The organism is Flavonifractor sp. An4 (genome assembly GCF_002161755.1).
Taxonomy (GTDB): Bacteria; Bacillota; Clostridia; order Oscillospirales; family Oscillospiraceae; genus Flavonifractor; species Flavonifractor avicola.
The window spans coordinates 1-56,514 of the sequence record NZ_NFIL01000019.1 but is presented as its reverse complement, the minus strand read 5'-3'; the positions used below and the strand labels follow the sequence as shown (position 1 = coordinate 56,514).

54 protein-coding genes and 1 tRNA gene (1 of these 55 only partly in view) are annotated in these 56,514 nt (G+C 58.9%); 29 read left to right on the top strand and 26 right to left on the bottom strand.

Annotation, left to right across the window (positions count from 1 at the left end; translation table 11 throughout):
- The 5 genes in view from mreC to B5F94_RS09710 are tightly spaced (at most 23 nt apart) and all read left to right on the top strand, a layout consistent with a single transcriptional unit that may run on beyond the window.
- Positions 1 to 656, top strand: the 3' portion of a protein-coding gene (mreC, locus tag B5F94_RS09730) for a rod shape-determining protein MreC (RefSeq protein WP_087329772.1). It extends 187 nt beyond the left edge of the window; the window shows 656 of its 843 coding nt (coding positions 188-843); the start codon falls outside the window, past its left edge; its stop codon occupies positions 654 to 656.
- A 23-nt stretch (positions 657 to 679) separates the two neighbouring features.
- On the top strand, positions 680 to 1,192 hold the full coding sequence (gene mreD / locus B5F94_RS09725; protein ID WP_087329769.1) for a rod shape-determining protein MreD: 513 nt from the start codon (positions 680 to 682) through the stop codon (positions 1,190 to 1,192).
- 17 nt (positions 1,193 to 1,209) lie between these two features.
- The gene (locus tag B5F94_RS09720; protein ID WP_087329767.1) at positions 1,210 to 2,679 is read left to right on the top strand and encodes a DUF6056 family protein; all 1,470 of its coding nucleotides are present in this window, start codon (positions 1,210 to 1,212) and stop codon (positions 2,677 to 2,679) included.
- A gap of 22 nt (positions 2,680 to 2,701) precedes the next feature.
- Positions 2,702 to 4,879 (top strand): penicillin-binding transpeptidase domain-containing protein, encoded by a 2,178-nt coding sequence (locus B5F94_RS09715; protein WP_087329765.1) that lies wholly within the window; start codon positions 2,702 to 2,704, stop codon positions 4,877 to 4,879.
- 14 nt (positions 4,880 to 4,893) lie between these two features.
- The gene (locus B5F94_RS09710) at positions 4,894 to 6,741 is read left to right on the top strand and encodes a glycoside hydrolase family 13 protein (protein WP_087329763.1); all 1,848 of its coding nucleotides are present in this window, start codon (positions 4,894 to 4,896) and stop codon (positions 6,739 to 6,741) included.
- A 43-nt stretch (positions 6,742 to 6,784) separates the two neighbouring features.
- On the opposite strand, the gene B5F94_RS09705 is transcribed toward B5F94_RS09710, so the two are convergent.
- Both B5F94_RS09705 and B5F94_RS09700 read right to left on the bottom strand, forming a co-directional pair.
- Positions 6,785 to 7,861: a hypothetical protein gene (locus B5F94_RS09705; RefSeq protein ID WP_087329761.1), complete on the bottom strand. Its 1,077-nt coding sequence runs from the start codon at positions 7,859 to 7,861 to the stop codon at positions 6,785 to 6,787.
- Positions 7,858 to 8,331: an RNA polymerase sigma factor gene (locus B5F94_RS09700; protein WP_087267410.1), complete on the bottom strand. Its 474-nt coding sequence runs from the start codon at positions 8,329 to 8,331 to the stop codon at positions 7,858 to 7,860. The genes B5F94_RS09705 and B5F94_RS09700 overlap by 4 nt, the downstream gene beginning before the upstream one ends.
- Before the next feature lie 148 nt (positions 8,332 to 8,479).
- Between B5F94_RS09700 and B5F94_RS09695 the strand changes: the two genes are divergently transcribed.
- The 4 genes from B5F94_RS09695 (at position 8,480) to B5F94_RS09680 (ending at position 13,826) form a co-directional block, all read left to right on the top strand.
- Positions 8,480 to 9,280 carry a 7alpha-hydroxysteroid dehydrogenase gene (locus B5F94_RS09695; protein WP_087267408.1) on the top strand — a complete coding sequence of 267 codons (801 nt, stop codon included), beginning with the start codon at positions 8,480 to 8,482 and terminating at the stop codon, positions 9,278 to 9,280.
- Positions 9,281 to 9,377: 97 nt separating this feature from the next.
- Positions 9,378 to 12,002 (top strand): translation factor GTPase family protein, encoded by a 2,625-nt coding sequence (locus tag B5F94_RS09690; protein ID WP_087329759.1) that lies wholly within the window; start codon positions 9,378 to 9,380, stop codon positions 12,000 to 12,002.
- Positions 11,999 to 12,700, top strand: a complete 702-nt coding sequence (gene tsaA / locus B5F94_RS09685; protein ID WP_087329757.1) for a tRNA (N6-threonylcarbamoyladenosine(37)-N6)-methyltransferase TrmO — start codon at positions 11,999 to 12,001, stop codon at positions 12,698 to 12,700. The genes B5F94_RS09690 and tsaA overlap by 4 nt, the downstream gene beginning before the upstream one ends.
- A gap of 4 nt (positions 12,701 to 12,704) precedes the next feature.
- Positions 12,705 to 13,826 (top strand): hypothetical protein, encoded by a 1,122-nt coding sequence (locus tag B5F94_RS09680; protein WP_087329755.1) that lies wholly within the window; start codon positions 12,705 to 12,707, stop codon positions 13,824 to 13,826.
- Positions 13,827 to 13,901: 75 nt separating this feature from the next.
- On the opposite strand, the gene B5F94_RS09675 is transcribed toward B5F94_RS09680, so the two are convergent.
- Positions 13,902 to 14,381, bottom strand: a complete 480-nt coding sequence (locus B5F94_RS09675) for a deoxycytidylate deaminase (RefSeq protein ID WP_087188412.1) — start codon at positions 14,379 to 14,381, stop codon at positions 13,902 to 13,904.
- A gap of 202 nt (positions 14,382 to 14,583) precedes the next feature.
- Here B5F94_RS09675 and B5F94_RS09670 point away from each other — a divergent pair, with 202 nt between their 5' ends.
- Complete coding sequence (locus B5F94_RS09670) at positions 14,584 to 14,979, top strand: hypothetical protein (RefSeq protein WP_087329753.1); 396 nt, start codon at positions 14,584 to 14,586, stop codon at positions 14,977 to 14,979.
- Positions 14,980 to 15,041: 62 nt separating this feature from the next.
- Positions 15,042 to 15,317 carry a metal-sensing transcriptional repressor gene (locus B5F94_RS09665; protein WP_087329751.1) on the top strand — a complete coding sequence of 92 codons (276 nt, stop codon included), beginning with the start codon at positions 15,042 to 15,044 and terminating at the stop codon, positions 15,315 to 15,317.
- 36 nt (positions 15,318 to 15,353) lie between these two features.
- Here the strand turns inward: B5F94_RS09665 and B5F94_RS09660 are convergent, their stop codons facing one another.
- Positions 15,354 to 16,088, bottom strand: a complete 735-nt coding sequence (locus tag B5F94_RS09660; protein WP_087329749.1) for a copper homeostasis protein CutC — start codon at positions 16,086 to 16,088, stop codon at positions 15,354 to 15,356.
- Positions 16,089 to 16,171: 83 nt separating this feature from the next.
- On the opposite strand from B5F94_RS09660, the gene B5F94_RS09655 reads away from it, so the two are divergent.
- Entirely contained in the window at positions 16,172 to 18,334 is a 2,163-nt protein-coding gene (locus B5F94_RS09655) for a transglutaminase-like domain-containing protein (protein WP_087329747.1), read from the top strand.
- 1 nt (position 18,335) lies between these two features.
- Here B5F94_RS09655 and B5F94_RS09650 read toward each other — a convergent pair whose 3' ends face one another.
- Complete coding sequence (locus B5F94_RS09650; RefSeq protein ID WP_087329745.1) at positions 18,336 to 19,064, bottom strand: nitroreductase family protein; 729 nt, start codon at positions 19,062 to 19,064, stop codon at positions 18,336 to 18,338.
- A gap of 30 nt (positions 19,065 to 19,094) precedes the next feature.
- On the opposite strand from B5F94_RS09650, the gene B5F94_RS09645 reads away from it, so the two are divergent.
- On the top strand, positions 19,095 to 19,952 hold the full coding sequence (locus B5F94_RS09645) for an RluA family pseudouridine synthase (protein ID WP_087329743.1): 858 nt from the start codon (positions 19,095 to 19,097) through the stop codon (positions 19,950 to 19,952).
- Between the two features lie 3 nt (positions 19,953 to 19,955).
- Here B5F94_RS09645 and B5F94_RS09640 read toward each other — a convergent pair whose 3' ends face one another.
- The 3 genes from B5F94_RS09640 to B5F94_RS09630 all read right to left on the bottom strand — a co-directional run bounded on the left by B5F94_RS09640 (position 19,956) and on the right by B5F94_RS09630 (position 23,592).
- Positions 19,956 to 20,957 (bottom strand): hypothetical protein, encoded by a 1,002-nt coding sequence (locus tag B5F94_RS09640; protein ID WP_087329741.1) that lies wholly within the window; start codon positions 20,955 to 20,957, stop codon positions 19,956 to 19,958.
- 408 nt (positions 20,958 to 21,365) lie between these two features.
- Positions 21,366 to 22,430 (bottom strand): branched-chain amino acid aminotransferase, encoded by a 1,065-nt coding sequence (locus tag B5F94_RS09635; protein ID WP_087329739.1) that lies wholly within the window; start codon positions 22,428 to 22,430, stop codon positions 21,366 to 21,368.
- A 514-nt stretch (positions 22,431 to 22,944) separates the two neighbouring features.
- Positions 22,945 to 23,592 carry a SprT-like domain-containing protein gene (locus tag B5F94_RS09630; protein WP_087329737.1) on the bottom strand — a complete coding sequence of 216 codons (648 nt, stop codon included), beginning with the start codon at positions 23,590 to 23,592 and terminating at the stop codon, positions 22,945 to 22,947.
- 155 nt (positions 23,593 to 23,747) lie between these two features.
- On the opposite strand from B5F94_RS09630, the gene B5F94_RS09625 reads away from it, so the two are divergent.
- Together B5F94_RS09625 and B5F94_RS09620 are read left to right on the top strand one after the other, a co-directional pair.
- On the top strand, positions 23,748 to 23,936 hold the full coding sequence (locus B5F94_RS09625; protein WP_087329735.1) for a hypothetical protein: 189 nt from the start codon (positions 23,748 to 23,750) through the stop codon (positions 23,934 to 23,936).
- Positions 23,937 to 24,532: 596 nt separating this feature from the next.
- Positions 24,533 to 25,297: an SH3 domain-containing protein gene (locus B5F94_RS09620; RefSeq protein ID WP_087329733.1), complete on the top strand. Its 765-nt coding sequence runs from the start codon at positions 24,533 to 24,535 to the stop codon at positions 25,295 to 25,297.
- A 137-nt stretch (positions 25,298 to 25,434) separates the two neighbouring features.
- Here B5F94_RS09620 and B5F94_RS09615 read toward each other — a convergent pair whose 3' ends face one another.
- Complete coding sequence (locus tag B5F94_RS09615) at positions 25,435 to 26,268, bottom strand: helix-turn-helix domain-containing protein (RefSeq protein ID WP_087329731.1); 834 nt, start codon at positions 26,266 to 26,268, stop codon at positions 25,435 to 25,437.
- Positions 26,269 to 26,544: 276 nt separating this feature from the next.
- On the opposite strand from B5F94_RS09615, the gene B5F94_RS09610 reads away from it, so the two are divergent.
- The 12 genes from B5F94_RS09610 (at position 26,545) to ychF (ending at position 33,703) form a co-directional block, all read left to right on the top strand.
- Positions 26,545 to 26,892: a hypothetical protein gene (locus B5F94_RS09610; protein WP_158100272.1), complete on the top strand. Its 348-nt coding sequence runs from the start codon at positions 26,545 to 26,547 to the stop codon at positions 26,890 to 26,892.
- A 111-nt stretch (positions 26,893 to 27,003) separates the two neighbouring features.
- Positions 27,004 to 27,285 (top strand): hypothetical protein, encoded by a 282-nt coding sequence (locus tag B5F94_RS09605; protein ID WP_087329727.1) that lies wholly within the window; start codon positions 27,004 to 27,006, stop codon positions 27,283 to 27,285.
- Positions 27,285 to 27,617, top strand: a complete 333-nt coding sequence (locus B5F94_RS09600; protein WP_087329725.1) for a hypothetical protein — start codon at positions 27,285 to 27,287, stop codon at positions 27,615 to 27,617. The genes B5F94_RS09605 and B5F94_RS09600 overlap by 1 nt, the downstream gene beginning before the upstream one ends.
- On the top strand, positions 27,604 to 28,122 hold the full coding sequence (locus tag B5F94_RS16220; RefSeq protein WP_143383275.1) for a hypothetical protein: 519 nt from the start codon (positions 27,604 to 27,606) through the stop codon (positions 28,120 to 28,122). Before B5F94_RS09600 ends, B5F94_RS16220 begins: the two co-directional genes overlap by 14 nt.
- A complete protein-coding gene (locus B5F94_RS09590) occupies positions 28,100 to 28,411 on the top strand; it encodes a hypothetical protein (RefSeq protein WP_087329721.1) in 312 nt (103 codons plus the stop codon). The genes B5F94_RS16220 and B5F94_RS09590 overlap by 23 nt, the downstream gene beginning before the upstream one ends.
- Before the next feature lie 321 nt (positions 28,412 to 28,732).
- The gene (locus B5F94_RS09585) at positions 28,733 to 29,581 is read left to right on the top strand and encodes a hypothetical protein (protein ID WP_143383274.1); all 849 of its coding nucleotides are present in this window, start codon (positions 28,733 to 28,735) and stop codon (positions 29,579 to 29,581) included.
- Between the two features lie 100 nt (positions 29,582 to 29,681).
- Positions 29,682 to 30,170 (top strand): hypothetical protein, encoded by a 489-nt coding sequence (locus tag B5F94_RS09580; protein WP_087329718.1) that lies wholly within the window; start codon positions 29,682 to 29,684, stop codon positions 30,168 to 30,170.
- Positions 30,160 to 30,486 carry a hypothetical protein gene (locus B5F94_RS09575; RefSeq protein ID WP_087329716.1) on the top strand — a complete coding sequence of 109 codons (327 nt, stop codon included), beginning with the start codon at positions 30,160 to 30,162 and terminating at the stop codon, positions 30,484 to 30,486. Before B5F94_RS09580 ends, B5F94_RS09575 begins: the two co-directional genes overlap by 11 nt.
- Positions 30,487 to 30,500: 14 nt before the next feature.
- Complete coding sequence (locus B5F94_RS09570; protein WP_087329714.1) at positions 30,501 to 30,983, top strand: hypothetical protein; 483 nt, start codon at positions 30,501 to 30,503, stop codon at positions 30,981 to 30,983.
- Positions 30,984 to 31,021: 38 nt separating this feature from the next.
- Positions 31,022 to 31,246: an excisionase gene (locus B5F94_RS09565; protein ID WP_087329784.1), complete on the top strand. Its 225-nt coding sequence runs from the start codon at positions 31,022 to 31,024 to the stop codon at positions 31,244 to 31,246.
- A 90-nt stretch (positions 31,247 to 31,336) separates the two neighbouring features.
- Positions 31,337 to 32,518, top strand: coding sequence for a tyrosine-type recombinase/integrase (locus B5F94_RS09560; protein ID WP_087329712.1), 1,182 nt, complete (start codon positions 31,337 to 31,339; stop codon positions 32,516 to 32,518).
- Between the two features lie 75 nt (positions 32,519 to 32,593).
- A complete protein-coding gene (gene ychF / locus B5F94_RS09555) occupies positions 32,594 to 33,703 on the top strand; it encodes a redox-regulated ATPase YchF (protein WP_087329710.1) in 1,110 nt (369 codons plus the stop codon).
- Positions 33,704 to 33,829: 126 nt separating this feature from the next.
- Here the strand turns inward: ychF and B5F94_RS09550 are convergent, their stop codons facing one another.
- The gene (locus tag B5F94_RS09550; protein WP_143383273.1) at positions 33,830 to 35,755 is read right to left on the bottom strand and encodes a glycogen synthase; all 1,926 of its coding nucleotides are present in this window, start codon (positions 35,753 to 35,755) and stop codon (positions 33,830 to 33,832) included.
- 528 nt (positions 35,756 to 36,283) lie between these two features.
- Positions 36,284 to 39,850 (bottom strand): pyruvate:ferredoxin (flavodoxin) oxidoreductase, encoded by a 3,567-nt coding sequence (nifJ, locus tag B5F94_RS09545; protein ID WP_087329708.1) that lies wholly within the window; start codon positions 39,848 to 39,850, stop codon positions 36,284 to 36,286.
- A 470-nt stretch (positions 39,851 to 40,320) separates the two neighbouring features.
- Here nifJ and B5F94_RS09540 point away from each other — a divergent pair, with 470 nt between their 5' ends.
- Entirely contained in the window at positions 40,321 to 41,832 is a 1,512-nt protein-coding gene (locus B5F94_RS09540) for a YifB family Mg chelatase-like AAA ATPase (RefSeq protein WP_087329706.1), read from the top strand.
- Positions 41,833 to 41,894: 62 nt separating this feature from the next.
- Here B5F94_RS09540 and B5F94_RS09535 read toward each other — a convergent pair whose 3' ends face one another.
- The 15 genes from B5F94_RS09535 to fabG form a co-directional block, all read right to left on the bottom strand.
- The gene (locus tag B5F94_RS09535) at positions 41,895 to 43,496 is read right to left on the bottom strand and encodes a peptide chain release factor 3 (RefSeq protein WP_087188425.1); all 1,602 of its coding nucleotides are present in this window, start codon (positions 43,494 to 43,496) and stop codon (positions 41,895 to 41,897) included.
- A gap of 66 nt (positions 43,497 to 43,562) precedes the next feature.
- Positions 43,563 to 44,204 carry an HAD family hydrolase gene (locus B5F94_RS09530; RefSeq protein ID WP_242965648.1) on the bottom strand — a complete coding sequence of 214 codons (642 nt, stop codon included), beginning with the start codon at positions 44,202 to 44,204 and terminating at the stop codon, positions 43,563 to 43,565.
- 161 nt (positions 44,205 to 44,365) lie between these two features.
- A complete protein-coding gene (locus B5F94_RS09525) occupies positions 44,366 to 44,737 on the bottom strand; it encodes a metal-dependent transcriptional regulator (RefSeq protein WP_087188427.1) in 372 nt (123 codons plus the stop codon).
- Positions 44,738 to 44,750: 13 nt separating this feature from the next.
- Positions 44,751 to 44,927: a FeoB-associated Cys-rich membrane protein gene (locus tag B5F94_RS09520; RefSeq protein WP_087267162.1), complete on the bottom strand. Its 177-nt coding sequence runs from the start codon at positions 44,925 to 44,927 to the stop codon at positions 44,751 to 44,753.
- 38 nt (positions 44,928 to 44,965) lie between these two features.
- Positions 44,966 to 47,344 carry a ferrous iron transporter B gene (locus tag B5F94_RS09515; protein ID WP_087329701.1) on the bottom strand — a complete coding sequence of 793 codons (2,379 nt, stop codon included), beginning with the start codon at positions 47,342 to 47,344 and terminating at the stop codon, positions 44,966 to 44,968.
- Positions 47,345 to 47,444: 100 nt separating this feature from the next.
- Positions 47,445 to 47,666, bottom strand: coding sequence for a FeoA family protein (locus B5F94_RS09510; RefSeq protein WP_087267155.1), 222 nt, complete (start codon positions 47,664 to 47,666; stop codon positions 47,445 to 47,447).
- 13 nt (positions 47,667 to 47,679) lie between these two features.
- Positions 47,680 to 47,892 carry a FeoA family protein gene (locus tag B5F94_RS09505; RefSeq protein ID WP_087188431.1) on the bottom strand — a complete coding sequence of 71 codons (213 nt, stop codon included), beginning with the start codon at positions 47,890 to 47,892 and terminating at the stop codon, positions 47,680 to 47,682.
- Positions 47,893 to 48,118: 226 nt separating this feature from the next.
- Positions 48,119 to 48,964, bottom strand: a complete 846-nt coding sequence (locus tag B5F94_RS09500) for a zinc dependent phospholipase C family protein (RefSeq protein ID WP_087329699.1) — start codon at positions 48,962 to 48,964, stop codon at positions 48,119 to 48,121.
- Between the two features lie 152 nt (positions 48,965 to 49,116).
- Entirely contained in the window at positions 49,117 to 49,836 is a 720-nt protein-coding gene (locus B5F94_RS09495) for a stalk domain-containing protein (protein WP_087329697.1), read from the bottom strand.
- Positions 49,837 to 50,098: 262 nt separating this feature from the next.
- Positions 50,099 to 50,800, bottom strand: coding sequence for an ABC transporter ATP-binding protein (locus B5F94_RS09490; RefSeq protein ID WP_343212813.1), 702 nt, complete (start codon positions 50,798 to 50,800; stop codon positions 50,099 to 50,101).
- 12 nt (positions 50,801 to 50,812) lie between these two features.
- Positions 50,813 to 51,664 (bottom strand): ABC transporter ATP-binding protein, encoded by an 852-nt coding sequence (locus B5F94_RS09485; protein ID WP_087188436.1) that lies wholly within the window; start codon positions 51,662 to 51,664, stop codon positions 50,813 to 50,815.
- Entirely contained in the window at positions 51,657 to 52,748 is a 1,092-nt protein-coding gene (locus B5F94_RS09480; protein WP_087188437.1) for a branched-chain amino acid ABC transporter permease, read from the bottom strand. Before B5F94_RS09480 ends, B5F94_RS09485 begins: the two co-directional genes overlap by 8 nt.
- Positions 52,749 to 52,758: 10 nt before the next feature.
- Positions 52,759 to 53,631, bottom strand: a complete 873-nt coding sequence (locus B5F94_RS09475; protein ID WP_087188438.1) for a branched-chain amino acid ABC transporter permease — start codon at positions 53,629 to 53,631, stop codon at positions 52,759 to 52,761.
- A 175-nt stretch (positions 53,632 to 53,806) separates the two neighbouring features.
- On the bottom strand, positions 53,807 to 55,009 hold the full coding sequence (locus tag B5F94_RS09470) for an ABC transporter substrate-binding protein (protein ID WP_087329695.1): 1,203 nt from the start codon (positions 55,007 to 55,009) through the stop codon (positions 53,807 to 53,809).
- Positions 55,010 to 55,151: 142 nt separating this feature from the next.
- Positions 55,152 to 55,874, bottom strand: a complete 723-nt coding sequence (fabG, locus tag B5F94_RS09465; RefSeq protein WP_087329694.1) for an elongation factor P 5-aminopentanone reductase — start codon at positions 55,872 to 55,874, stop codon at positions 55,152 to 55,154.
- A 123-nt stretch (positions 55,875 to 55,997) separates the two neighbouring features.
- On the opposite strand from fabG, the gene B5F94_RS09460 reads away from it, so the two are divergent.
- Positions 55,998 to 56,073, top strand: a tRNA-Val gene (locus B5F94_RS09460).
- Positions 56,074 to 56,514: the final 441 nt, after the last annotated feature.

Here is a 56,514-nt window from a genome sequence, read left to right as displayed (position 1 = left end):
ACTCCGACGCCTTTGAGCTGGAGCAGATGAAGACCGAGCTGGCGGATCTGAAGAAGGAGAACGCCGAACTGCAGGCCAAGATCCGGGAGGCGGAGGCCGCCATCCAGGAGAACGAGCGGCTGTACAACCTGCTGGAGCTCACCCCCAAGGGCAAGGAGTTCACCAAGGAGGCCGCCATGGTCACCGCCCGCTCCACCTCCAACTGGGAGTCCACCCTCACCCTGAGTAAAGGTTCTGCTCAGGGGATCGAAGTGGATGACTGCGTGGTGGACGAATACTGGAATCTGGTGGGTATCGTGGCCGAGGTGGGCGAGAACTGGTGTACCGTCCGCACCCTCATTGACGCCAACACCGAGATGGGCGGTCAGCTGGTCCGTACCGGCGGCGCCGCCATTCTGGAGGGCGACCTGGCCCTCATGGGCGAGGGCAAGCTGAAGCTGACCTACCTGCCGGAGAACAGCCAGCTCATGTCGGGCGACCTGGTGATTACCTCGGGCCGGGGCGGCGTCTATCCCTCCGGGCTGGTGGCCGGCCATGTGGAGGAGGTACGCACCGACGCCTCCGGTATGACCGACTATGCCGTCATCGTCCCCGAGACTGACCTGGGCAACCTCCAGCAGGTCTTTGTCATCAAGGACTTTACCATTGTGGAGTAGACCCTGAAGGAGGAACGTACCCTGTGACCAGACAGGATTTTTTCATTAAGTGGGGCGTATATGCCCTTGCCCTGCTGCCGGTGTGGTTTTGTGAGGTCTATATCCTCAACCGCTTTCCCCTGTTTGGGGTGGCCCCCATGCTGCTGCCTCTGGCCGCCATCGCAGTGGCGGTACTGGAGGGCACCGTAGCCGGTGCCGGGTTTGGCCTGGGCGTGGGCATTCTGTGCGACGCGGTCTATTTCAACCCCGACGGCGCCATGACTCTGGGCCTGTGTCTGCTGGGCTTCGGCGCCGGGGCGCTGGCCCAGTATGTGCTGCGGCAGAACCTGCTGGGCTGTCTGCTGTGCTCCCTGCTGGCTCTGGTGTGTATCGACGCTGTGCGCATCCTCTCCCGGCTGCTGGCCGGCACCGCCGCTCTGCCCACCATGCTGTCCCTGGCCGGGCGGGAGATCGCCTGGTCCATGGTATTTGTATTTCCGGTATACGCTCTCTTCCTGTGGGTGTTTCACCGGGTCCCCAAGAAAACCGTTCTATAGGAAAAGAGAGAATAACGATGCAAGGTATCCATTCGGCCTGGAAAAAATACGGGCCCTGGCTGCTGCTGGCTCTGCTGGTGATCAGCCTGATCCCCATTCTGCTGCTGGGCCGGTACGACTGGCCCTCTGCCGACGACTACAGCTACGCCCTTTTGTCTCATGAGTCTTTGCTCAAGGGAGAATTTCCTCTGGTGGGCAGCTGGAAGTATATTTTAAACTCCTACAAGGGGTGGCAGGGCACCTTCTCTGCCGTTGGCATGATGACCCTCACGCCCCTCACCTTCTCTCCCTTCCTCTACTGGCTCACCCCGGTGGTTATGCTGGCCTCCCTGTGTATCGGCACCTTTAAGCTGGCTCACACCCTGGTATGCCGGGCGCTGGGGGGCACCTGGCGGCAGGTCATTTTCCTGGCCGTTCCCATTCTGCTGCTGTCCATCCAGTTTGTAGAGTCCCCCAAGGACACCTTCTACTGGTGGAACGGCGCGGTATATTACACCTTTACCTACGGCATCTTTTTGCTGCTGATTGAGCGGCTGGTGGCCCTCAAGCTGGCCTTCACCCGTCGGCAGACCCTGTGGGCGGTGATTCCCGGCGTACTGGCCGCCCTGATGGTGGGCGGAAGCAACTATGTCTCCGCGCTGCTGGGCACCCTGCTGTGCGGACTGTTCCTGCTGTGGTTTCTGTGGAAGGACCGGAAAAAGTTCCTTCCCGCCCTGATCCCCACGGCGGTGCTGGTGGCTGGCTTCCTGATCAGCGTGGTCGCCCCCGGCAACCAGGTCCGGCAGGCCACCGTGGCGCCCCCCATCGGGGTGGTGGACGCGGTGTGCCGCTCCATTGAACAGGCATGGGCCGATGTGCTGGAGTGGTTCAGCTGGCCCATTCTGCTGGTATTCCTGCTGATGATCCCCCTGCTGTGGGCCCTCACAAGCAAGGTGAAGTTCACCTTCCCCCTGCCTGTGGTCTTTTCGGTCTTTACCTTTCTCCTCTTCGCCGCCCAGAACGCCCCCCACTTCTATGCCCTGGGTGAGGCAGGACCGGAGCGGCTGCGGAGCATTGTGTTTTATTCCTTCTTCTGGCTGATTGCCGTCAACCTGTGGTACTGGCTGGGCTGGATTCGCCGGGCGGTCCTGCCCCGGCTGTCCGGCGGGGAGAAGGTGCTGCGCCGGGCCTGGGTGGCCGTGCCGGTGCTGCTGGCCCTGCTGGCTTTCACCACTGTTTACTACCACTACTACGACATGAGCACCGCCGGCCGGACCGCCGCCGCCCTGGCCGGCGGATCGGCGGAATACTACTGGCAGCAGCAGGTGGACCGTCTGCCTCTGCTGGAGGACCCCACCGTCACCGATGTGGTACTGGAGCCCCTGGATGTACCGGCCAACCTGGATGAGCTGCTCTTCAACGGCGATCTGAAGGAGGACCCCGCCATCTGGGTCAACCGGGCGGTAGCCAACTTCTACCACAAAACGACCGTTCGCATTCGCCCCTGACCCCGGAAGGAGACCTGAACTCGTGGAAGGCAAGCAATTCAACATCCGTACCCTCATCATTTCCATCCTTCTGGCATTGCTGTTGATTGGCTTTGTCATGGTTCTTTATCATCTGCAAATCGTCAAGGGCGACGAATACCGGTCCGCTTCCACGGTGAAGATCGCCAACACGGTGACCGTGGAGGCCGCCCGGGGAGAACTCCTGGACCGGTACGGCCGCTCTCTGGTGGGCAACCGTGCCACCTATGAGATCACCCTCAACTCCTCCCTCATGGGGGCGGAGGCGGAGCGCAACGCCAATTTGATGGAGCTGATCACCATCTGCCGGGAAAATGATCTGGAATGGACCGATACCCTGCCCATCTCCAAGGACGCCCCCTTCACCTACACCGACGAAAACGCCCTGGTGTACACCAACAGCGAGGGGAAGGTCAAATTCAGCTACCTGGGCGCCCTGCTGGACGCCCTGCCCCTGGGCACTGATATTCTTCCCAACCGCTGGCGCAGCGAGGACCTGGCCGCCGCCTCCAGCGTGGCTGACCTGGGAGAGGGCCCCACGGCGGAAGAGGTCATCGACGGCCTGCGGCAGTACTTTCTCATTGACGAGTCTCTCTCCGACGCCGACGCCCGTGCCCTCATCGGCGTGCTGTACGAGCTCAATCTCCGCAGCCAGAATGTGAAGCAGACCGAGTATATCTTCGCCCAGGATGTGGATATCGACGTGATCTCCGCCGTGAAGGAACGGAATCTGACCGGCGTGAATATCTCCGCCACCACTGTCCGGCAGTACAACACCACCAGCGCCGCCCATCTTCTGGGCCGGGTGGGCTCCATTCAGAGCGCAAACTGGGAGACCTACAAGGCCAAGGGCTATAATATGAATGATAAAGTGGGTATCGACGGCATGGAGGCCGCCTTTGAGGACTACCTCCGGGGCAAGTCGGGCACCCTGATCCAGGAGATGAACACCAGCGGCAAGGTGGTCAGCGAGAGCTGGATGGTGGACGATGAGACCGGCGAGGCTATGGAACCCGAGCCGGGCAACCATGTCATGACCACCCTGGACCTGCGGCTCCAGGAGAAGGTGGAGGAGGTGCTGGCCAACACCATCGAGAGTCTGGCCGACACCAAGGAGAAGGGCGCCATCATCGTGCAGAGCGTCAACGACGGCGGCATTCTGGCCATGGCCTCCTACCCCACCTACGACCTGTCCACCGTATACAGCAGCACCGAGGCCTATAAAGCGGTGTCCGACGATCCCCGCAACCCCTTTGTCAACCGGGCCACCAGCGAGATCTACTATCCCGGTTCCACCTTCAAACCTCTGGTGGCCATTGCCGCCCTGGAGGAGGGGCTGGTGACCCCCACCGAGGAAATCCAGGATACCGGTGCGCTCCAGCTGCCCGAGGAGGAGCACTATCCCTACGGCGACTACCATCCCCAGTGCTGGATCTACCGTCAATACCGGGGCACCCACGGCTGGGAAAATATGGCCGACGCCCTGCGGGACTCCTGCAACATCTATTTCTACACCCTGGGCCACCGGCTGGGCATTGATAAGATCGACGAGTACGCCGCCATGTTCGGCCTGGGCCAGAAAACCGGCCTGGAACTGAGCGAGGCGGAAGGCTATGTAGCCGGCCCGGAAACCAGCGCTATGCTGGGCCAGGAGTGGTACGGCGGCAACCTGCTGTCCGCCGCCATCGGTCAGGACAACACCAAGATCACCATGCTTCAGCTGTCCAACTACATTGCCACCCTGGTCAACGGCGGCAACCGCTACCAGACCCACCTGCTCAAGACGGTGAAATCCAGCGACTTCTCCGAGACGGTGTATGAGTATGAGGCTCAGCCTGTGGAAACCCTGGACCTGGACCCCGCCTATGTGGAGGCGGTGAAGAAGGGTATGTGGGAGGTGGCCAACGACGAGGAGAGCACCGTGGACCAGTACCTGAGCAATCTGGCGGTGGAAGTGGGCGCCAAGACCGGTTCCGCCCAGGTGTCCGCCGATGAAAACGCCAACGCCGTGTTTGTCCTCTTCGCCCCCTATGACGATCCGGAGATCGTCATCTCCATGGTGGTGGAGGGCGGCGCCTCCGGTGCCAACCTGGCCAGCGCCGCCGGTGAGATCGTGAACTATTACTTCGGCAGCGAGCATACCATGGAATCCATTGGGACAGAAAATACCTTGATCCGCTGAAGGGAGTCTTTTCTTTGCTGGATGCAATGACCTTTGACAGCCGGGACAGCCGGTATAAACAGCCCTATGGCGCGGTGCCCTCGGGCACTCAGGTATCCCTCACCCTGCGCCCACTCCGGACGGAGGGCTTCTCCCAGGCGGTGCTCATCGCCTACTTTGAGTCCTCTCAGGAGCGGCGGCTGGAGCTGCCCATGGCCTGGGACGGCATTGATGGGGACCGGGACGTGCTCAAGGTCATCCTGGACACCGGGGACCATGTGGGGCTGATCTGGTACTCCTTCCGCCTGGAAGGGCTGGACGGCCGCCAGGAGGAGCTGGGCCCCTATCAGCTGACAGTGTACGACGGCACCGACCAGGTGCCCGGCTGGTTCGGGGAGGGGGTCACCTATCAGATCTTCCCCGACCGGTTCCGCCGCACCAGAGTGCCCGATCCCACCGGGATGCCCGGGGGCCGCACCGTCCACACCAGCTGGCGGGAGGAGCCGGAGTACCGGCCCGACCAGAACGGCGAGGTGCGCAACCGGGACTTCTTCGGAGGCGATCTGAAGGGCGTTATGGAAAAGCTGCCCTACCTCCACGACCTGGGGGTGGAGACCATCTACTTCTGCCCCATCTTTGAAGCGCCGGAAAACCACCGCTACGGCACCGGCGACTATGAGAAGATCGACCCCATGCTGGGCACCGAGGAGGACTTCAAGGCCCTGTGCGACGCCGCCCACAAGCTGGGCATGAAGATCATGCTGGACGGTGTGTTCAACCACCAGGGTTATGTGAGCCGCTACTTCAATGGGGACGGCTCCTATCCGGAAAACGGAGCCTGCCAGTCCCAGGACAGTCCCTACTACAAGTGGTACAATTTCTCCCATTGGCCGGATAAATATGACTCCTGGTGGGGGATCTACTCCCTGCCCGCCGTCAACGAGGGGGAGCCCTCCTACCGGGACTATATCTTCGGGGATGAAAACAGCATCGTCCGCCGCTGGCTGCGGGCGGGGGCGGACGCATGGCGTCTGGATGTGGCTGACGAGCTGCCCGACGACTTTGTCCACGGCATCCACCAGGCCGTCCGGGAAACCAACCCTGAGGCGGTGGTCATCGGCGAGGTGTGGGAGGACGGCTCCACCAAGATTGCCTACGGCGTCCGCCGCAAGCACATTCTGGGGGGCCACTGTGACGGCCTGATGAACTACCCCTTCCGCAACAGCCTGCTGGGCTATCTGATGGGGGGCGACGCCGTCCATTTCAAGAACACCATGGAGGCCATCCGGGAGAACTATCCCCCCTTTGCCTTCCACTCCGCCATGAACTTTCTGGGCACCCATGACACCCCCCGCATCCTCACCCTGCTGGGTTACGGCGGGGACGGCCAGGACCACGACAAGGACTGGCGCTCCTCCTACTTCCTTACCCCGGAGCAATATCTGCTGGGCCGGTCCAAGCTGATGCTGGGGGCCCTGGTGCTCTTCTCCTTCCCCGGCTCCCCCATGATCTATTACGGGGACGAGGCGGGTATTGAGGGCTTTGAGGACCCCTTCAACCGCCGGACCTACCGCTGGGAGATGGCGGACGACGTGCTCCGCCGCTGGTACGCCAGCCTGGGCAAAGCCCGGAGGGAACTGCCCGCCCTGCGGCGGGGAAGCATCCGCTGGTGGAAGGCGGAGGGCAAGCTGCTCTCCTTCCTGCGGGAGGGGGAGGGCCAACCGGTGCTCACCGCCGTCAACATCGGCAAAGCTCCCGAGCTCATCACTCTGCCCTGGGCCGCCAAAGACTGGATGACCGGCATGGAGCTGCCTGCCGGGCAGGTGGCGCTGCCTCCCATGACCGGCTGGCTGCTCACCCCCTACCGGCCGGGGAACCGATAAAATCAAAAACGGGCCTGCTGCGCTTGCAGCAGGCCCGTTTGGTTTATGTTAAATCAATGACCCAGTTCAGGTCCCCATAGACCACGTCATCCTGGGTTCGGACGATGCCTTCTCCCGGACCGTCCCACCAGATATCATGCTCATAGACCAGCCTGATCGCCCCGATCTCCACCGCCACAATGGGTTCCTCCACCCAGTCGGGGGCAGAGGCCAGCTGGACGTTCACATGGCCGGAAGTGAAACTGCGGAAGCCCTCTCCCGCGTCGGGGTAACGCTCCCCGGAGGCCCCGATAAAGGTGACCTGATGGTGGAAGAGAGCAGCCCCCGTCAGCAGCAGGCCGTCGTCGTTCTCCTCCTGGTGGGCGTATACCGACAGCTGCCGTCCATCCTGGCTGACCAGGGCAGTAACCGTGCCCTCCTCAAAGGTCCGGCTGTCCGTGTGGGCAGCCAGGGTCTCCGCCGAGGTGAGTTCCAGCAATCCGGTGCGGGACCCGCCCGCCTCCAGATCCAGCAGCTCATAGGTCACCTCCCGGGGTGTTCCCTCCGGCAGCCGATAGAGGAAGGCCATGTGGACCCGGGACTGGTAACCATCCTCCCGCCAGGCCACCTCCGGCCCACAGTCCAGGCCAGAGAGGGACACCCACGCCTGGCCCTGGGGAGCAAAGCCGTTGTAGGGCAGCCACTCGGAGTAGACCAGACACCCCTGTTCCAGGGGGGTGTCCCCGGCGTAGACCTGGAGCTTCCGGGTGGCCAGCTGATGCTCTTCCAACTCCGGGCTCACCAGGTAGAGTTCCAGCAGCAGCCACTCCCCCTGGCTCACCCCGTCCAGCTGGCACAGCCAATCCCCCTCGGTCCACCGGTCGGCCTCCTCCACCACCATGACGGGGGTCTCCGACGCCCCGGTACCGGCAAAGAACCGGATGATCTTTTGGACCCCCGCCGCCAGGGCCTGATAGTTGCCCACCCCCAGCACCAGGGCCAGACACACCAGGGCGGCCGCCAGCCGCTTGGCGGGGATGCCCCTCCGCTGGGGCCGCTCCGCCGCCGCCAGGGTATCCTCCACCAGATCCCGGCCGGGGGACGCCCGGTCATACAGCGCCCGATAGTTCTCTTCCGTCATAGCTCTTCCGCTCCTTTCCATGCGTCGTGCAGCAAGGCCCTGCCTCGGGCCAGCTGACTGCGGACGGTGTTGGGACTGCGGCCCAGGATGGCCGCAATCTCCCCGGTGGCGTAGCCCTCGTAGTAGTAGAGGTGGAGCACCGCCCGGTACTTCTCCGGCAGGCCCTCTATCAGCTGGAGCAGCTCCCCCTCCTCCTCCGTCCGGGCGGGGATGGTCTCAGACAGGGCCGTGGTATGCCGCCTCCAGAAGGAGGTGTGGAATTTCTTACAGCAGTTCACTGTCACCCGCAGCAGCCAGGCCTTCCGGTGCTCCTCCTCCCGAAAGTCCGGCGCGGAACGGAGATAGCGGAGAAAGACCTCCTGAAAGACGTCATCGGCGTCATGGCCGCTGTGGGTCTGGGCCAGCGCCAGGCGGTACACCATGTTCCCGTAGGTCTCCACCACCTGCCGCAGGCCGGTTTCCTCTGCCATTGCCCTCCCCCCTTTCGCCCCTAACATCCCTGAGGGGTCACTTTTGTTGCATCCGCTCCAAAAAATAATGCTTGCGCCCAACGGCGGATAGTGCTATTATCATAGTATCTTAATCATACCATATGGTTCAAAAAGGAGAATTACCATCATGAAAGAACTGGAACAAAAGGTCGCGCTGGTCTCCTCCTCCACCCGCGGCATCGGCCTGGCCTGCGCCAAGGCTCTGGCCGCCCAGGGCGCCACCGTCTATCTGGGCGTGCGCCGTATGGACGCCGGTCAGCAGATCGCCGACGAGATCATCGCCGCCGGTGGGCGGGCCGGGGTGGTCTACTTTGACGCCGCCAACGAGGAGAGTTACTCCGGCATGGTGGACGAGGTGGCCAAGAAGGAGGGCCGGCTGGACATTCTGGTCAACAACTTCGGCGCCACCGACGTCAAGACTGACCTGGACGTGGTAACCGGCGATACCGACGACTTCTTCCGCATCGTCAACACCAACCTGAAGAGCGTGTACCTGCCCAGCAAGGCGGCGGTGCCCGTCATGGCCAAGAATGGCGGCGGTGCCATCATCAACATCGGTTCGGTGGGCGGGCTCTATCCCGACCTGAGCCGCACCGCCTACGGCGTCAGCAAGGCCGCCATCCACTTCCTCACCAAGGACATCGCCGTGCAGTACGCCCGGCAGGGGGTGCGGTGCAATGCGGTACTTCCCGGCTTCACCGCCACCGACGCGGCCCTGAACAATATGTCTCAGGCCTTCCTGGACCTGTTCCTGAAAAACGTCCCCCTCAACCGTCCCGGCCGTCCCGAGGACATTGCCGACGCCGTGGCCTTCCTGGCCAGCGACCGGGCCGCCTTCATCACCGGCGAGATTTTGCCCGTGGCCGGCGGCTTCGGCCTGCCCACTCCGCTGTACAGCTCCTATATGGGCGACGGCGCCAAAGGCTGATTCCAACTTCCCAAAAGGGCCCTTCGGGGCCCTTTTTATTTGCCCCGCTCCCCCGGACATGATATACTATCCTATCATACCGCAAAGGACGGCAGCTATGGAAAAATTAGTCGTGGGCATTCTGGCCCATGTGGACGCGGGCAAGACCACCCTCAGCGAGGGACTGCTCTACACCTGCGGAAAATTGAAAAAGCTGGGCCGGGTGGACCACGGGGACGCCTTTCTGGACACCGATCCTATGGAGAAGGAGCGGGGCATCACCATCTTCTCCAAGCAGGCGGTGCTCCCTCTGGAGCATCTGGAGGTCACCCTGCTGGACACCCCCGGCCACGTGGACTTCTCCGCCGAGATGGAGCGCACCCTGTCGGTGCTGGACTGCGCCATTTTGGTGGTCAGCGGAGCCGACGGGGTACAGGGCCACACCTATACCCTGTGGAAGCTGCTGGAGCGATACGGGGTACCCACCTTCCTCTTTGTGAACAAGATGGACCTGGCAGGGGCGGACCGGGCCGCCCTGCTGGCGGAGTTAAAAAGCAAGCTGGACGAGGGCTGCGTGGACATGGGGGATCAGGAGGCCCTCTGTGAGCAGGCCGCCCTGTGTGACGAGTCTCTACTGGAGGACTATCTGGAGACAGGCTCCATTTCAGACACCGCCCTCACCGCCCTCATCACCCAGCGGAAACTGTTTCCCTGCTGGTTTGGCTCCGCCCTGAAACTGGAAGGGGTGGAGGACTTCCTCCGGGGCCTGGAGCAATATGCCCCCCGGCCGGTGTACGGGGAGGAGTTCGGCGCCCGCATCTTCAAGATCTCCCGGGACAATCAGAACAACCGGCTGGCCTGGATGAAGATTACCGGCGGCAGCCTTAAGGTAAAGACGGTTCTGGACGGCCCGGGCTGGAGCGACAAGGCCGACCAGCTGCGGGTGTACTCCGGCGTGAAATTCCAGCCGGTGGACGTGGCCCCGGCGGGGTCCGTGGTGGCAGTCACCGGTCTCAGTTCCGCTGCCGCCGGGCAGGGCCTGGGCTTTGAGGCGGAGGGTGCGCCCCCCGCCCTGGAGCCGGTGCTCACCTATCAGATGATCCTGCCCGAGGGGCAGGACCCGGTCACCGCCCTGCAGAAGCTGCGCCAGCTGGAGGAGGAGGACCCCCAGCTCCATCTGGTGTGGAGCGAACGCTTAAAAGAAATCCACATCCAGCTGATGGGCCAGGTCCAGCTGGAGATTTTGCAGCGGCTCATTGCGGAGCGGTTTAACATGGACGTGACCTTCGGACAGGGGGGCATCGTGTACCGGGAGACCATCGCTTCTCCCGTCATCGGCGTGGGCCACTATGAGCCTCTCCGCCACTACGCCGAGGTCCATCTGCTGCTGGAGCCGGGGGATCGTGGCAGCGGCATCGTGCTGGATACCGCCTGCCCGGAGGACGTGCTGGACGGCAACTGGCAGCGGCTGATTCTCACCCATCTGGCCGAGCGGGCCCACCCCGGCGTGCTCACCGGCTCCCCCCTCACCGATGTAAAAATCACCCTGCTGGCTGGCCGCGCCCACCTGAAGCACACCGAGGGGGGCGACTTCCGGCAGGCCACCTACCGGGCGGTGCGCCAGGGGCTCATGGAGGCGGAGAACATCCTGCTGGAGCCCTGGTACTCCTTCCGGCTGGAGGTGCCTGCCGCCCAGGTGGGCCGGGCCATGAGCGACCTGCAGCGGATGGGGGGCGAGTGCCAGCCCCCGGAGACCGCGGGGGAGCTGACCATCCTCACCGGCTCCGCCCCGGTGGCCGGGCTGCGGGACTACGGCGGCGAGGTAGCCGCCTACACCAGAGGTATGGGGCGGCTCAGCTGCACCCTGAAGGGCTACTACCCCTGCCACGACCAGCAAACTGTGGTGGAGGAGCTGGGCTACGACCCGGAGCGGGATGTGGATAACCCCACCGGCTCGGTGTTCTGCGCCCACGGGGCAGGGTACAACGTGAAGTGGGACCAGGTGAAGGAGATGGCCCATGTGGACAGCGGCCTGTCCCTGGACGCACCCCAGGAGCCTGAGACTTCCTCCGCTCCCGTACGGCGGAGCAGCTCCAACTCCGGCCTGTCATTGGAGCAGGACAAGGAGTTATTGGCCATCTACGAGCGCACCTACGGCAAGGTGGAGCGCAATTCCTTCCGCCCTCAGCCCAAACCCGCCCGTACCAGCCTGGACCAGCGGAAGTACAATGTCCAGACCCAAAACAAAGGCCCGGAGTACCTGCTGGTGGACGGCTACAACATCATTTTCGCCTGGGAGGAGCTGAAATCGGTGGCCCAGACCAATCTGGACGCCGCCCGGCAGCTGCTGATGGATCTGCTGAGCAACTACCAGGGCTTCAAAAAATGCGTGGTCATCCTGGTATTTGACGCCTACAAGGTGCCCCGCAATGTACAGGATGTATTCAAATACCACAACATTTACGTTGTGTATACCAAAGAGGCGGAGACGGCGGACACTTATATCGAGCGGGCCACCTATGAGATCGGCAGACACCACCAGGTCAAGGTGGCCACCTCCGACGGGGCGGAGCAGCTCATCATTCTGGGCCACGGAGCCCTGCGTTTGTCCGCCACCACCTTCAAGGCTGAGGTGGAGCAGGTAGGCGGGCAGATCGCCGCCATCCTGGCCCGCAACAACCGGTCTACCCCGTCCCGGCCGGTGGCCGCCGCCCTGAAAAAGGCACAGGAGGGAAGCAAATGATCCCCATGCATATCATCGCCCGCATCCGCAGCGACTTCCCCACCAAGTTCGGCATCCCCCGGCAGAGCGGGCTGGTGGAGGAATTGAAGGCCACCATCGTCTTTGAGCCCGAGTACCGCAACCCGGACGCCCTGCGGGGACTGGAGGAATTCTCCCACATCTGGCTCATCTGGCAGTTTTCTGAGGCAGTGCGGGACAAGTGGTCCCCCACAGTGCGGCCTCCCCGGTTGGGGGGCAATACTCGCATGGGGGTGTTCGCCACCCGCTCCCCCTTCCGGCCCAACGCCATCGGCCTGTCCTGCGTCAAACTGGAGTCCATCCAGAAGGACCCCAAACTGGGTACCGTGCTGGTGGTATCAGGGGCCGACCTGATGGACGGCACCCCCATCCTGGACATCAAGCCCTATCTGCCCTACGCCGATGCCCACCCGGAGGCGCTGGGGGGCTTTACCGGCAACGTTGGGGGCAAGGTGCTGGAGGTGGAGTTCCCCCCGGAATTGCTCTCCCAGGTACCGGAGGACAAGCGGGAGGCGCTCATCGGGGTGCTGTCCCGGGACCCCCGGCCCTCCTATCAGCACGACCCCGCCCGGGTGTACGGCATGGCCTTCGGCGGGGTGGAGGTGGGCTTCTCGGTAGACGGAGAGACCCTCACCGTCCGTTCCGTCAAGCACGCCTCCCCCGCCGAAACGAGGATGTGAACTTATGACGGAAAAAGAAATCCGCACCATCAAGAAGTACTATACCCGTCCTGTGACGGCGGCGGCCTATCTGTGTACAGGCCTGCTGTCCATGTTTATCTGGATCTTTCTGGACATGATCCGAAGCGTGGTGTTTCACCTGTCCGGTTCCTGCATGGAGGTAGCCTATGTGGCAATTGCCATTCTTCTGATCTATATGGTCCTGTTTTTATTTCAGGGTGTCAGCGTCATATGGGGAGTCAGAAGAAAAAAGTGGGAGGTCATTCAGGAAAAGGCCCACACCTATCTATCCTACACCGACCGCTCGGCGGAGGTACTGGCCGCCAACACCGCCATCGCCGCCGGGCGGCTCATGTCCCGCTCCGACGACGACAGGGTAAAGACAGCGGGCGACATCAGCACTGCCGTGGGCGGACTCATCGGACTGCACGCCATTGTGAGCATCCTGTTTGAAATCCGGAAAAGCGCCAAGCGCATTGCAGAAGCTCTGGGCATGAAGCTGCCCTCCGTCAAGCTGCGGGTGGCGGTCATCATCCTGGTTCCGCTGGTCCTGCAGCTGGCCGTAGCGACACCCTACTACGTGCAGGCAGTCCGGGAGAGCCGGGAGGGCGCGGCCCGGGCGGCGGTGGTACTGGAGAAGCTGGAGCAGGTTTTTGAAGCCTCCTGTGACCGCGCATATGCCGACGACCCCATGGAGTATTACAAAGATTACGGGTACCGCGTAACGGGTTATCTGGAACATGAGGACAACGACACCCAGTCCTACCTGTCCGCCACGGTGAACAACGACGGCGTGGTGGAGGAAATTACCTACTCCCTGGACATCGACGTCAATGCCTCCAAGGAGGACAACATCGCTCAGGCAAAGGCAGATCTGGCCCGCCTGAACCAGGCCCTCCGTTCGGCGGATGTTCCCTTCCTGTCCCCCAATCTGGGGGAAGAGCACACCCTCAGGGAGGACTTTATCGCCCTCTTCCAGCAGAACTCCTACTATGAGAACTGCCGGTCCTATTATGATGAAGAGGGCCTGTTCATCGGCTACTATACGGAGAGCCAGGAGGACTACAACGACTACAGCTCCTCCTACATTTACATGACTGTGGAGCCGCCGGAAGAAGAGGGCTGACCGTCTGTTCCGTTAAAAAGGGCCTGCTGCACCATTGCAGCAGGCCCTTTGCCTGTCCATATTCCCCTTTCCGTCTCAGGTCTGGGGCAGGGAGTCGTCCTCCCGGACCCAGTCCTCCACATGGACCACGGAATAGTCGGTCTTGGTGTTGCGGATGACCACCCGCTGGATACCCGCGTTGATAATGAGCCGCCGGCACATGGAGCAGGAGGTGGAGTTGGGGATCAGCTCCCCGGTGGCGGGGTCCACACAGGCCATGTACAGGGTGGCCCCGATGGTCTCGCTCCGGGCGGCGGAGATGATGGCGTTGGCCTCGGCGTGGACCGAGCGGCACAGCTCATACCGCTCCCCAGAGGGGATATTCAGGGCCTCTCGGGTACAGTAGTTCAGATCCACGCAGTTTTTCCGGCCCCGGGGAGCCCCGTTGTAGCCGGTGGCAATGATCTCGTCGCTCTTTACCAGGATCGCGCCGTAGCAGCGGCGCAGGCAGGTGGCCCGCTCGGCCACAGTCTGGGCGATGTCCAGATAGTAATTTTCCTTGTCGATGCGGCCCATGGGGACCCTCCTTTGTGTCACTTCTCATTTGATACCGTCAGTATAGCGGTTTTTTCTCCAAACCGCAAGTACTGCCTTCTCCGTCGGTCCATCGTTCATGAAATGTTTACGGTTGTATCCTTGACGAAAAAAGCCGCAGGCGCTATCATATAGACATCAAAAGTGCACCCAATTCTTACGTCAAAGGAGACGACCGTATTTCATGCTCATGAATTTTTTGCGAAAATTGATGTACGGACGGTATGGCAGCGATCACCTCTCCTTTTTCCTGCTTTTCCTGTATGTGGTGCTGATTTTTATATCGGCGCTGCCCCATATGGCATGGGTCTCCTGGCTGGCGCTGGCAGTGCTGCTGTGGAACCTGTTTCGGATGTTCTCCCGCCGCATTGACCGCCGTCGGGCGGAAAACGCCCGGTTTCTGGCCCTGTTCGGGCCGTTCATCCGCTGGTTCAAAATGCGGCGCACCATCCACCGGGACAAAGATCACCGCTATTTCAAATGCCCCAACTGCGGGCAGTATCTGCGGGTGCCCCGGGGCAAAGGAAAGATCACCGTCAACTGCCGCAACTGCGGCGCCAGTTTTGAGGAACGTAGCTGAATCCAGTCAAGGGCTGCTGCCGGACGCAGCAGCCCTTTTCATCACAGAAAGGGGGAGCGCCCATGAGACAGTGTATGGACGCCGACAATCTGCACCGCCGCTTAAAGAAAATCATCGGCCAGCTCAACGCCATTGACCGGATGGTAGACGAGGACGTGCCCTGTGAGGAGATGTTGATGCAGATCAATGCCGCCAAAAGTGCCCTGCACAAGGTGGGCCAGGTGGTGCTGGAGGGTCATCTCAACCACTGTGTCCGGGACGGCATCGAGCACGGCGACGCCGACCGCACCATTGCTGAATTCGCCAAGGCCATCGAGCATTTTTCCCGTATGAGCTAAGAGGTGTGCCCCACAGACATGGGGCACACCTCTTTTTTATTTGCCCATGGCACTCACTGCCGCCCGGACGGCAGCGGCGTCGGTGACCGGCACCTGCTCCTCCGGGGGACATACCCCGCCGGAGAAGGACACCGCCGGGTTGTGGGTGGCGGAAACGTCGGTCCGGCTGGTCTTGAAGGAGCCGTGAAGCTGATTACAGCCGGTGGCCGCCAGCAGGGCGGCGGCGTTGTCCGGTTTCACTCCGCAGCCGGGCAGAATCTGGATGCGTCCGGCGGCATACTCCTCCATGGCCCGGATGGTGTCCACCCCCGCCGGGGCGGAACTGGCCTGACCGCTGGTGAGGACCCGGGTCACCCCCAGCTCTATCAGCACGTCCAGAGCCTCCCGCCAGTCGGGCACCACGTCGATGGCCCGGCTGAACACGCTCTCCTTCTCCCCAATGACCTCCAGCATGGCGGCGCACCGGGCCTTGTCCACCCTGCCGTCGGGGTGGAGACAGCCGAACACGATGCCGTCCGCCCCTGCTGCCAGCAGGGCGCGGGCGTCAGCCAGCATGGCGGCAAACTCCGCCTCACTGTAGCAGAAGCCCCCCTCCCGGGGCCGCACCATGGCCATAATGGGGATGGACACCTGCCGGGCAACCTCCATGGCCCCCATGGAGGGAGTCAGTCCCCCCAAAAACAGAGCGGAATTCAGCTCCACCCGGTCGGCGCCGGCCTGTGCGGCAATCAGCACATCCTCCGCCGAGCCGCAGCACACTTCCAGAATCATGGCAACACCTTCTTTTCTTATCTGGGGCTATGATACCACAAAGAAATGTGATATCATAGCCCCATTCCAAAGGAGTGGATCATATGGATCAGGAACTGACTTTTATCCGGCAGGCCCTGCCGGAGGACTGGGACAGCTACCCCCAGTCCCTGTTTGAGGCCTTCGCCGCCCACAGCCATATGCTGCGCCAGACCGTCCCCTGGTGCGCTTCTCTCAGCCGGGAGGCCTACGAGCAGTACGTCCTCTGCCCCCGGGTCAACGACGAGGATCTGTCCGACCACCGGGCATTGTTTTACAGCCATCTGTGGAACCGGGTGAAGGACCTGTCCCAGGAGGAGGCCGCCCTGGAGGTCAACCGCTGGTGCCATGAGCAGGCCAGCTATCAGGCCCAGGACGACCGCACCGCCTCCCCCCTGACGGTATACCGCTGCGGCAGCGGCCGGTGCGGGGAGGAGTCCGCCTTCCTGGTGTCCGCCCTGCGCGCTGTGGGTCTGGCCGCCCGGCAGGTGTACGCCCCCCGCTGGTCCCACTGCGACGACAACCACGCCTGGGTGGAGGTGCTATGTGAGGGCAAGTGGCGCTTCCTGGGAGCCTGCGAGCCGGAACCGGTGCTGGACCGGGGCTGGTTCAACACCGCCGCTTCCCGGGCCATGCTGGTCCACAGCCGCACCTTCGGCCCGGTGGCCGACCTGGCCCTCCATGGCGCCCCTCTGGACAGGCAGGGACAGGCCCTGTACCACAACCAGACAGCCCGCTACGCCCGCACCAAGACCTACACCTTCCAGGCCGGGCCGTGGGAGACCATTACGCTGGAAGTCCTCAACGAGTCTCGCTTCTGCCCCATTGCCGTCCTTACCGCCGATGAAACCGGCAGGGTCCAGGTTGAGCTGGGGATAGGTGACCTCCATCTGTCCGCCGGTGAAAAGGAAGCCTTCTGCCACGGCCAGACCGAGGACGGGGCGGAGCTGACCCTCCCCTCCCCCTGCACGGACTGGACTCCCTTCGATTTCCGTGCCCCCCAGGACGCCCCCGTCAACCCCGCCCCTCTGGATCAGGCCCAGCGCCAGGAACGGGCTGCGGTACTGGCGGCAGGGACCGCCAAGCGGCAGGCCCGGATGGCAGGCTATTTCGACGAGGAACAGGCCCAAAATTATCCCCAGCAACGGGAGCTGCTTCAAAAGGCCCGGGGCAACTTCAGGGAGATCTACGCCTTTCTCAGCAAAGACAACGACCCTCTGCGCACCGCCCTTCTCTCCTCCCTGTCCGACAAGGACCTGCGGGACGTGACCGCCCAGCTGCTGGAGGTCCATCTGGAACGGGCCCGGCCCTGGGCGGACCGGTACCCGGCGGAGATATTCCGGCGGTTTGTGCTCTGCCCCCGAGTGGCCTTTGAGCGTCTCACTGACTGGTCCGTCCCCCAGCCCGGCGTGGTGGGTGAGGTCATTGCCCTGCGGCAGCAGGGGGTGCCTGCCCTGCTGCGCCCCCTGGACGGGGCGGTGCTGGTGTGGCAAAACGGGAAATTTGTCCCCAAGGAGCCGGAGGAATGTGGAAAAGTCACCTTCCGGAAGACGCCGGTGGAGCGGTTTTTCTACCGGCAGAACTGGTCGCTGGACTTCTGGACGGGGGAAATGTGGAAACCCCTCAGGCTGACCGACCGGGCCTGGCACAAAAACAAGCTGAATGTCACCCTGCCTGCCGGGCGCTACCGGATGCTCACCGCCCTGCGGCTGCCGGCGGGGGACCAGTTCGCCAACCGGCTGGAGTTCACCCTGGAGGCGGAGCAGGAACAGGAAATCCCGCTGGTGCTGCGGGACTGCTCGGTGGACGACCTCATCTCCCCCCGGGACCTGCCTCTGGCGGAGTTGGGTGGAACCCATGAAAAAGCCGCCCTCCTCCTCTGGCTGGAGGAGGGGGCGGAACCCACGGAACATATTTTAAATGAACTCTCCGCCGCCCTGCCCGCGTTTCAGGCGCTGGACGGGGACGTGATCTTCTTCCTGCGGCGGCCCGGCGCGGAACAGCAGGCCACCCTGGCGGGGCTGCTGGACAAATGGCCCCAGGTACAGCTGGTTTACCCCGAGTGGGGCTATCAGGTGGAAACGGTGGCCCGCCATCTGGGTCTGGACCCGGACAAGCCGCCTCTGGCGGTGGTACGGGACCAGGAGGGCCGGGCAGCTTACGCCTGCTGCGGCTATCAGGTGGGCGCGGCGGACCTGCTGCGGCGGGTGCTGGAGCAGCTGGTATAAGTCACGCCTCAAATGCGTTCAGATATGCCTCCACCGAACGGGTCATCTCCCGGGAGAAGTCGGAGTTGTACTTTCGGTCGCAAAAGGCTTTCAGCCAGTCGGTATAGGGCCGCTGTCCGGCGTTGTCGGCCAGCATCCGCTCCAGCTCCCCGGCGTTCATCCGGCGATAGCCGTTTTCATGAACGATATAGGGCAGGGCCCTGCGGCTGGGCTTCTCTCTGGCCTGCTGCTGGGCGGTAGGGTAGCCGAACACCACCATGGCGGCGGGGAACACATAGTCCGGCAGGTTGAGCAGCTGCCGGTGGGTCTCGCACTGCTCCATCACGTCCCCGATGTAGCAGGAGCCGATGCCCAGGCTCCAGGCAGCGGTGACGGCGTTCTGTGCGGCAATGTTGGCGTCGGAGCAGGCCAGCAGCAGGTCCCCCACCCCCGGCTTCCGGGGCTGGCAGCCGCCGGCGTCAAAGGCGTCGTACCACTTCTGGCAGTCGGCGCAAAAAATCAGCACCAGAGGCGCCTGGGCGATAAAGGGCTGGTGGTCGCAGGTCTCCGCCAGGGTATCCTTCAGCTTCTGGTCGGTAATGTCCAGAATGGTGTACAGCTGCTGGTTGCCCGCCGTGGGGGCGGCGCAGGCGGCCTCCAGGATGGCCCGCTTGTCGTCGGGGGCAATGGGCTTTTCCAGATAGGCCCGCACCGATTTGCGGTCCCGAAGCTGATGCAAAACGTCATTCATTGACAAAACCTCCTGAATGGATGTGAAAATATGCAAGAAAAACGCTATTCCGTAAATGAGCAGGACACCCTGCTCCCCTTCCTGCTGGCCCATGTGACCGGCAAAAGTCGCAACAGCGTCAAGTCCCTGCTTACCCGGGGGCAGGTCCAGGTGGACGGCAAGACCGTCACCCGCCACGACCATCCCCTCTTGCCGGGACAGACGGTGGTGGTGCTTCCTCAGGGCGCGGGAGACAAAAAGGCCCCCTTCCCCATCCTCTACGAGGACGGCAGGCTGCTGGTCATCGAAAAGCCCGCCGGTCTGCTGAGCATGGCCACCGACAAGGAGAAGGTGCGCACCGCCTACCACATGGCCACCGACTACGTCCGCAAGGCCGATCCCCAGAACCGGATCTTCATTGTCCACCGGCTGGACCGGGCCACCTCCGGCGTGCTCCTCTTCGCCAAGGACGAGGAGACCAAGCGGGCCTTCCAGGACAACTGGGACAAGCTGGTGGGCCGCCGGGGCTATCTGGCGGTGGTGGAGGGCAGGCCGCCCAAGGACTCAGACACCATCCGCACCCTGCTGCGGGAGAACGCCGCCCACAAGGTATACTCGGTGCGCTCCGGCGGTAAGGAAGCGATAACCCATTATACCATGGTCAGCGCCGGAAAGGAATACGCCCTTCTGGAGATCGATCTGGACACCGGCCGGAAAAACCAGATCCGGGCCCACCTCAGCGAGCTGGGCTGTCCGGTGGCCGGAGACCGGGACTACGGAGCGGCCACCGATCCTCTGGGGCGGCTGTGCCTCCATGCCCATGAGCTGGTACTCACCGACCCTTTCACCGGCGAGGAGCGCATCTTCCGTGCGGAGGCCCCCGCCGGGTTCCGGAAGCTGACCCGGTAAGGCTTACAGGCCCAGTTTGGCCCGGGCCTGGTCCCGGAAGGCCACCAGCTCCGGATAGTCGTAGAAAAAGTTCTGCTTCTGCTCCCACACCGACGTGCCGGTAGGCCTGTCGTAGAGCACAAAGTAGGAGAAACACTCGGCAATGTCCTCGGAGGGGCTGGTGGCGGCGTAGCTGGTGATGAAGTCGTCCTCATGCCGCAGATAGAAGTTGATGCTCTCCGGGTCGGCCAGCCGGTCGTCCAGATAGTCCTTCCAGAAGCGCTGGTAGAAGGCATTGAGGTAGGAGTCCGGGTTGCTTACCAGGTCGTTCTCCCCGTAGCAGTCGTAGCGCTTGGGCGCGCCGTAGGTCACCTGCTTGTCGTTCAGGGTCAGATAATGGGCGTACTCATGGTATACCGTCTCGGTGAACGCCTCGGGATCACCTGCGTCCTCCGGGTCCACCGCCAGCTCCCACTGGACTCCGGTGTCGTCCGCTGGAACCACATAGGCCAGGATCTCAGCCTCCCCGTCGGTAAAGATGGTGAACCGGGTGAAGGGTTTCAGGCTCCCTTCGGGCAGCAGTTCATTGACCTTGTCCCACAGGGCCCGGTACTCCGCCTTGTCCGATTTATCCGGGATGAGGGTGCCGTCGGCCCCGATCTCATATTGGGCCAGGGCGGGGAGTTCCTCTTCCTCTACCGGTTCCTGGGGTTCCTCCAGATAGCGCTGGGTGAAGTCCTCATACAGCTGGTTAAGCTGCTCCACCAGCTCCTCCTCCTGAGGGAACAGTTCCCACCGGCCTACCTGGGCCCGGGCCTGCTGTAGAGGCACCAGTTCCTCCAGCAGGTTTTGGACCTGATCTTTCTCCATCTGGTTCAGCCGGTCGGCCAGCTGGCCCAGCTGAATGGCGGCCAGCCGGGCCGCCTCGGTCTGGACGTCGGGACCAGTGACATCCGCCGCCGGTCTGGCACAGGCGGACAGGAACAGCAGAGGCAGTAAAAGCAAAATGGGATTGGCTCGTTTCATAACAAACACCTCGTTTTCGCCGGTCCGGAGGACCGGCGTAGTGGAGCGATTGTACCACAGTGAACCGAGCGCCGGAAGAAAGCTAAACAAATCTACAGGAAAACGTCAGATGTTCCATAGAAACGGCAGAAGGCCAGGGCCCTTGGGTCCCGGTCTTCTGCCTCAGGCTGCTGAAAAACCTCTGGCCAGAGGTTTCGGAGGGAAGGATAGTGTGAAAGGGAACCGTCAGGGTTCCCTTTCGCGTGCAGTCAAACAACTTTTGAGGACTTTTTAAAGGCCTCAAAAGTTTAACATCCTGTCAAAAAAGTGACCGCAGCCACTTTTTGACAGGATGCGGCAGAAGGACGGGACCACACGGTCTCGTCCTTCTGTCTGGGAAGGTATAGGAAGGCATAGAAGATAGCAAAGTTACAGCTTGACCACCCAGCCGTGGGGATCAGGCTGGGTCCCCCACTGGATACCGGTGAGGGTGTCATACAGCTTCTGGGCCAGAGGGCCGATCTTGCCGCCATTGACCACAACGTGCTTGTCCTCCCAGCCCATCTCGCCGATGGGAGAGATGACAGCGGCGGTACCGGTGCCCCAGGCCTCCTTCAGGGTGCCGTTGGCGCCCGCCTCGAAGAGCTCCTCCGCGGTGATGAGCCGCTCCTCCACCTTCATGCCCCAGCTCTTGAGCAGTTCAATGCAGGACTTGCGGGTGATGCCGGGCAGCACGGAGCCGGTGAGCATGGGGGTGACCACCGTGTCCCCGATCTGGAACATGACGTTCATGGAGCCCACTTCTTCAATATACTTGCGGTGTACGCCGTCCAGCCACAGCACCTGGGCATAGCCGTTCTGCTCAGCCCGCTCGCCGGCCCGGATGGAGGCGGCGTAGTTGCCGCCGCACTTGGTGTAGCCAGTGCCGCCCTTGACGGCCCGGACATCCTCGCTCTCCACATAAATCTTCACCGGGTTGATGCCCTCGGCGTAGTAGGCGCCCACGGGGCAGGTGATGATGGCGAAGATATAGTCATGGGCGGCATGGACGCCCAGGGTGGGGGTGGTGGCGATGATAAAGGGGCGGATATACAGGGAGGTGCCGGGCTGATCGGGCACCCAGTCCGCCTCCAGCCGCACCAGCTGCTCGATGGCGGCCAGGGCGTCCTCCTCGTCCAGGGGCGGGATGCACATACGCTCACAGGAGGAGTTGATGCGCTTGACGTTCTCGATGGGACGGAAGAGCTGAATGGTGCCGTCGGGGGAACGGTAGGCCTTCAGGCCTTCAAAGACCTCCTGGGCGTAGTGGAACACCATGGCGGAGGGGTCCAGTGCGATGGGGCCGTAGGGAACGATGCGCCCGTCGTGCCAGCCCTGGCCGGCGGTATAGTCCATCAAAAACATATGGTCGGTAAAGGTTCTGCCGAACACCAGCGTGGAGGGATCGGGCTTGGGCTTGCCCACTGCGGCACGCTGAACAGGATATTCCTTCATCAGGATGGCCTCCTTGCAGTTTCATTGCTTGTATTCAGTATGACAGGGTAAAGGGAAAAAGAATGTAAACCGTGATACAATGCCAAAAATATACCGGCAGGTTTCCCCGTCTCCTTCCCCTGTATGGTAGCACAAACCGACCGGAAAGACAACCGGGGCAAGAGTTCCTGCCCCAGCACTTGTAATTTGGCCGGGGATACGATATAATACTTGGGCTAATATGCCGAAAGAGGGTATTTAACCGATGAAATTAGGTATCGTAAGACAGGTACCTATTTTTATAAGTCCTTAAATCTCCATATAAAACCCCCAAACCCTGATAGCACAATAAATTGCAAATTAGCGCAGCAGATATAATTCTATATTGGTTCATACATTCCCACACCAAAATGGTGTAAAAATGGTGTAGAGCCTCAGTGTTTAGAGGAAGAGCCTCATTGCAACAACTTATAAATTAAGCCGACATCTGCTTTGTTCAGATGCCGGCTTTTTCGTTGAATTTGAAAGTGCACATTCAAACTTCTATCATTTGCTCCATGCAATCCATGCACATAATTCTGACTGTCTTTGTGGCTCTCACACTGCAACCACATTTCGGGCATTGCAGCTTTCTTGTGCTGCTGGGTCGCTTTCCACCGCCGGTCGTTTCCGCTCCGGTTTGGGCTGTACCGCTGGCCCCCGTGCGGATGATGGGCGGTAAACTGCCACGCCCGATTTTGATTTCATTCCAGCCTTTTGAAAGTGCATATTCAACGAGGTTATCACTTGGGGTGGTATTCCATCCGTATTGTCCACAGGGGACACAGGCAAGTCCCCGCCGCTCAGCTTCTGCCTTGAATCTCTTGTTGTGGTATTTTCCTCCACGGCTGACTTCTTTGATCCCATTTTCCCGGCAATATAGATGGACCATCTCATGAAGCATAGTATCCAAAGTTTCTTCAATCGGATAATTCAGGACCTCGGCTGCAATGTTCAGTTCGTAGGCTCCGCCGTCCTTACGCTGCCACACCTTGCTGGTGGTACAGTGTCCATAGGTCCCCGGTTTACTCTGTACCGTAATAATGGGGATGGGTAGTTCATCCTGAAAGAAGTCTGTATTCAATGCGTTATAGATATGCTCTAGTTGGCTGACTGCCCGACTCATTTTAGTGGTCTGTTTCATGGGATCAACTCCTTTTTTCTATACTTAATTATACACCACCGTATATAAAAAGTAAATATACCATGGTATATATGCAGGTAGAATATATACCACCGTAATTGTGCACCTTGACATATACCGCCGTATATGTTAAACTGCAAAAAAGGAGTGATTCTATGGCGTATTCAGAAGCGCAAAAAAACGCAACTCTCAAATATAGGAAAGAGAGTTACGCCCGAATCAGTTTGGATTTAAAAAAAGAAAAAAAAGAAAAGTATAAAGCGCAAGCTGCTGCCCATGGCATGAGCCTAAATGCCTACATCATTAGTTTACTGGAAGCAGATGGCACGAAAGAAGATTCTTGAAAGTGCACATTCAAAACCTATGCCCCGCAGGGCATCACAGCGACGGAATATCCCACGGGGACCAGCTTTCATATCTTCACCTAACCCACGGCGGGGATATTCCATGGAGCGGAACCAACCTTTGCCCCCGCCTTATGCCCAGCCCAGACCCAGCACCCAGGCCTCACCCGTGGCGGGCCACCTGCCTACTGTCACCATACACAGCCACCCTCTGAACAACAAAAAACGGCCCTTTCGGACCGTTTCAAATGACCTTGCAATCTTTCAGGTTATGGAGTAAAATAGTGCCATCGAGATAAATAGAGGCAGACCGCAGGGTGCGCCAACACCCCACGGTCCTATGCAGGAGAGCTAACCTCCCACACAATAGCATTTCGCTACGCCTTTTCTCATTATAGCCGTTTTGTGTTTTTTTGACAAGGTGGTTATAGTGGGCTTTGTGTCGTACCTCATGCGGTGTAGGGAAACCTGCACCGCTTTTGTTTATCTCGGCGGGAACGCCCAACGGGGGACCGGGAGAAATCCCACCCCCAACGGGCCGGACCGTTGAGAGAGAATAAAAGAGCCGTCTTAGCGACGGCATAGGAGGATCAGAAATGAAAAAGGCGATCATATATGGTATGTCCCTGGCCCTGATTTTATCCATGACAGCCTGTGGCGGTTCCAATGACAACGCCGCCGACAACAGCCAGGACACCAGCACACCCGCAGTCACCCAGCCTGTGGAAAGCAGCACCCCGGAGATCACCGCTACCCCGGAGCAGACCACCCAGACCGCACCCGAAACCACCCCCACCCCGGAGAGTGTTTCCACTCCTGCCCAGGAGAATACCACTGCACCCCAGGAAAATGACTCTCTGTTTACAGAAACTGACGAGACCATGTATGCAACCACCACAGTCAATGTACGTTCCAGTTATAGCACCAACAGCGATAAGTTAGGTAGCTTAACCAAGGCTCAATCTGTTACTCGTACAGGCATTGGTACTGGAGCTGCAGCAGGATGGAGTCGGATAGAGTTTAATGGTAAGGTAGCGTATGTATCTAGTGACTATCTCAGTGCTACCAAGCCACAAGTAAGCACTGGAAATAATGGTGGTAGTTCTAGTGGTCAAACCAGCAAGCCCAGCACCCAGCCCAGTACAGGTGGAAATAGTGGTAGTTCTTCAAGTTCTTCTGGCGGGTCTTCTGGTAGTACAGCTCCAGTGCCTCCTGGAGGTTCTGGTAGCTCTGGAGGAAGTAACATAGGTGAAATTGACATGGATGAACTCAACAAATGGTCTAACGAACAAGCATCACAAGGCTGGGGAGGATCTCTTGAGGATTCTAACCATGGTTTTGACCCAGTAGATACTCAATAAATACAATTAAATTTAAGCGAGGCATTGAGAGTGTGAAGGTTTTTCACACTCTCACCAATTCAGCCCCCTGCGCCCTTGGCGCAACCGGCATAAACCCCATCGCTTGCCGCCGCGATCATTTTTGAAATATGCGTATTTTATACACTCTCTTTTGAGGTCCCCAAATCGGGGGCCTCTTTTTTTATTCTTTTATCTAAAGCATTCGCTTCCAGGTCAGCAAAGCTTTCAATAATTCTTTCCATTTGCTCTTTTGTTTCTCTGGCAGCATTAACCATGTTGACCCAGTTTGTAGCAGCAGCAGTTACAATTTCTTGATGTAATTTTTGAGATAGTTCCTCCATGCATTGCCCATATAGATTGGATAGTTTCTTGTTAAATTGAAACTCCTGCGTGTCTAACAAGTTTGTTTCTTGAGAATCATTTATATAAATATAGTTATACTGTTCCGCAGAAATTAAAGAATCTTCTATTAGATCAATAAGCCCGTTTAAACTGCCGCTTTCAACAAGATATGAAAGTATAGCGGAATACAGCGCTTTTTCTTTACCTTTGGTATGCAGAATCTCTATTGCCGCATCAGACAACCCCGTGTATTCACACGCACTTTTCTTAGTAGGTTCCGTAGTTTTTGTGTCTGTCATACCAAGTAAATAATCTGACGATAAATGAAAATATCCAGCAAGTTTTGCGAGTGCAGAAATTCGGGGTTCTGTTTTCCCACTTCTATATTCTGACAGAGACCCTTTGGCAATACCTAATTTATCAGCAATATCTATTAGATACTCCTGATCTAGACAATCTGTAAGACGCTGTGCGAATGACACCAGAACATAGTCAGAATTACTTCCGGTCTGCTTTTCGTGTTGTGAAATGTTCCGGTATGTTTCTTCCTTCATATTTACTGTTGAATAAATTTGTCTTGTATCAAAGCGATTTCGTGATGGTGCTTTTTTCCTTTTGTTTTCACTCATAAAATTTGTCCCCCTAAGTTCGGAAAAACGAATTATTTTAATAAGGATTCAGAAATATTAAACGTTGCGAATAGAATGGAGGGTTCAAAGGGTTAATACTATAATTATATTCAGAAAGACGAACTTGCCGATAAGTTATTCGCCTTTCCAGATTGTAAGGCAAGACAATCGAAGAGTCAAGACAAAATTTAAAAAGATAGGAGTTTGACTCGGGCCCGGTCAATAGTGACCGAAATGAAAGTGAAATACAATTTCATAAACGGAGACTGTATTGAATTGGAGGTTGAAGAAAAGTTCGGAAAATACATTGAAAGTTCTCGCAAGCGGGAAAGTAATAAGGCCAGACACTATCGCCGCAAAAATATTTCTTTGGAAGGGGTCGTTTATGAGGGGCGTGAGTTTTCTTCTAACGATACATATTTTGACGATATGGAAGAAAAAGCTCAACGCGACCGTATCAAGGAAATATTTGCTGAATTGACCGAGACTCAGCGTCGGCGCTGCATACAGTTGGCAAGTGGTAAGAGTATGCAACAGATTGCCAAAGAGGAAGGGGTATTTGTACAGTCAGTTCACGAATCAATCGTTGCTGTAAGAAAAAAATTGCAAAAATATCGGAAGTGACCCCTGACAAACTGGCTTCCAAATGTCCGTATAGTGAGGGGGGAGTGAGAACCGCTCCTCTCCCCCCTCCTCCCCACCGATGGGGCAAAAAATAGAAAGGGGGAATTTAAAATGCCTAAGATCGTCGGTGTCGTCCGGACTAGCTTTACTGCCAAAGATGGAACTCAAATATCAGGCCGGACCTTTTTTACGGAAGAACCAGTTAAACCAGACCAGGGCATTGGTCAGCGGACAGATAGGTTTTTTCTTTCTGATGCCAAGCTTGCCACACTCAGCTTTAAGCCTGACTTGGCTCTAGGTTTTGAGGTGCAGATCCTGTATAACAGGTACGGAAAAGTTGAAAATCTCGTTCTGATTGACCAGCTAGACAGCGATTTGGAGGTAGAAACTTAATGACCATTCAGAAAGCCATTGAAGTCTTTTTGATGGCCTGGAGATCAACCTGGGACCCATCCCTGGAGGTCATGACCTGGCCCCGCTACCCGTACAGGGAGTTGGGGCCGAGCCAGGCCCCCGACGGCTCCGTGGTTCTTCGGGTCTACAAGCGTGCCTTCGGCTACAAATATCGGGGTATCAGGCCCCGTGAGCCTCCTGCCGCTGATGTGCGGAGTATTCAGGAGGTCCTGAATTTGGCTCTGCCTGCTGAATTTCGCATCCGTGAAGTCCAGGACCAGGGCAAGAGCGTAATAATTATCTTGGAGGAAAGATTTTATGCCAAAGATTGAAGAAATGGCGGGCGGCTTGCAGCGTAGTCTAGCCCGTGGTATCGGTTCTGCCGCTGCTTCTTATCGCTGTTACTTGGCTAGGGCTAATGCTTTAGCGGTAGCTCAAGCCCGTACAGCGGAGGAGAATCAATTTTCTGGAAATTGGCTGGCAACCTTTGCTTGCCTGTTCCAGAGTGCTGTCCACAACACTCTGGAATTGACGCATCTGGTTGAACCAGACTCGTTTGAGGATTTTTACTCTAAACGTCCGGTTCGGCGTGCCAAAAAGGGCTTTCTTGCGGTGTGTCTTGTCGGTTGGCGTCGTCCCGGCTTTGAGATTTCTGCTAGGGATGTACAGTACATTTTGAATACTGAAATGAGCCGTCTTTGTAAGCGACATGGCCTTCCTGATATTCATGTGAATGTACAATATCGAGAGCATAATCAGGTTCGGTTCGCACTTGCATTTTCTTCTGACCTAAACAAAGCTAGGGAGAAAGCAGATGTACAGCAACTTAAAATTTAATAATGAGGACCTGGCTGTTATCGGCAAGGTTCTGGCCACCCTGGGGGAGTTAGGGATTACCCTGCTCCTCCAGGGCCCGGTCCCCATTATGTGGGATTATGGCCCCCATCGGTTGTACCAATGGGAGGTCATCACCCGCGATGATGACCCTTTTGATTGCGGAAAATTTGAGGCTCTTTTGCTAGGCCTTAATTCTGAGGGCAAGTTCAAGCCACAAGTTTACAGCGTAGAGGACTATCCCACCGAATATGGTAATTTTACTCGATACTATATTACGGTGTTTATATAATAGGGCGGCACATCTATTTCCCAAAGTCATACATGACCGTGTTGGCCCCAAGCCAACACCAAGGGGGTGAGCGAACGGCGCAGGCGCAAGCCGAAGCTGTCGCCCACCCTCTTGTCAGTTGTAAGGCTTACGTCCATGTGCCGCCCGGTTGGATACCTCACTTATCTAGTAGGAGGTATCTTATGTACTTTAGAACAATTAGGGGAGGTGAATCCCATAAACTACCATAACCCGATTAAGACAGACGATGGATTGATACTTAGCATAGATAACGTAGTCCTAGACGTTTATATATCGGCTCCCAAAGCCAGAGACGTTCTAATGGAACTGATGGACAAGCTACCAATTCAATACGCCGTAGAAGTTGTTCACTGGAATAGTTTTCGCCCTGGCGCGTTCCGGGAGCAGTTCAGTATACGGCACCAGGATGGGACATCATTCTGGCTGGGAGCTGTCCTGAATGGCAGGAAACCAGAGTGGGGACGCGTCCGCATAGACTTTAATCCAAACAAGGTTGCTGGTCACGCTGTGTTTGTCAAGCTGTTGTCGTTCCTGGTGCTGCATACCAGGCCCATGCACCGGACAATTAAACGCTACGATCTAGCAGTTGACATTCCGGTAAAACGTTTCGATGTTTTTTTAGTTAAAGATTCCAGGGCGTACATAGAGCGCCGTCACGGTCAAGAGTGGACGCAGTACCTGGGTGCACAAAGTAGTCACCCTGGGCGGGTAAAACTCTATAACAAAACCGTGGAAGCGAAATTGGATTACCCATTGACCCGCTTGGAAATTACGATAGACCCAACCACCAGTTTTGATGATCTCCCGTGGCCTGCTGTCTACTATCTTCACACACTGCAAATGAATATGGATGATTTTAAGGCGACGGAAACAGAACGGTTTATACTCAACGCTATTTTACAAGGCTGCGGATCGCTTAATCAGTTGGGGCGTAAAACTAGAGAGAAAGTTCAGTCCCTTATGACCCGATATGTGTCTTATATTGAATTATCTTCTGGAGATTATAACAAAATCATGAATCAGCTATACGGCTATACCAGAGGCACAGTTGTAACTACGCCTACCGAAAGCGACAAGCCACCAGCACCACCTGAGCCACCTGTTCCCGATTGGGTCCGGGAAATTGAAAATGAAGAGCTATCAATGTGACTAAGATTTTTTTAAAAATTTTTGTAACTACCCTGATAAACAGACGTAAAAATGTCCGTATAGTAGAGGACCTAATTTTTATTAAAGGGAGGATTTAAATATGCCTGAGAATATTCGTACTATGCCCCTGCATCGGAGCCGTTCCGGTTTGGCCTGTCTTTATGAGTGTGGAGGAGGTCTTACAAACACTGGCGGGGCTCAGTTAGTAACCTCTCCCACAGGTAAGCCCAAGCGTGCGATTCATATTCGCACACATGGGAATCTGTGCAATGATGACCACGCACTGATTCCTGTTAAAGCAGGGGACTGCGTGGTGTCTGTAGACAGGCACCGGGACAGGGTCGCCGTTCAGGTAGAGCGTATCACAGCTATTAACGGTGATACGGCTACTCTGGAGCGTACGGATGATCTCATTTGTTGGGACGCAATCCAGGCAGCGGTTGAGAAGTCCTGGGATTACCACTGCCGCCAGCCTCACTACATCCAGCAGCTCTTTGAGGCGCAGCCGACAGCCCAGGCAGAGGACGACATTATGGAAGACATTGGAGAGTTAGTCGTATTTGAGGAGGATGAAGTGAATGAGATTTGATGTTGTTATAAATGCTCCGATGGAGCCTCGTGTTTTCCGGGTGGTCACTGTGATTAACGGTGTCCCCTGTATCTCCGTAACCAAACTGGACACTGATAATTTTCCCTCGGAAACTATCAAGGTTTATTGTGGGGATGGAAGCGGTAACGCTACATCTCAGCATGAAACATCTGAGGGTCTGGTACAAGAGATATATGAGGGCGACTATGTTGGGGTATGCTCTAAGCGGGCAGAAGATTTCCCCGCAACACTGAATTCTTTTTACGTCGTTGCAATCCGAGACAACCAAGTAATAACAAAGAACGCCATTCTTTAAGGAGGATTTAAACAATGGATAACCAGACTGTAATTAACACCCCCGAGGAGCCTGTCACTAAGCAGGCCTCCTCCATGGACACCACCAGCACTACCCAGCGAGACAACACCCCCGTTTATCTGCCTGCCGATTATCTTTCCTCAGGCTATTACGCCACCACGGATAAGGGCACTAAGTACCTACGGCCTGAGTTCGTTGGTAAGTATGCTGAGATCATGGCCACTTTGCTGGCTGATATGAAAGCCACAGATTTTGGAAACTTAATAAGGGAGATGAAGAGAAGCAAGAAAAAGACGCTCCCCTTTGAGGCACGCTTGACCGCTGCCGCTGAAATGCTTCCAAAGGCTCTGGCTCTGGTACACCGCAAGAAAGCCCCGGCCCTGTTGGTCACTTATATCAAGGACAACCTTGACCATCTTCACGATGACGATGATTGGACGGCCTACTATCGTAATTTGGAGGCTATCGCCGGTTATATGATTGGGGGTGATACCTAATGTCCCCCGATGACATAGATGACATAAGTGCGTTTCAGATGGGTACGGAAAACCGTTTAAGGGCAATTCCTTCAAAGGTTCCAATCCACTTAAAACTAACATTAACCGCAAAAGAAGCCGCTGCATACAGTAATATTGGGATCAATAAAATTGACAAAATGCTTCGAACACCTAATTGTCCATTTGTCCTTTATGTTGGGAACAAAAAGCTGGTCAAGCGCAGAGAATTTGAACAATTTATAAGTAATAAGTTGTCAATTTAAGTATAGTTACTATTGAGAAAAAAGAGCTTCCGTGTTACAATGAGTTCGTTGCATGGGGCTCTTTTCTCTTTGGAGAAAGGAGCTCATAAAATGGGTAAAAATCTAAAAGGAAAAGAATGTGGCAAAGGAATTTGCCAAAGAAAGGACGGTTCGTATTACGCAAGATTTGTAGATAAAAGAGGAAAACGCCACGAAAAATACTTTCCTACGCTTCCAGAGGCCCGCAACTGGCTTGAAGATGCTCGATACAATGACAAGCATGGTAACACATTTATCCCGTCTGGTAAGACAGTTGACCAGTGGTTTGAATATTGGGTTAATCATGTGGTTGTTGATCTGGCACCGAATACACGCAGGAATTATCAGGAACGGTATGCCCACAACATCCAACCGCTAATCGGCGATATGCTTCTTAGTGATGTCAAGCCGATGCACTGTAAAATGGTACTGAATCAGATGGATGCAATTTATGCCGGTTCTACAATCAGGCAAGCTTATATCACGATGGGGACGATGTTTAAATCAGCCGTTATGAACGGGTTACTTGAAAAACATCCCATGGATGGTGTAAGATACACAAAGCCAGTCCGCGCAGTAAGTGATATCAAATTTCTTACACTGGAAGAACAGAGAAAATTTTTAGCCGTAGCGTTAAACTCTCACAATTATTATCAATATGCGTTGCTTTTGGAGACTGGCCTACGTACTGGTGAATTGATCGGGTTGACGTGGGATGCCATTGATTGGGAGAAACGTACTCTAACGGTCAATAAGACACTGGAATACCGGCATAGCCAAAAGGTTTGGCGTGCTGGGCCGCCCAAAACGCAACACAGCTACCGCACCATTCCGCTGACCAATCGGGCATATCATATTTTACAAGAGGTATGGCAGCAGCGAGAGCAACAAAAGCACGCAAAAATCCTGTCGCAAACTCTTGAATATATAGACCGAAGAACTGGTAAACAATCCGTCCTAGCTATGCGCGATCTTGTGTTTATCAACTGGCGAACTGGTGAACCAGCAAAGAACAGCTCTTATGATACTCACTTGTATAAGCTTTGTGACCGGGCAGGTATTAAACGCTTTTGTATGCACGTCTTGAGACATACCTATGCCACCAGAGCAATAGAGAGCGGAATGCAGCCTAAAGTTCTTCAAAAGCTGCTCGGCCATGCAAGTATAAAAACAACGATGGATCGCTATGTTCATGTAACAGATGATTCTATGTTGAAAGCTGTCCAACAGTTTGAAAATAGTCAAAGTGCGTAAAATGGTGTAAAAATGGTGTAGAACGTGCCGCTCAAACACCGGAAACCATTGCAAATTAAGGAGATGTAAATAAATATGAAATTAGGTATCGTGGGCCTGCCCAACGTGGGCAAATCGACCCTTTTCAACGCCATCACCAATGCCGGCGCTGAGAGCGCCAACTACCCCTTCTGCACCATCGACCCTAACGTGGGCGTGGTGGCCGTGCCCGACGCTCGTCTGGACGCGCTGAGTGAGATGTACCACCCCAAAAAGACCACCCCCGCCGTGGTGGAGTTTGTGGACATCGCCGGTCTGGTCAAGGGCGCCAGCCAGGGTCAAGGCCTGGGCAACAAGTTCCTGGCCAACATCCGGGAGTGCGACGCCATCGTCCATGTGGTGCGCTGCTTTGACGACGAGAACATCATGCACGTGGTGGCCGACACCAGCACCAATGTGCCGGTGGACCCCGCCGGGGACATCGGCGTCATCGACATCGAGCTCATCATGGCCGACGTGGAGATGGTGGAGCGCCGCATCGACAAGGCCCAGAAGGCCGCCAAGGGCGACAAGAAGTACCTGCGGGAAGTGGAGGTGTTCACCGCTCTGAAGGACTGGCTCAACGACGGCAACTCCGCCCGCTCCTTCGAGTGTGATGAGGACGACGCCGCCATCATCGCCACCGCCGAGCTGCTCTCCCTGAAGCCCATCATCTACGCCGCCAACCTGGACGAGGACGGCTTTGCCGACTGCCACAGCAACGCCTACTACCAGATCGTGGAGGATCTGGCCGCCAAGGAGGGCGCTCAGGTCATCCCCGTGTGCGCCAAGCTGGAGGCCGAGATCGCCGAGCTGGACGCCGACGAGAAGAAGATGTTCCTGGACGACCTGGGCATCGCCGAGTCCGGCCTGGACCGGCTCATCAAGGCCAGCTACGCCCTGCTGGGTCTGATCTCCTTCCTCACCTCCGGCGAGGACGAGTGCCGTGCCTGGACCATCAAGAAGGGCACCAAGGCTCCCCAGGCTGCCGGTAAGATCCACACCGACTTTGAGCGGGGCTTCATCCGGGCCGAGGTGGTCAACTTCGACGACCTGATGGCCTGCGGCTCCATGAACGGCGCCAAGGAAAAGGGTCTGGTCCGGTCCGAGGGCAAGGAGTATGTGATGAAGGACGGCGATATCGTCCTCTTCCGCTTCAACGTCTAAGGCCCTTTTCCCCTTACGTCGCCTGTGCGGCGTACAAGCATTTTGACAGCAAGGCCCCCTGATGCAGGACACTGCATCAGGGGGCCTTTTCTTATGCACCGGTTTCTATTTCTTCTTTTCAGAACTTTACCACTGAGTCAGTTCCAGGTACAGGTCCTTGTACTGGCGGGCAGACTTCTCCCAGGAGACGTCCTTGGCCATATCCCGCTGGACCACCTCGTCCCAATGGTAACGGTTGTTGAAGTAAAGCGACTTGGCCCGGTTGATGGCGTCCAGCAGCAGGCCGGCGTCATACCGGTCGAAGGTGAAGCCGTTGCCCTCGCCGTTGAACTCGTTGTAGGGCTCCACGGTATCCTTCAGCCCACCGGTCTCACGGACGATGGGCAGGGTGCCATAGTGCATGGCGTTGAGTTGGGTCAGACCGCAGGGCTCAAAGCGGGAGGGCACCAGCAGGGCGTCCGCACCGGCGTAAATGCGGTGGGCTCTCCCCTCGTCATATTGGATGCAGGCGCTAAAGGTGCCCTTGTAGCTCCCTTCATAGGCCCGGAAGGCGTCCTCATACTGCTTGTCACCAGTACCCAGCACCACCACCTGTGTGTTGCCGTCCAGCACCTGGGGAACGATGGCATTGACCAGATCCAGGCCCTTCTGGTTGGTGAGCCGGGAAATCAGTCCAATGACAAATTTGCCGGTGTCCTGCTCCAGACCCAGTTCCTTCTGGAGGGCCAGCTTGTTGGCCATCTTGTGGTCAAGCACGTTGCCCAAACCGTAGTTTTCCGCCAGGGCGGGGTCGGTCTCCGGATTCCACATACCGTAGTCAATGCCGTTGACGATGCCCCGGAGCTTGTGGCTGTGATAGCGCAGGTGATCCTCCAGCCGCTCACCGTAGTCACTGGTCTGGATCTCCCAGGCGTAGGTACCGCTGACGGTGGTGATCCGGTCGGCGTAGGCCAGGCCGCCTTTGAGCATATTGGCCTCCACCCAGTCCTGCTTCAAGGCGCCCATGCCGAAGGCCTCGTCAGGCAGGCCGGACCAGTACTTGATGGTGGGGATATTGTACACGCCCTGGAAGCGGAGGTTGTGGATGGTGATCACCGATCTGGCCCGGCCCACCGGGGAGTCCTTAAACAGGGTACGCAGATACACCGGCACCAGAGCCGCCTGCCAGTCGTGGCAGTGGACCACGTCGGGAATCCAGTTCATGTAGTTCAGGGCAGCCAGGGCGGCCTTGCTGAAAAAGCAATACTTGGGGATATCGTCCACCAGATTGGTGTAGGGATTGCCCCAGGAGAAGAACTCCTCGTTGTCAATAAAGTCGTACACCACGCCGTCCCAGATGTACTCCATGATCCCCACATAGTAGCTGCGGCCGGTGTTGCCCAGGTCCATGTAGAATTCGCCCCGGTAGATCATCTTGTTCTGATACTCCTGGGGAATGCAGGCATAGCGGGGCAGGATCACCCGGACGTCACAGTTCAGCCGGGCCAGCTCCCGGGGCAGGGCATACATCACATCTCCCAGACCGCCTGTCTTTACAAAGGGATGGCACTCCGAGCCGATGAAGGCCACGCTCCGGCGGGGCAGGTTGGGCTCTTCCATCACCGGGGCAGTCTCGGCCACCGCGGGGGTGCTTTCCGGCTCGACCACAGGGGCCTTTGCCTTCCGTTTGTCGGCAGAGGCGGCCTTCTTTTTCGTGGATGCCGTCTTTTTGGCGGGTTCGGCCTTTTTCGCGGCGGAGGCTGTCTTTTTAGCAGGCTCCGCTTTTTTCGTAGTGGGGGCTGCCTTTGGGGCAGGCTCAGCTTCCTTTGCCGCGGGAGCCGCCTTCTTGGCAGGCTCGGCCTCTTTCGCGGCGGGAGCCGCCTTCTTGGCAGGCTCGGCCTCTTTCGCGGCGGGAGCCGTCTTTTTCTTTGCGGCGGCTGTCTTTTCCGGGGCAGGCGCAGCCTCCTTCGCAGTGGAGGCGGGGCTTACTGCGGCGGGAATCTCCTTTTCCACAGGCTTCTTTTCAGCCGCAGCCTTTTTTACGTTCGCGGAGTCCGATTTTTCCCGTGCCATTCTAATTCTCCCTTTCACATATGATCCGAATGACAAAGCCCCTGCCACTTCAGAGATCTGCGTGCTCAATGCAGGGGCAAAATTTGCTGACGCTAAAAATATAACACATCTACGCTCATTTTTACAGTCCTTTTTGGTATATCCCAGCTACAAATCCATAATTTTACTAAAGCATGATATATATAAGTGGATTGTTCCTGTTTTTTGCTTCACAGGGCAGAATAAAAAGACCCCCGGGCTGTTGCCCGGGGGTCTTTTTGGTGATCAATTACTTGTACAGCTCCACCAGACGGGTCAGGTGCTCCCAACGCTCCTTGGCGGCCAGACCCAACGGGGCCATAGCCCCGTTGGGGACCCTTTGATTTGATCTGTTCGGCGGAAATGAATTCCGCCGGCATCAAGGTTTTGGGCCGCAGGCCCAAAACGCTTGCACGGCGCACAGCGCCGCCCCATCTTCGATGGGGCCCACGAAGAGACCGCAAACAAGAAAGGGCCCCGGGGTAAACCCGGGGCCCTTGGCGGTAAAACTTACTTGTACAGCTCCACCAGACGGGTCAGGTGCTCCCAACGCTCCTTGGCGGCCTCTTCGTTCTGAGCGAAGAGCTCCTTGGCGCGCTCGGGGAAGGCACGGGTCAGGGAGGAGTAACGAGCCTCGTTCATCAGGAACTCCTGATAGCCGCCAGCAGGGGCCTTGGAGTCCAGGGTGAAGGGGTTCTTGCCCTCGGCCTTGAGAGCGGGGTTGTACCGGAACAGGTTCCAGTAGCCGCAGTCCACAGCCTTCTTCATCTCGACCTGGCAGTTGGCCATGCCGCCCTTGATGCTGTGCATCTCACAGGGAGCGTAGCCGATGACCAGGGAAGGACCATGATAGGCCTCGGCCTCGGTGATGGCCTTCAGGGTCTGGTTGGGATTGGCGCCCATGGCGATCTGAGCCACGTAGACGTAGCCGTACTGCATGGCGATCTCAGCCAGGCTCTTCTTGGGCTGGGTCTTACCGGCAGCGGCGAACTGAGCCACCTGGCCGATGTTGGAGGACTTAGAAGCCTGTCCGCCGGTGTTGGAGTACACCTCGGTGTCGAACACGAAGATGTTGACGTCCTCACCGGAAGCGATGACGTGATCCAGGCCGCCGTAACCGATATCGTAGGCCCAGCCGTCGCCGCCGAAGATCCAGACGGACTTCTTGTTCAGGTACTCCTTCTCCTTCAGGATCTCGCGGACCAGAGCGCAGGCCTCGCAGGTGCAGCCCTCGCCCTGAGCCTTGTGGCCCTCCATGGCGGCGATGTAAGCCTTGGTGGCCTCGCCGTTGGCGGCGCCGTCCTCCATGGTATCCAGCCACTTCTGAGCGGCGGCGGCGATGGTCTCGTCCACGTAGTCGATGGCGATCAGCTTGCGGGTCTGGTCGGCCAGACGGTCGCGGATGGCCTTCTGACCCAGGTACAGGCCCAGGCCGTGCTCGGCGTTATCCTCGAACAGGGAGTTGGCCCAGGTGGGACCCTTGCCTTCCTTGTTGACGGTGTAGGGAGAGGTAGCAGCGGGGCCGCCCCAGATGGAGGAACAGCCGGTGGCGTTGGAGACATACATCCGGTCGCCGCACACCTGGGTGATCAGGCGGGCATAGGCGGTCTCAGCACAGCCGGCACAGGAGCCGGAGAACTCAAGCAGAGGCTGCTTGAACTGGGAGCCCTTGACGGAGGTGATGTCCTCCACGTCGGCCTTGGGGGCAACCTTGGCCACCATGTAGTCGAAGACTTCCTGCTCGGCAGCCTGGGACTCCTGGGGCTTCATGGTCAGAGCCTTCACGGGGCAGGTGCTCACGCAGACGGTGCAGCCCATGCAGTCCAGGGGGCTGACAGCCAGAGCGAACTTGTACACGCCCTTGCCCTTGCCGGCCTTGATGTCCACGATCTTCGCCTGAGCGGGGGCGTTCTTGGCCTCCTCCTCGGTGAGGGCGAAGGGACGGATGGTGGCGTGGGGGCAGACATAGGAGCACTGGTTACACTGGATACACTTGGAGGCATCCCACTCGGGCACGGACACGGCCACGCCGCGCTTCTCGTAAGCGGCAGCGCCCTGCTGGAAGGTGCCGTCCTCGTGGCCGTTGACAAAGGCGGAAACAGGCAGGCTGTCGCCGTCCATGCGGCCCACGGGCTCCATGATGTCCTTCACCATCTTCACGGTCTCGGCCTTGCCCTCCAGGTGCTCGGCAACAGGCTTGTCCTCGGCGGTAGCCCAGGAAGCGGGAACCTCGAACTTGTGGAAGGCGGTGGCACCGGCGTCGATGGCCTTGTGGTTCATGTCAACCACGTCCTGGCCCTTCTTCAGGTAGGAGTGGGTAGCAGCATCCTTCATGTACTGGATGGCCTCGGCCTCGGGCATCACCTTAGCCAGCTTGAAGAAAGCGGACTGCAGGATGGTGTTGGTACGCTTGCCCATGCCGATCTCGATGGCCAGGTCGATGGCGTTGATGGTGTAGACCTGGATGTTGTGCTCGGCGATGTAGCGCTTGGCCACGGCGGGCATATGGTGATCCAGCTCCTCATCGCTCCACTGGCAGTTGATCAGGAACACGCCGCCGTCCTTCACGTCGCGGACCATGGGGAAGCCCTTGACAATGTAAGCAGGCACGTGGCAGGCCACGAAGTCGGCCTTGTTGATGTAGTAGGGGGCGCGGATGGGCTGATCGCCGAAGCGCAGGTGGCTGATGGTCACGCCGCCGGTCTTCTTGGAGTCATACTGGAAGTAAGCCTGGACGTACTTGTCGGTGTGGTCGCCGATGATCTTGATGGAGTTCTTGTTGGCGCCCACGGTGCCGTCGCCGCCCAGACCCCAGAACTTGCACTCGATGGTGCCGGGAGCAGCGGTGTTGGGAGCGGGCTTCTCCTCCAGAGAGGTGAAGGTCACGTCGTCCACGATACCCACGGTGAACTGGCGCTTGGGATTCTCCTTGGTCAGCTCCTCATACACAGCAAACACGTTGCTGGGAGGAGTGTCCTTGGAGCCCAGGCCGTAGCGGCCGCCGATGATGGTGGCCTGACGGCCAGCGTTGGCAAAGGCGGTGACAACGTCCAGATACAGAGGATCGCCCAGAGCGCCTGGCTCCTTGGTGCGGTCCAGAACAGCAATCTTGGTGGCGGTGGCAGGAATGGCCTCCAGCAGCTTGTCGGCGCGGAAAGGACGATACAGGCGGACCTTCACCAGGCCGACCTTCTCGCCGTGAGCGTTCAGGTAGTCGATGACTTCCTCAGCCACGTCGCAGATGGAGCCCATGGCGATGATGACGCGGTCAGCGTCGGGAGCGCCATAGTAGTTGAACAGCTGATAGTTGGTGCCCAGCTTAGCGTTGACCTTGCCCATGTACTCCTCGACGATGCCGGGGATAGCGTCGTAGTACTTGTTGGCAGCCTCGCGGTGCTGGAAGAAGATGTCGCCGTTCTCGTGAGAACCGCGCATCACAGGATGCTCGGGGTTCAGGGCGCGCTTGCGGAAAGCTTCCACAGCGTCCATGTCCACCATGTCCTTCAGGTCATCGTAGTCCCAGATAGCGATCTTCTGGATCTCGTGGGAGGTACGGAAGCCGTCGAAGAAGTTCAGGAAGGGAACGCGGCCCTTGATGGCGGCCAGGTGGGCAACGGCGCCCAGGTCCATAACCTCCTGGGGATTGGACTCACACAGCATGGCAAAGCCGGTCTGGCGGCAGGCCATAACGTCGGAGTGATCGCCGAAGATGTTCAGAGCGTGGGTGGCCACGGTACGGGCGGACACGTGGAACACGCAGGGCATCAGCTCACCGGCCAGCTTGTACATATTGGGGATCATAAGCAGCAGGCCCTGAGAAGCGGTGTAAGTAGTGGTCAGGGCACCGGCGGCCAGGGAGCCGTGAACGGTACCGGCGGCGCCAGCCTCAGACTGCATCTCCACCACGTTGACGGTAGTACCGAAAATGTTCTTCCGGCCCTGAGCGGCCCACTGGTCCACGTTGTCGGCCATGGGGCTGGACGGAGTGATGGGGTAGATGCCCGCCACTTCGGTGAAGGCGTAAGACACGTGGGCGGCTGCGGTGTTACCGTCCATGGATTTCAGCTTTCTAGCCATTGAAACGATTCCTCCTTGTTCGTTGTTCCAGGGCAATGGGAATCGGTCCCCGCCTCTCCCAAAGACCGGGCCGGATTCCCATTACCCTGGCTTTTTCCCCGCTTACCGGAAAGAAACTTTCCCGGAGCGCCTTCATTGTAACACCATCCAAACCGTTTGTAAATCAAATCTTACTTATCTATAACAATTTTCTTCAAATTCTCAAATTCCTAGGAATACACCCGGTTTTACCGCTTTTACTCGAAAAAAATTCAGAACTCCCTTTTTTTCTGCTGAACCGCCCGTACTAGACTTCATATTCTGGAAAATTGCCGTCTTTGGAAGCCCCTCTCCCCTGTTTTGCAGACTGTCAGACAACCCGTACCTGTCCCTCCGCTCTGGCAGCAGACGCCCTTGTGTGCTATAATTTATATGGTATAAGATTACAGCCCCCGGAGCCGCGGCCCGGGGCGGAAAGAGGGTGACAGGCCATGCTGTGTGAAGTGCGTTCCCTGGGGCTCACCGGCATCTCAGGCTATGAGGTGCGGGCGGAGTGCGACCTGTCCGGCGGACTGCCCGCCTTTGAGATCGTGGGCCTGCCCGACGCGGCGGTGAAGGAGGCCCGGGACCGGGTGCGCTCCGCCATCAAAAACTGCGGCTTCTCCTTCCCTGTCTCCCGCATCACCGTCAATCTGGCCCCGGCCGACCGCAAAAAGGGCGGCACGGTGTACGACCTACCCATTCTGGTGGGCATTTTGGCAGCCGGGGAACAGCTCCGGCTGCCCGCCGGCCCCTGCGCCTTCGTGGGAGAGCTGTCCCTGTCCGGGCAGCTGCGGCCCATCCCCGGTATGCTGCCCATGGCCCTGGCCGCCGTTCGGGCGGGTATCAAGGATCTGTACGTCCCCGCCTCCTCCGCCGCTGAGGCCACCCTGGCCAGTGGGCTGAACGTCTACCCGGTGGAGAGCGTCTCCCAGCTGGTGGCCCACCTGCGGGAGGAGACCCCCATCCTCCCCGCCGACCCCTGGACGCCGGGGGATTCGGTGGAGGCGGAACTGGACTTTGCCGACGTGAAGGGCCAGGAGAACGGCAAGCGGGCTCTGGAGATCGCCGCCGCGGGAGGCCACAACCTTTTGATGGTTGGCCCGCCGGGCTCGGGCAAGTCTATGCTGGCCCGCCGCCTGCCCTCCATCCTGCCCGACATGACCCGCCGGGAGGCTCTGGAGTGCACCGAGGTCCACTCGGTGATGGGGCTAACCAGCGAAGATAAACCTCTGCTCACCCGGCGGCCCTTTCGGGCCCCCCACCATACCGTCTCCGCCATGGGCATGGCAGGCGGAGGCTCCACTCCCCGGCCGGGAGAGATCTCCCTGGCCCACAACGGAGTGCTCTTTCTGGACGAGCTGCCTGAGTTCCATAAGGAGGTACTGGAGACGTTGCGCCAGCCTCTGGAGGACGGGGTGGTGCAGATCAGCCGGGTGGCGGGCACGGCGGTTTTTCCCGCCCGGTTCATGCTGGTGTGCGCCATGAACCCCTGCAAGTGCGGCTGGTACGGCACCGACCGGTGCCGCTGCTCCCCCCAGGCGGTGGACAAGTACCTGAGCCGGCTGTCGGGTCCTCTGCTAGACCGGATCGACCTGTATGTGGAGGTACCCGCTCTGGACTTTGACCAGCTGTCCCGGCGGTCCGACGCCGAACCATCCTCCGTCATCAAGGCCCGGGTGAACGCCGCCCGCGCCATCCAAACCGCCCGCTTCGGGCCGGAGGGCCCCGACTGCAACGCCCACATGGGGCAGCAGGAGCTCTCCCAGTTCTGCCGGCTGGACGAGGCGGGCACCGCCCTTATGAAAGGGGCCTTCGACCGGATGGGCCTTACGGCCCGCAGCTACGACCGCATCCTCCGGGTGGCCCGCACCATCGCCGATCTGGACGGGGCGGAGCACATCGGAGTGGAGCATCTGGCCGAGGCCATCCAGTATCGGGAGAGCGCCTCCCTGAGGCGGTAGGCCTAATAAGCACAACAAAAAATGCGGCCCGGAACAGAATTTGTTCCGGGCCGCATTTTATTTTAAAACTTGGTGCCGCCGAACTCGTGGAAGGTGAGGTTCTTGTTGCGCTCCTCGGTCCAGTTGATGGCCCACTGGGAGCCGAAGAGAAGCAGCTGGTTGCCCTTGTAGTCCTCCACCAGCTTGGTGTCGGTACCCAGGTTCAGGTCCTCCTCCTTCACCGGCTGGCCGTCCTCGGTCTCGATCCACCGCAGGTACTCGTAGGGCAGGCCCTCCATGTAGAGGTCCACGTTGTACTCGTTCTTCAGGCGGTACTCCAGCACGTCGAACTGCAGGGTACCCACCACGCCCACAATGACTTCCTCCATGCCGGAGTAGGGGGTCTTGAAGATCTGGATGGCGCCCTCCTGGGCGATCTGCTCCATGCCCTTCAGGAACTGCTTGCGCTTCATGGTGTCCAGGGAGCGCACCCGCTTGAAGTGCTCGGGGGCAAAGGTGGGGATGGGGTCAAACTTGAACTTCTTGGAGGCGGTGCACAGGGTATCACCGATGGAGAAGATGCCGGGATCAAACACGCCGATGATGTCGCCGGCGTAGGCCTCCTCGATGATCTCCCGCTCGGCGGCCATCAGCTGCTGAGGCCGGGACAGGCGGATCTTCTTGCCGCCCTGGACGTGGTAGACCTCCTTGTCCGCCTCGAACTTGCCGGAGACGATGCGCATGAAGGCGATCCGGTCCCGGTGGGCCTTGTTCATGTTGGCCTGGATCTTGAACACGAAGGCGGAGAAGTTGTCGTCCATGGAGTCGATGACCTCGTCCCCTGCCTTTCGGGGCAGCGGGGCAGTAGTCATCTGGAGGAAGTGCTCCAGGAAGGGCTCCACGCCGAAGTTGGTGAGGGCGGAGCCGAAGAACACGGGGGACAGCTTGCCGTGGCGCACCCGGTCCAGGTCGAACTCGGCGGCGGCGCCGTCCAGCAGTTCGATCTCATCCACCAGCTGCTGATGGAGCCGCTCCCCGATGAGGCCGTCCAGGTTGGGGTCCCCCAGCTCCACCTCGGTAGCGGTGGCGGCTTTGGCGCCGCCGTTGGAAGTGAAGTGGATGATCTTCTTGCTGCCCCGGTCATACACGCCCTTGAAATCCTTGCCGCAGCCGATGGGCCAGTTGACGGGGTAGGTCTCGATGCCCAGCTCCTTCTCCAGCTCTTCCAGCAGCTCGAAGGAGTCCCGGGCCTCCCGGTCCATCTTGTTGATAAAGGTAAAGATGGGGATATCCCGCATGGCGCACACCTTGAACAGCTTCCGGGTCTGGGCCTCCACGCCCTTGGCGGCGTCGATGACCATGACGGCGGAGTCGGCGGCCATCAGGGTGCGGTAGGTGTCCTCGGAGAAGTCCTGGTGGCCGGGGGTGTCCAGGATGTTGATGCAGTAGCCCTCGTACTGGAACTGCATGACGGAAGAGGTGACCGAGATGCCGCGCTGCTTCTCAATCTCCATCCAGTCGGAGGTGGCGGCACGGGTGTTTTTCTTGCCCTTGACCTGACCGGCCTGGGCGATGGCTCCGCCGTAGAGCAGGAACTTTTCCGTCAGGGTGGTCTTGCCGGCGTCGGGGTGGCTGATGATGGCAAAGGTTCTGCGCCGTTTGATTTCAGATTCGTATTGAGACAAGGTATGGTTCCTCCTTGTAATAATATCAAAAAACAACGTAGGGGCGGCCCTTATGGCCGCCCGTTTTTACGGCGGACTGAGCCGTTTCACCGCCGCCGGGATATCCGCAAAAGCATCCACATGGGGCACCTCATGGTCGATGTGGCCGAAGCCGTAGGCGGCGTGAAGGAATGGCACCTCCGCCTGGGTGGCGGCGTTGTAATCTCCCTGGGTATCCCCGATGTACAGGGGCTTTTTCAAGCCGTTGCGCTGTACCACCAGGGCGATGTTGTCCCCCTTGGGCTTGCCGGTACGGCCGGGGTTTTCATAGTCAGTGAAATACTTTCCCAGCCCATGGGCCTGGAAAAAGGCCTCGATGTAGCCGTCCTGGCAGTTGCTGACGATAAACAGGGGGTAATCCCGGGCCAGGATCTCCAGGGTCTCAGGCACCTGGGGATAGAGGATGCCGCCGTGGCGGGCCACATGGGCGTTCTCCTCTTTCAGCAGTCCGTCCAGCAGGGGCTGGATCTCCTTCCAGTCCAGATCGGGCAGCAGCTTCTTCACAATATCGGGCAGCAGCATCCCCATACAGCCGATGAGCCGGGGCCGGGTAATCTGCCCGGCATACTGGGGCGCGATCCGCTCCAACACCCGGTTCCAGGACAGACAGATGGAATCCACCGAATCCCACAGGGTGCCGTCCAGATCAAATAACAGTCCGTCAAACAAGAAAAAGCGCCTCCCGCTGAAATACATACTCTGATACTATATCATACCCGCCGCAGGCATTTCAAGCCTGCCGCCTCCGCCTTTTTGCACAAAAAGTCCCCGCCCGCCGGAATGTCCGGCGGGCGGGGCGGTATGAGGGGAATGGAAAGAGAGAGGGAAACTCAGGCAGGCAGGGGCACCGCCGCCAGGGGCTGCTGGAAACAGCGCCGGGGCAGCTCGGATACGGCGGCGCAGGCGGCCTTCCAGGCCTCCTCCCCGGACAGATCCATCCGGGTCTGGAGATCGGTGGCCAGCCGTCCGGCCTGACCGGCCAGCTCCCGGGCCAGTGCCCGGCCCAGGCCAGTCAGGTGGATCTTGCCGTAGCGCTCCTTATCCACCAGGTTTTTATCAATGAGGATGGACATCATACTGGTGACCGACGCCCGGGAGACCGCCAGCGACGCGGCAATATCCTTGGAGGAGACCTCCAGCCGGACTTGGGAGAGGTCATAGATGGTCAGCAGATAGCGGATGTTGGTGTTGGTCAGTTCCATGGTATGCTCCTTCCTAGCGTTTGGCGGGTTCTTCCCGGCCGGGGTGGCACATACCGGAGCATCCGCAGCTCCCGCAGGAGCCGCCGCAAGAGCAGCTGCTCTTGCCGTGGCGCCGGTTGTGGATGCCCCGGGCCACAATGGCCGCGCAGGCAGCCGCAATGGCCAGACTGATGAGAATCGTGGGTAGCATAAAGATGCTCCTTTCCTTGATAAGATGGGCGGGACGCCTTACTCGGCGGCGGCCACCGCCCGCAGATTGACGCCGGACTCCTCATACTTGTTCTTCCGCACCAGCAGGTAGATGAGACCCGCCAGGCAGATGAAGGCAGCCACGGTGCCCACACCGAAGGCCACCTGGCCCAGGATCAGGCCGCCGATCTGGTAGACGATGAGAGAGATCACATAGGCGAAGCCGCACATATAGCCGATGGCGGCCAGGGTCCACTTGGGGCTGTTCATCTCCCGCTTGATGGCGCCCATAGCAGCGAAGCAGGGGGCGCACAGCAGGTTGAAGATCATGAAGGAGTAGGCGGAAATGGCGGTGAAGGCGGCAGCCATATCCACGGTCAGGTTGCCCGGGAAGAGCACGCCGAAGGTGGAAACAACCTCCTCCTTGGCGATGAGACCGGTGACCACAGCCACGGTGGCCTCCCAGAAACCGAAGCCCAGAGGCGCGAAAATAAAGGACACGGCGTGGCCCACAGCGGCCAGCAGGGAGTCGTTGTTGTCCTCCACCATCTGGAACACGCCGTCCACAAAGCCGAAGCCCTGGAGGAACCACAGGATGATAGAGGAAAGCAGGATGACGGTACCGGCCCGCTTGATGAAGGACCAGCCCCGCTCCCACATGGCCCGCAGCACGTTGCCGGCGGCGGGGGCGTGGTAGGCGGGCAGCTCCATGACGAAGGGGGCGGGGTCACCGGCAAAGCCCTTGGTTTTCTTCAGGATGATGCCGGAAATCACCACTGCCGCCACGCCGATGAAGTAGGCAGAGGTAGCCACCCAGGCGGAGCCGCCGAACAGGGCCCCGGCAAAGAGGGCGATGATGGGCATTTTGGCGCCGCAGGGGATGAATCCGGTGGTCATGATGGTCATGCGCCGGTCCCGCTCCTGCTCAATGGTGCGGGAGGCCATGATGCCGGGCACGCCGCAGCCGGTGGCCACCAGCATGGGGATGAAGCTCTTGCCGGACAAGCCGAAGCGACGGAAGATCCGGTCCATAATGAAGGCAATGCGGGCCATGTAGCCGCAGTCCTCCAGCAGGGCCAGCAGCAGGAAGAGCACCAGCATCTGGGGCACAAAGCCCAGCACCGCGCCCACGCCGCCGATGATGCCGTCCAGGATCAGGGACTGGAGCACCGGGTGAGCGTTGACGGCGGTAAGCGCCCCCTCGGCCAGTACAGGGATGCCGGGTACCCAGGTGCCGTAGTCGTTGGGATCGGGCTCGGACACCTGAAGGGCAGCCTGATAGGCCTCCTCGGTGACGGGCACCACGGTGGTCTCGCCGGTCTCATCGTCATAGAAGTAGACCTCGCTCTCGCCGGCCTCATAGCCCTCGATCATGGTAGAGGCCTCTTCCCAGGCGCCGGAGTCCTCCTCCCAAGCCTCGGTGTCGGCGGTGAAGGGAACAAACCAGCCGTCGCCGAACAGGCCGTCGTTGGCCCAGTCGGTGGCCCGGGTACCGATGGCAAAGGCGCTGCCGCCCATGGCGATGGAATACACCAGGATCATCACCGCCACAAAGATGGGCAGGGCCAGGATGCGGTTGGTGACAATGCGGTCGATCTTGTCGGAGGTGCTCATGGAGTGGGCGGCCTTCTTCTTTTTCACGGCCTTGCCCACCACGGAGCTGATGTAAGAGTAGCGCTGGTTGGTGATGATGCTCTCAGCGTCGTCGTCCAGCTCGGCCTCGCAGTCGGCGATGTGGGCCTCCAGGTGCTCCTTCAGCTCCCCGGTCAGGTTGAGGGTCTCCAGCACCTTCTCGTCCCGCTCAAAGACCTTGATGGCGTACCAGCGAAGATACCGCTCCTCCACCAGGCCGGCAATGGACTCCTCGATGTGAGCGATGGCGTGCTCCACACTGCCGGTGAACACATGGGGCAGCTCGCCGGCCTTCTTGGTCTTGGCCAGCACTACAGCCCGCTCGGCGGCCTCCTTGCCGCCCTCGCCCTTCAGGGCGCTCATCTCCACCACCTGGCAGCCCAGGGCGCTGCCCAGCTTCTGGAGATCGATCACATCCCCGTTCTTGCGCACCAGGTCAATCATGTTCACCGCCACCACCACCGGGATGCCCAGCTCAATGAGCTGGGTGGTGAGGTACAGGTTGCGCTCGATGTTGGTGCCGTCCACAATATTCAGGATGGCGTCCGGCTTCTCGTTCACCAGATAGTTCCGGGCCACCACCTCTTCCAGGGTGTAGGGGGACAGGGAATAGATACCGGGCAGGTCCTGGATCACCACATCCTTGTGGCCTTTCAGCTTGCCCTCCTTCTTTTCCACCGTCACGCCGGGCCAGTTGCCCACGTATTGGCTGGAGCCGGTCAGGGCATTGAACAGGGTGGTTTTACCGCAGTTCGGGTTGCCCGCCAGCGCGATCTTCAACTCCATCTTCTTACTCCCTTCTTGATTAGCGTTAGCTAACCGTTGTTCTGAAAAATAGCCTTCCCTCATGGGAAGGCGGGCCGATGAGGACATCGTCCCCTACGGCTCAGGAAATCTCAATCATTTCGGCATCGGCTTTGCGCACGCTCAGCTCATAGCCCCGCACATTCAGCTCCATGGGGTCCCCCAGGGGAGCCACCTTCCGGATCTGGATGGCCACACCCTTGGTAATGCCCATATCCATGATGCGGCGCTTCACCGCGCCCTCGCCGTGGAGGCGTACCACCGTGACGGTGTCCCCCACCTTGGCGTCCTTCAGCGTTCTCATTGCTCCACTCCTCTCAGATCATGATTCGTCCGGCCATATTCCGGTCCAGGGCAATGCGGCTGTCCTTGACCTGCACGATCAGGTTCCCGCCCAGTTTACTAACCACAGTCACCGTGGCATCCATAACAAAGCCCAGTTCAGCCAGGTGCTGACGCAGTTCATCCTTCCCCGTGATTTTCCGGATGGTGACCGGTTCGCCCTGCTGTGCCAGTGTCAGCGGCATCATAGTTTCTCCCTCCCAACGGCGGTCTGTCCGCCTATGGTCTTTTTCGCGGTTAGCTTTCGCTAACCTCCTCGGTGAGTATGAGTTTACATCAACTAACCACCATTGTCAATCCCTTTTTTAAAAAATTTTCCTGCCCATAAAAAACGGGCGGCCATAAAGGCCGCCCCTACGAGGTGTCTTTTGTAGGGGCGACCTTTATGGTCGCCCGCATCATACTGGGATTGTTTCAGGACAGAGAACCGTTAAGCACTGCGGTCCACCCCTTCTCCCCCGCCTGGGGCGTGCCCTTGAAGTCCCGGTCGAACCAGAGAGGCACCGGAGCGTCCTCCCGGATGGCCTGGAAAAAGGCGTCGATCTGCTGGGTGGTCTCATCCACCGCCCCCTCCAGCAGCCGGTCCAGATCGGCACTGCTCTCCAGGGAGGCGGGATGGGGGGTCTCCTTCAGGGCCACGTCTTTGGCGGACTGGATGGGGAGCATCCGGCTCACCGCGCCGATGACCTTGCCCCGGCGGGTGCCGCAGGAGCGGGCAAAAAAGCTGAGATACCAGTTCATGGCCCGGTAGGCCCGGCGGACCTGCCGGGGGGAGGCGTGGATATAGGCGCAGGCAGCGGCGTCCCACACCTGGCTTCCCTTCTGGGGCGGGGTGGGCAGATGGGCCTGGCTGACGGTGTCCAGTCCGTCGCTCTCCATCAGCATCCGGTCGAACTCTCCCTCCATGGCCATGTGGGAGATGGGGCCGTCGGCGGAGCGCTCGTCCACATAGCCGTGGCAGGCGCTGTCCAAAGCCAGGTGGCACAAAAATCCGGCGCCATAGCCCACCGACATGGGCACACCCTCCTCAATGGCCTGACGCAGCCGCTCCACGGCGGGCAAGGCGGAATTGCGGTGCATCCGCACCCCCTCCCGCCGGACAGCGTTGGGTCGGATGGGCTGGTAGAAAAACAGCGGATCGGGACCCAGGCAACCCAGATCAAAGGCCTCCCGCTCCTCATCGATGACCTGGGCCAGAGGCTGAGGCAGCCCGCCCAGTACTTTATCTCCAAATTTTAGATGCGCGTAGTAATTTGGCATAGTTCCGTCGATTCCCTCCTGTCACAGTCCATAGCGATCCATTATATGTGTTTATTGTATCACGCTGTGTCAGGGAGAGAAAGCAGAAAAATGTTAAATCTTTTTCCATATAAAAAGGAGCGCGCCGTTGCGGCGCGCTCCTTTGGGTGGATTCAGGAGAAGGAGATGTCGTAGATGCCGAACTCATGGTTCCAGCCGCTGGTGCCCTCCACGTTGAGAGTCTCCAGCCGCACATTGGCAGCGTGGTCCAAGGGGATGGTGATGGTCTGGGGGGCGTCGCTCCAGTCAATGGTATAGGTCTCGGCCAGCTCGCCGTCCAGGTACACGTCCAGGCTGATCTTGTACTCCTTGGAGCCGTCCACATGGCCGATGGTAAAGGTCATGGTGTCATACTGGAGGTTGGTGTTCCAGATGGCGTAGCCCTCATTCTTGTAGCCGCCCGACATCTGGACACCCTGAGCAATTTTGTTGCCGGAAATGGTCATATAGCTCTTGGGATCGCTGCCGTCAAAGATTTTGGTATTGGTGCTCACCTGATAGGGGGGCAGCTTCTTCATCCAGTCGGTGGCCTGGCCGGGCGCCTCGCCCACATAGACGGTGGCGGTGCTGCCGTCCCAGGTGACCTCCTTGCCCAGAGCCTCACCGATGGCGCGGACAGGCAGATAGGTGGTGCCGCTGCTGGCAAAGGGCTCCACAACCTTGCCATTGGCGTCCTTGGGGGTGACCTCCACCCCGTCCACCACGATCTTGATGCCCATGTAGTTGGCTTCGATCATCTTGGTGGTGACGGTGCTTGCGGCCACCGCCGTCCCGCACAGCAGGGCAACCACGGCGGTGCCGGCCAGGATACGTTTGCGCAGGGTCTTTTTCATACAGGTTTCCTCCCTTTTTGATCTCCACTCCCAATTCAAGGGTCTCGGGGGCAGTCTCTTCCAAAACGGCTCTGGCCGGTTTGTCAGGGCCTGTTTCAGACAATGTCGTCCGAAAGAAGATGTTGGTCTAATACCCCCCGCTTCCAGACATTCCAATATTTACCCTGTTATTTTACCACACCAATTTTTGTTCCGCCATAGCTTTTCTTAAAAAAAGCGCGCTGCAAATTGCAGCGCGCTTTTTCTCTCGTCGTATTGGGGCTCAACCGCCCAGGTAGGCCTTCTTGACCGCCTCGTCGGCCAGCAGCTGCCGGCCCGGACCGGTCAGGGTCACCCGGCCGGTCTCCAGCACATAGCCCCGGTCGGCCACGCTCAGGGCCATCTGGGCGTTCTGCTCCACCAGCAGGATGGTGGTGCCCGCCTTGTGCAGCTCCTTGATGATGTCGAAGATCTGCTCCACCAGGATGGGAGCCAGACCCATGGAGGGCTCATCCAGCATGAGCAGCTTGGGGTTGGACATGAGGGCACGGCCCATGGCCAGCATCTGCTGCTCGCCGCCGGACAGGGTGCCCGCCACCTGCTTGCGGCGCTCTTTCAGCCGGGGGAACTGGGCGTACACCCGCTCCAGGTTGGGGGCAATAGTGGAGTTGGGCTGGGTAAAGGCGCCCATCTCCAGGTTCTCCTCCACCGTCATCTGCTGGAACACCCGGCGGCCTTCGGGCACCTGGGCCAGGCCCTGAGCCACCAGCTTGGAGGCGGGTACCGCCTGAATGGGCTTGCCCATGAACTCGATGGAGCCGGTGCGGGTGTGGAGCAGGCCGGAGACGGTCTGGAGGGTGGTGGTCTTACCGGCGCCGTTGGCGCCGATGAGGGTGACGATCTCCCCCTCCTCCACGTGGAAGGAGATGTCTTTCACGGCGTGGATGGCGCCGTAGTATACATTGATGTTTTTGACGTCCAGCAATACCGCCATGGCTTATACCTCCTTCTGGTCGCCCAGATAGGCCTTGATGACCTCCGGGTTGTTCTGGATCTCCGAGGGGGTGCCCTTGGCGATGATCTGGCCGAAGTTGAGCACGCAGATACCCTCACAGATGCCCATAACCAGATTCATGTCGTGCTCGATGAGCAGAATGGCGATGTGGAAGGTATCCCGGATCTTGACGATGTTGTCCATCAGCTCGGCGGTCTCGGAGGGGTTCATGCCCGCCGCCGGCTCGTCCAGCAGCAGCAGAGAGGGGTTGGTGGCCAGGGCACGGACGATCTCCAGCTTGCGCTGGGCGCCGTAGGGCAGGCTGCCCGCCTTGGCGTTGGCCAGATGCTGCATATCGAAGATGCTCAGCAGCTCCAGAGCGCTCTCATGGGCCAGCTTCTCCTTCTTCCAGTAGCTGGGCAGACGGAGGATACCGCTCCACATGGGGTAGCGGACATGGTTGTGCAGGCCGATCTTTACGTTGTCCTCCACCGTCAGGTTGTCGAACAGGCGGATGTTCTGGAAGGTACGGGCGATGCCCGCCTTGTTCACCTGAACGGTGGACATATTGTGGGTATCAATGCCGTCCAGCAGCACGGTGCCCCGGGTGGGCTGATACACCTTGGTCAGCAGGTTGAACACGGTGGTCTTACCGGCGCCATTGGGGCCGATGAGGCCGGCGATCTCGGTGCGGCCGATGGCCATGTTGAACTCATTCACGGCGGTGAGGCCGCCGAAGTCGATGCCCAGGTGCTGGCACTCCAGGATGGGGGTCTGCTTGATGTCGCGCTCGGGGATAATATTGGGGCTGGGCACCGGGACCAGCTTGGTCTCGGGACGCTTGGGTTTACTCATGGCTGACGCCTCCCTTCTCGGCCGGCTGTTCCGGCGACTTGCGGAATTTCTCCTTGATGCCGTTGAAGAATCCGCGCATCACCGGGTTATTGGTGGCGATCATCACCAGAATGAGCACAATGGCGTACACCAGCATCCGGTACTCATCCAGGTTGATGGCACGCAGCAGCTCGGGCAGGTAGGTGAGGAAGGCGGCGGCGATGATGGAGCCGCGGATGTTGCCGATACCGCCCAGCACCACGAACACCAGCACCAGAATAGAGGTGTTGAAATCAAACTTCTTGGGGGCCACGGAAGAGAAGTTCATGGCGTAGAGCACGCCCGCGGCGCCCGCCATAACGGCGGAGGTAACGAAGGCCATCAGCTTGTACTTGGTAGCGCCGATGCCCACGCTCTCGGCGGCGATGCGGTTGTCCCGCAGGGCCATGATGGCCCGGCCGGAGCGGCTGTTCACCAGATTGAGCACCACAGTCAGGGCAATGAGCACCAGGATAAAGCCGGCGGTGAAGGAGGCCAGCTTCACGTTGGTGGTGAAGCCCATGGGCCCCTTCAGGATAGCCTTGCCGCCCTCCTCCAGGTTGAGGGCCATCTCATTCTCCAGAGAGAAGTGGAGGCCGTTCTTATCCACGCCCACATAGAGCACGTTCATGATGTTGCGGATGATCTCGCCGAAGGCCAGAGTCACGATGGCCAGGTAGTCACCCCGCAGACGGAGCACAGGCACACCCACGATGACGCCGGCAATACCGGCCAGCACCGCGCCCACGATCATGGCCACCACCAGGCGGACCGCTCCGTTGGGAATGGCATCCTGGAGGGACATGGCGGTCACTACGCCGGAAAAGGCGCCCACGCTCATAAATCCGGCGTGGCCCAGGCTCAGCTCACCGGAGATACCTACCACCAGATTGAGGGACAGAGCCATGACGATATAGGCGCAGATGGGCACCAGCTGGCCCTGCAGAGAGGAGGACAGCATATCGCCCGCATTGAGCACCTGAAGGATCACAAAGGCCGCAATGACAATGGCGTAGGTGATGGTGTTGTTGATCAGCCGTTTCCGGCCGGAAGTCAATTTCTTCATATCCCTCACCTCACACTTTCTCGCGGACGGTCTTGCCCAGCAGGCCGGCGGGCTTCACCAGCAGCACGATGATGAGCACCGCAAAGACCACCGCGTCGGAGATGTTGGTATTGATCACCTTGGCAAAGGTCTCGATGATACCCAGCAGGATGCCGCCCAGCATGGCACCGGGGATGGAGCCGATGCCGCCGAACACGGCAGCGGTAAAGGCCTTGATGCCGGGCAGGGAGCCGGTGGTGGGCATCAGAGTCCGATAGCTGGAGCACAGCAGCACACCGGCGATGGCGGCCAGAGCGGAACCGATGGCAAAGGTCATGGAGATGGTGCGGTTGACGTTGATGCCCATGAGCTGAGCGGCCGCCTTATCCTCGGAGCAGGCCCGCATGGCCTTGCCCATCTTGGTCTTACTGGTGAACCAGGTGAGGGCCAGCATGATGATGATGCAAGCCAGTACGGTAACCAGAGACACATAGGTGATGTTCACACCGGAGATGGGCAGGGAGCCCTCAGGGATGACGGGGGTAAACACCTTGGGATCGGCGCCCCACAGCAGCAGGGCGGCGTTTTGCAGGAAATAGCTGACGCCAATGGCGGTGATGAGCACCGCCAGGGAGGACGCCTGACGCAGGGGCTTGTAGGCCAGTCCTTCGATGACGACGCCCAGGACGGTACACACCACCACAGCCAGCAGTACGCCCACCACAGGGGGCAGATTAAAGCTGCCGGTGGCAAAGAAGGTCACATAGGCGCCCACCATGATGACGTCGCCGTGGGCAAAGTTCAGCATCTTTGCGATGCCGTACACCATGGTGTAGCCCAGGGCGATGATGGCGTAGACGCTGCCCAGGCTGATACCGGTGATCAGATTATTGAGGAAGCTCAAACCATTCACCTCTCTACTTGTTTTCTCTGTTCTGTGTATGGCAGAAACATCGGCGGTCCTGCGGGCTGCCGATGTTTCCACCATACATCCGATTGGGGATACATGGGGAAAAGCGGGCTGCCGGGTCCCCCCGGCAACCCGCTTTCATTTCCTATGTCAGCGGAAGCTGATGCACTTACTGGGTGACGTACACGCCGCCCTCGACCTTGACGACCACGGGGGCCTTGGAGACCTCGCCGTTGGCGGACCAGGTCATGCCGGTGCCGGTCAGGCCGTCCACGCTGAAGTCACTGGAGGTGAACTGAGCGATCAGAGCCTCGCAGATCTCCTCGGCGCTCATGTCGGCGGTAACGCCGGCAGCGGTGCAGGCCTCATAGATGGCGTACATACAGTCGTAGCCGTCAGCGGCGAACTGGTTGGGGATACCGCCGTAAGCAGCCTCATACTCGCTGACGAAGGTCTTGGTGCGCTCGTCCTCGCCCCAGGCGTTGAAGGGAGTCATGAGCATCAGGCCCTCGGCCAGGCTCTTGTCAAAGCCCTCCAGGTCCAGGATACCGTCCATACCGTCGCAGCCGAAGAAGGTGGGCTCATAGCCCATGCTCTTGGCCTGGGACAGGATCAGGGAAGCGGGGGTGTAGTAGATGGGCATGAACACCAGATCGGCGCCGGCGTCCTTGGCGGCAGACAGCTGCACGTTGAAGTCGGTGTTGGTGTCATCGGGGAAGGTCTGAACGGTCACAACCTCCAGGCCGATCTCCTTGGCAGTGGCCTGGAAGGAGTTGTAGATGCCGGTGGAGTAGGCATCGCCGTTGTTGTAGATGACAGCGACCTTGGTACCCAGGTTGTTGTCCTTAATATAGTTGGCGGCGGTCACGCCCTGGTTGGGGTCGGTGAAGCACACCTGGAACACGTTGTCCTTGCCCGCAGTCACGTCGGTGGAAGAGGCAGAGGGAGTCAGCTGGAAGTAACGGTCGTTATAGGTCTCGGCAGCCACGGCCACGCAGGGGTTGGTGGTGGTGCAGCCGTAGATGATCTTGGCGCCGTCGTCCTTCAGCTTGCCGTAGGCGTTAACAGCCTTCTCAATGTCGCCCTCGTCGTCCTGGGAATTCAGGGAGAACTGCAGGCCGCCCAGAGCGTTGATCTCCTCAATGGCGATTTCGGCGCCCTGCTTGGTGGCCAGGCCGTAAACAGCAGCGGAGCCGGTCAGGGGGCCGATGCCGCCGATCTGAATGGTGCCTTCGGTGCTGCCGCTGGTGGTTTCATTGCCACCGGCGGGGGTATTGGCGGAGCCGCCCTCGGTGCCGCCGCCGCAGCCGGCCAGCATGGAGAAGCTGAGCGCACCCGCCAGCGCAAGAGACAGGATGCGAGACTTTTTCATCGTTCATTCCTCCTTCAAGAAGTTGTTGACAATTATATGCGTGTCACCGGAAATTGTCAACCTCAAAAATGCACAAGGGCCGCCCCTTGGCAGGCAGCCCTTGTGTGAAGTATGAACAATTTATGAATGTAGGCAGGCATTTTCAGATAATCAGTCCGCCATTGGGGGACAAAACCTGTCCCGTGATAAAGTTTGCAGCGTCGGAAGCCAGATACCACAGGGCCTCCGCCACATCCTCCGGCCGGCCGATGCGCTCCAGGGGGGTCTCCTCCGCCAAAGCGGCCAGATCCTCGGGGCCCAGGTTGCCGTTCATCTCGGTATCAATGACCCCGGGAGACACACAGTTCACCGTGATCCCAGAGGGCCCAACCTCCTTGGCCAGAGCCTTTGTAAGCCCGATGACAGCAGCTTTTGCGGCAGAATAGGCCACCTCGCAGGAGCCTCCCACCTGTCCCCACATAGAGGACAAAGTCAAAATTTTTCCTGCCTTGCAATGAATGAAATGAGGCAGCGCCGCCCGGATGGTGTAGAACATTCCGTCCACGTTGACGGCAAACATCCGCCGCCAATCCTCGTCCGTCAGATCGCCAAATAATTTCTGCTGGGCAATGCCTGCGTTGCATATCAGAATGTCAAGTTGACAAAATTTATCCAACACATTGTCAACCATATTCCGTACCTGGGCCGAGTCTGACACGTCGGCCTGGACCGCCCAGCCGCCGATCTCCTCCGCCAGAGCCTCCGCTTTCTCTCTGGAGCGGCAGTAGTTGACCACCACCCGGTCTCCCCCGGCGGCAAACCGCCGGGCCGCCGCCGCGCCGATGCCCCGGCTGCCGCCGGTAATGAGAACCACCCGTCCTGCCATACCATTTCCTCCTTGTTTATGGTGTTTTTCTCAGTATACCAGCACTTTCCGGCCTTGAAAAGAGAAATTTCAAAAAAGTGTTGACAAGCACCTTTCTTTTCGCTATAATAGTCCATGCTGTTCGGACGATTAGCTCAGCTGGTAGAGCATCCGCTTGACGTGCGGGAGGTCACAGGTTCAAGTCCTGTATCGTCCACCAGAATAATCCCCTGAAGCCGCAAGGCTTTGGGGGATTTTATTTTTTCAGAAAAGAAAGGTTTTAACCTTTTCATCAAAGTTAAGGCGGCACGATATACCGCCGCTACCTTATAAAATAGAAAACGCCGTCAAGAGGCATATTTTACCGGCGGAGGATGCCCATTTCCCGTCCCGGGCAAGGCGGCCATCACCCCGGGCAAAGAGCGCGCCGGTTCCTCTCCAGCCGTTTTCCTGAAGCCACACACCGCGAGAAGCTGCGCAATCAGTCCGCCGGTTGGGTGGAAGAATCACTGTCACGGATAACGCCATATATGAATGTGTCCAACTAGGCCTTGTTTTAAAAATTGCAGAGTATTGCATCATTTCAACAAAATGGCGATAGCGCCAATGTAAACGAAGGCAAGGAATGAGGAGTCGAGCTTATCATAGCGGGTGAAAATCC

Excerpts from the sequence above, each read along its gene's own strand:
- B5F94_RS09625 (WP_087329735.1), top strand. The coding sequence starts at position 23,748 with ATGGCGTATTCAGAAGCGCAAAAAAACGCAACTCTCAAATATAGGAAA.
- B5F94_RS09635 (WP_087329739.1), bottom strand. The coding sequence starts at position 22,430 with ATGAAGGAATATCCTGTTCAGCGTGCCGCAGTGGGCAAGCCCAAGCCC.
- B5F94_RS09505 (WP_087188431.1), bottom strand. The coding sequence starts at position 47,892 with ATGATGCCGCTGACACTGGCACAGCAGGGCGAACCGGTCACCATCCGG.
- B5F94_RS09720 (WP_087329767.1), top strand. The coding sequence starts at position 1,210 with ATGCAAGGTATCCATTCGGCCTGGAAAAAATACGGGCCCTGGCTGCTG.
- nifJ (WP_087329708.1), bottom strand. The coding sequence starts at position 39,850 with ATGGCTAGAAAGCTGAAATCCATGGACGGTAACACCGCAGCCGCCCAC.
- B5F94_RS09670 (WP_087329753.1), top strand. The coding sequence starts at position 14,584 with ATGCTCATGAATTTTTTGCGAAAATTGATGTACGGACGGTATGGCAGC.
- B5F94_RS09695 (WP_087267408.1), top strand. The coding sequence starts at position 8,480 with ATGAAAGAACTGGAACAAAAGGTCGCGCTGGTCTCCTCCTCCACCCGC.
- B5F94_RS09680 (WP_087329755.1), top strand. The coding sequence starts at position 12,705 with ATGACGGAAAAAGAAATCCGCACCATCAAGAAGTACTATACCCGTCCT.
- B5F94_RS09485 (WP_087188436.1), bottom strand. The coding sequence starts at position 51,664 with ATGAGTAAACCCAAGCGTCCCGAGACCAAGCTGGTCCCGGTGCCCAGC.
- B5F94_RS09520 (WP_087267162.1), bottom strand. The coding sequence starts at position 44,927 with ATGCTACCCACGATTCTCATCAGTCTGGCCATTGCGGCTGCCTGCGCG.
- fabG (WP_087329694.1), bottom strand. The coding sequence starts at position 55,874 with ATGGCAGGACGGGTGGTTCTCATTACCGGCGGCAGCCGGGGCATCGGC.
- B5F94_RS09650 (WP_087329745.1), bottom strand. The coding sequence starts at position 19,064 with ATGAATGACGTTTTGCATCAGCTTCGGGACCGCAAATCGGTGCGGGCC.
- B5F94_RS09585 (WP_143383274.1), top strand. The coding sequence starts at position 28,733 with ATGGAACTGATGGACAAGCTACCAATTCAATACGCCGTAGAAGTTGTT.
- B5F94_RS09705 (WP_087329761.1), bottom strand. The coding sequence starts at position 7,861 with ATGACGGAAGAGAACTATCGGGCGCTGTATGACCGGGCGTCCCCCGGC.
- B5F94_RS09570 (WP_087329714.1), top strand. The coding sequence starts at position 30,501 with ATGGATAACCAGACTGTAATTAACACCCCCGAGGAGCCTGTCACTAAG.
- B5F94_RS09690 (WP_087329759.1), top strand. The coding sequence starts at position 9,378 with ATGGAAAAATTAGTCGTGGGCATTCTGGCCCATGTGGACGCGGGCAAG.
- B5F94_RS09660 (WP_087329749.1), bottom strand. The coding sequence starts at position 16,088 with ATGATTCTGGAAGTGTGCTGCGGCTCGGCGGAGGATGTGCTGATTGCC.
- B5F94_RS09645 (WP_087329743.1), top strand. The coding sequence starts at position 19,095 with ATGCAAGAAAAACGCTATTCCGTAAATGAGCAGGACACCCTGCTCCCC.
- B5F94_RS09510 (WP_087267155.1), bottom strand. The coding sequence starts at position 47,666 with ATGAGAACGCTGAAGGACGCCAAGGTGGGGGACACCGTCACGGTGGTA.
- B5F94_RS09495 (WP_087329697.1), bottom strand. The coding sequence starts at position 49,836 with ATGAAAAAGACCCTGCGCAAACGTATCCTGGCCGGCACCGCCGTGGTT.
- B5F94_RS09470 (WP_087329695.1), bottom strand. The coding sequence starts at position 55,009 with ATGAAAAAGTCTCGCATCCTGTCTCTTGCGCTGGCGGGTGCGCTCAGC.
- B5F94_RS09630 (WP_087329737.1), bottom strand. The coding sequence starts at position 23,592 with ATGAAACAGACCACTAAAATGAGTCGGGCAGTCAGCCAACTAGAGCAT.
- B5F94_RS09565 (WP_087329784.1), top strand. The coding sequence starts at position 31,022 with ATGGGTACGGAAAACCGTTTAAGGGCAATTCCTTCAAAGGTTCCAATC.
- B5F94_RS09665 (WP_087329751.1), top strand. The coding sequence starts at position 15,042 with ATGAGACAGTGTATGGACGCCGACAATCTGCACCGCCGCTTAAAGAAA.
- B5F94_RS09580 (WP_087329718.1), top strand. The coding sequence starts at position 29,682 with ATGCCTGAGAATATTCGTACTATGCCCCTGCATCGGAGCCGTTCCGGT.
- ychF (WP_087329710.1), top strand. The coding sequence starts at position 32,594 with ATGAAATTAGGTATCGTGGGCCTGCCCAACGTGGGCAAATCGACCCTT.
- B5F94_RS09590 (WP_087329721.1), top strand. The coding sequence starts at position 28,100 with ATGTACAGCAACTTAAAATTTAATAATGAGGACCTGGCTGTTATCGGC.
- B5F94_RS09575 (WP_087329716.1), top strand. The coding sequence starts at position 30,160 with ATGAGATTTGATGTTGTTATAAATGCTCCGATGGAGCCTCGTGTTTTC.
- B5F94_RS09615 (WP_087329731.1), bottom strand. The coding sequence starts at position 26,268 with ATGAGTGAAAACAAAAGGAAAAAAGCACCATCACGAAATCGCTTTGAT.
- B5F94_RS09540 (WP_087329706.1), top strand. The coding sequence starts at position 40,321 with ATGCTGTGTGAAGTGCGTTCCCTGGGGCTCACCGGCATCTCAGGCTAT.
- tsaA (WP_087329757.1), top strand. The coding sequence starts at position 11,999 with ATGATCCCCATGCATATCATCGCCCGCATCCGCAGCGACTTCCCCACC.
- B5F94_RS09480 (WP_087188437.1), bottom strand. The coding sequence starts at position 52,748 with ATGAAGAAATTGACTTCCGGCCGGAAACGGCTGATCAACAACACCATC.
- B5F94_RS09675 (WP_087188412.1), bottom strand. The coding sequence starts at position 14,381 with ATGGGCCGCATCGACAAGGAAAATTACTATCTGGACATCGCCCAGACT.
- B5F94_RS09605 (WP_087329727.1), top strand. The coding sequence starts at position 27,004 with ATGCCTAAGATCGTCGGTGTCGTCCGGACTAGCTTTACTGCCAAAGAT.
- B5F94_RS09600 (WP_087329725.1), top strand. The coding sequence starts at position 27,285 with ATGACCATTCAGAAAGCCATTGAAGTCTTTTTGATGGCCTGGAGATCA.
- B5F94_RS16220 (WP_143383275.1), top strand. The coding sequence starts at position 27,604 with ATGCCAAAGATTGAAGAAATGGCGGGCGGCTTGCAGCGTAGTCTAGCC.
- B5F94_RS09515 (WP_087329701.1), bottom strand. The coding sequence starts at position 47,344 with ATGGAGTTGAAGATCGCGCTGGCGGGCAACCCGAACTGCGGTAAAACC.
- B5F94_RS09550 (WP_143383273.1), bottom strand. The coding sequence starts at position 35,755 with ATGGCACGGGAAAAATCGGACTCCGCGAACGTAAAAAAGGCTGCGGCT.
- B5F94_RS09525 (WP_087188427.1), bottom strand. The coding sequence starts at position 44,737 with ATGGAACTGACCAACACCAACATCCGCTATCTGCTGACCATCTATGAC.
- B5F94_RS09500 (WP_087329699.1), bottom strand. The coding sequence starts at position 48,964 with ATGCCAAATTACTACGCGCATCTAAAATTTGGAGATAAAGTACTGGGC.
- B5F94_RS09640 (WP_087329741.1), bottom strand. The coding sequence starts at position 20,957 with ATGAAACGAGCCAATCCCATTTTGCTTTTACTGCCTCTGCTGTTCCTG.
- B5F94_RS09655 (WP_087329747.1), top strand. The coding sequence starts at position 16,172 with ATGGATCAGGAACTGACTTTTATCCGGCAGGCCCTGCCGGAGGACTGG.
- B5F94_RS09620 (WP_087329733.1), top strand. The coding sequence starts at position 24,533 with ATGAAAAAGGCGATCATATATGGTATGTCCCTGGCCCTGATTTTATCC.
- B5F94_RS09560 (WP_087329712.1), top strand. The coding sequence starts at position 31,337 with ATGGGTAAAAATCTAAAAGGAAAAGAATGTGGCAAAGGAATTTGCCAA.
- B5F94_RS09700 (WP_087267410.1), bottom strand. The coding sequence starts at position 8,331 with ATGGCAGAGGAAACCGGCCTGCGGCAGGTGGTGGAGACCTACGGGAAC.